Raw genomic sequence first — 51,529 nt, 5'->3', positions numbered from 1 at the left:
GGGCGACCGCGGGGACAAAAGGCGTCTGGGACCAGAGCCCCGACAGGCAGCGGGCGACGTGGCGGATACCCCGTCCCCACGGCGCCATCGGCGGACCGTGTGCCCGCCGCTGCTCGCTCGTGCCGTTCCCCACGCCCAGCGCGCCCGCACGGTCGGACCCCGACAGGGGTGGAGTACATCGAGCCGCGCGCGCGGCGGCGGAACGGGGTGGCGCGAGATCGTCGTCGGGTCCAACCCTGTCGCTGCACGCCCGCAGACGTCGTGCGCCTGCCGGCTCGTGTAGGGCATTACGGAGGCACAGACATGTGTGGAATCATGGGGTACATCGGTGAACGCCCGGCGGTCCCGGTGCTGCTGGACGGGCTTCGCCGGCTGGAGTATCGCGGGTATGACTCCGCGGGCGTCGCGGTCATGAACGGCGGGTCTGTCGAGGTGCGCAAGGCGGCGGGCAAGCTCGCGCGCCTGGCGGAGATCATGGAACGGTCGCCGGTGCACGGCGCGCTCGGAATCGGGCACACACGGTGGGCGACGCACGGTCATCCGTCGGATGAGAACGCGCATCCCCACGCGGACTGCCGGGGCCGGATCGTCGTGATTCACAATGGCATCATCGAGAACTTCCTGGAGCTGAAGGAGGAGTTGCTGGCGCGCGGCCACCGGTTCCACTCTGAGACGGACACCGAGGTGCTCGCGCACCTCATCGAGGAGACCTACCGGGGCGACCTTCCGTCCGCAGTCGAGCAGGCGGTGGATCGCGCGCGGGGCGCCTACGCGCTCGTCGTCCTCTCGGCAGACGAGCCCGACAAGATCGTCGCCGTGCGTCGGATCAGCCCGCTGATCGTCGGGCTCGGGCGGGGCGAGATGCTGCTCGCGTCCGACATTCCCGCGCTGCTCCCCTACACGCGCGACGTGCTCGTGATCGAAGATGGAGAGATGGCCGTGCTGACACGCGCCGGGGTGACGCTCACCCGCATCGGCGGCGGCGCCATCATACGCGAGCCGATGCGCGTGGAGTGGGACGCGGACGCCGCGGAGAAAGGCGGATACGCCCACTTCATGCTCAAGGAGATCCACGAACAGCCGCGGGCGCTTCAGGAGACGATGATGGGGCGTCTGCCGGACGACCGGGCGGTCGCGCTGGACGGGGTCGCGCTTCCCCCGGACGTCGCGCGCGCGTTGGACAAGGTGTGGCTCGTGGCGTGCGGGACCGCCTACCACGCCGGGCTCGTCGGTCGGGCCCTGCTCGAACGCCTGGCGCTGATCCCGGCGGAGGCGGACCTCGGGAGCGAGTTCCGCTACCGGCACCCGCTCGTGGGGCGCCGAGCGTTGGCGGTGGCGATCAGTCAGTCCGGGGAGACCGCGGACACGATCGCGGCCTCCCGCGAGGGGCGCGCGCACGGCGCGCGGACCCTTGCCGTCGCAAACGTCATCGGCAGCACGCTCCCGCGCGAAGCCGACGATGTACTCTACACCCGGGCGGGGCCCGAGATCGCCGTGTGCTCGACCAAAGCCTACCTGACGCAACTCGCGGCGTTGACGATGCTGTCGGTGCACCTGGGGCAGGCCCGGGGCACGCTCGAGCCGGCCCGGGGCACGGCGTTGATCCGCGGGCTTCGCGCGCTGCCCTCGCTCGCGCAGTCGGTGTTGCGGCGCGAGCCGGAGATCGTCGCACTCGCGGAGCGTCTGTACACGACCGAGGACGTCTTCTTCATCGGCCGGGGGCTCGACTACTACGTTGCGATGGAAGGGTCGCTCAAGTTCAAGGAGATCAGCTACATCCACTCGGAGGCGCTCGCGGGCGGCGAGCTGAAACACGGAACGCTCGCGCTCGTCACGCCGGGGGTGGTCGTCGTGGCGCTCGCCACCCAGCCGGATCTGCTGGATAAGACCGTCAGCAACATCCAGCAGGTGCGCGCGCGTGGGGCGGATGTGATCGGGGTCGCGACGGCCGACACCGCCGATGCCCTCCGGCCGCACGTGAACACCCTGCTCGACGTGCCCGCGACGGACCCGCTGCTCGCCCCGGTGCTGTCCGTCATCCCGCTGCAGTTGTTCGCCTACCACGTCGCGCGGCTCCGCGGGAACGACGTGGATCAACCGCGGAACCTCGCGAAGAGCGTGACGGTCGAATGAGAATCCTCGTGACCGGTGGAGCGGGATTTGTCGGGTCGCACGTCGCGGAGGCGTACCGCGACGCGGGCCACCACGTCGCGGTCGTGGACGTGTTGAGCGGCGGCCGGCGCAACAACACGCCGCCGGGGGTGATGTTCTATCGCATGGACATCCGGCGGCCCGAGCTCGCGGAGGTCTTCCGGGAGGAGCGCCCCGAGGTCGTATCGCACCACGCCGCCGAGGCGAACGTCCGCGCGTCGATCGCCAACCCGGTCGCGGACGCGGAGACCAACGTGCTGGGGACGCTGCGGGTGCTCGAGCTGGCGGCCCGCCATCACGTGTCCCAGATCATTTTCTCGTCCACGGCCGGCGCGCTGTACGGTGAGCCGGCGCGGCTGCCGGTGGACGAGGACGATCCGATCCTGCCGACGTCGCCGTACGGATTCCACAAGTACCTTGGGGAGCAATACCTCGGGTACTACCGGCGCATGCCGGGGCTGAACACGACGGTGCTGCGCTACGGCAACGTCTACGGACCGCGCCAGGATCCCCAGACCGAGGCCGGCGTCATCGCGATCTTCACCGAGGCGTTGCTCGCGGGACGGCGTCCCACGATCTTCGGCGACGGGACGCAGGTGCGCGACTTCGTGTACGCGGGCGACGTCGCGGAGGCGAACCTCCGCGCGATCGGGCGGCACATCGACCAGCCGATGCACATCGCAACCGGCGTCGGCACCTCGGTCAACGAGCTCGCGTGGCAGCTCCGGGTGCTCACCGGGGCATCGGTCGAACCGGAGCACGGCCCGGCCGTCTCCGGCGAGGTGCACAAGATCGTGCTGTCGCCCGCGCGCGCCGCGCGCGTCCTTGGGTGGCGGCCGAGCGTCTCGCTGGAGGAAGGGCTTCGGCGCACCGTCGAATGGTTTCGACAGCAGGGTTCCGCGGGCGCCGCCGGCGCGTGAGGTGGTGCGGCCGGGGGCGCGGGGGAGGATGGCCGTCGTGATCGACAAGGAGTTGCTCGAGATTCTGGCGTGCCCGGTGTGCAAGGCGCCGGTGATCGAGCAGGCGGAGCGGCTCGTCTGCACCAAGTGCGGACGGCGATATCCGATCCGGGACGGCATCGCGGTGATGCTCGTCGACGAGGCGGAGCCGGGTGCGGCCGAGCCGCGTACGCCGTAGTGCCGCACCGCCGATGATCTGCGCGGTGGGATTGGACGTCGTGGAGGTGCCCCGGGTCGAGCGTGTGATCGCTCGGTGGGGCGAGGCGTTTCTCGGTCGGGTATTCACCGCGGCCGAGCTCCGTCACGTCGGTGCGTCCCCCAGTGTGGCGCAGCGGCTGGCCGGTCGGTTCGCGGCCAAGGAGGCCGTGATGAAAGCGCTCGGCACCGGGTGGCGGGGTGTGGCGTGGCGCGAGATCGAGATCGAGAACGACGCGCTCGGCAACCCGCTCGTGCGGCTCACCGGCCGGGCGGCGGAGGCGGCGTTACGGCGCGGCATCGGCTCCTGGGCCGTCTCGATCTCCCACACCCGTGACCTGGCGACCGCCGTTGTCATCGCCGAGTGCCCGGGGTGAGCTCGTGGCGGTGACGCGCGACGCGACCCGGGCTGCCGGAACGCGGGGGCGCGAGTGAAACTCCCGACGCCGGCAGAGATGGCGGCGCTCGAGCGGCACGCCCAAGACGCGTTCGGCATCTCCGTGGCGGCACTGATGGACCGCGCCGGCGCGTGCACGGCGGAGGTCGCGCGGCGTCTGCTGCGCCCGCGCGGCGGGCGCCGCGTCGTCGTGCTGGCCGGCAGGGGCAACAACGGCGGCGACGGGTTCGTCGCCGCGCGCGACCTCGCGGCGGATCTCACGGTCACGGTCGTGCTCGCCGCGCCCGAAGAGGAGGTGCGGGGCGAGGCTGCGGTCCGGCTGCGCGCGCTCCGAGCGCGGCGCGTCCCGGTGCACGACGCCGCGTCGCTCGACGACCTGGCACTCGGTCGCATCCTCGGGGCGGCCGACCTGCTGGTCGATGCGATCTTCGGTACCGGATTCCGGGGACCCGCGGCGGGCGAGCCCGCTCGACTGATCGAGGCCGCGAACCGTTCGGGCGTCTCGATTCTCGCGGTGGACGTGCCGTCCGGCATCGACGCCGCGACGGGCCGGGCGGACCCGCCGTGCGTCCGAGCGGTCGCGACGGTGACCATGGGGTTGCCCAAGGTGGGCCTGATGCAGTACCCCGCCGCTGCCTGCGCAGGCTCCGTGGTCGTCGCCGACATCGGCATGCCGCCGTCGCTTACGGAGGCGGCGCCGATCGCTACCGCGCTTGCGACCGCAGCGTGGGTGGAGCGCACGATCCCCCGCCGGCCGGCGGACGGCCAGAAGGGCCAGTTCGGCCGGGTCGCGCTCGTCGCGGGCGCCCGCGGGTTTGTGGGCGCGTCGATCTTGGCGGCCCGCGGCGCGATTCGCGCCGGCGCGGGCCTCGTGACCATAGCGTTGCCCGCGTCCCTCGCCGCCGTTCCGGCCGGCTCGCTGCCTGAGGCGATGACGCACCCGCTTCCCGAGACGCCGGACGGGACGATCGCCGAACGCGCCGTGGAGACCGTGCTGGAGCTCGTCGAGGCCTCCTCCGCCGTGGCCGTCGGGCCGGGGCTCACGATGCACCCCGAGGCGGTGGCATTTGTGCGCCGGCTGCTCCCCCGACTCGGGCGCCCAGCGGTGCTGGACGCCGACGCCTTGAACGCGCTCGCCGGCGAGCCGCAGCGGCTGCGAGAGGCGGCGGGGCCCGTGGTGATCACGCCGCACCCCGGAGAGATGGCGCGCCTGCTCGGATGCGGGATCCCGGACGTGCAGCGGGACCGTGTGGAGACCGCGCGGTCCGCCGCCCGGTCGTTCGGGGTCACGGTCGTGCTCAAGGGCGCGCGGACCGTGGTCGCCGAGCCCGGCGGCGCGGCGCGGATCATCCCGACCGGCAACGCGGCGATGGCGACCGGCGGCATGGGGGACGTGCTCACCGGCGCGGCCGCGGCGCTGCTGGCCGCCGGGCTGCCGCCGTTCGAGGCCGCGGCCTGCGCGGCCTATCTCCACGGGCTGGCCGGCGATCTGGCCGCCTCCGGGGAACTGGGACTCCTCGCGCACGAGGTGGCCGACGCGATTCCCCGTGCGCTCGTCCGTGTGCGCACGGGCGACGTCGACGATGGGCTCCGGACCGTCTCCTGACCGCCCGCCGCCGCGCGGGACGTCGCCCCGGACCGAGGTCCCGAGACCGACGCGCGCGGCGTGGGCGGAGATCGACCTCGATGCGGTGCGCGAGAATCTCCGCGCTCTCCGCGGCGTGGCGGCACCGGCGCGCATGCTCGCGGTCGTCAAGGCCGACGCGTACGGTCACGGTGCCGTGCAGGTCGCGCGCGCAGCGGTGGGGGCCGGCGCGTGGGGGCTCGGCGTCGCCACGGTGGACGAGGGGATCGAGCTGCGCCGCGCGGGGATCGCGGCGCCCGTGCTGGTGCTGGGCTCGATCCGGCCCGAGGAAGCGGAGGCGGCGGTCGCGCATGAGCTGCGTCTGACGGTCTCGGAGACGACCGTCGCGCTCGCCGCGAGCCGTGCGGCCGCCACCGTCGGGCGGGTCGCGCATCTACACCTGAAGGTCGACACCGGGATGGGGCGGCTCGGCGTTGCGCCGGAGGACGCGGCCCCGCTTGCGACCCGCGTCACGGCACTCCCGCACGTGGCCCTGGAGGGCTGCTTCACCCACTTTGCCAGCGCCGACGAGGTCGATCTCGCGTCCGCGTCTGGGCAATTGGCGGTGTTCCGCGGGGTGCTCGAGGGACTCGAACGCGCGGGCGTGCGCCCCGCGTTCCGGCACGCGGCCAACAGCGCGGCGACCCTCGCGATGCCGGCGTCGCGCCTCGATCTCGTGCGCTGCGGGATCGCGCTCTACGGAATTCCACCGGCGCCGCATCTCGCGGGGCGGGTCGCCCTGCGCCCGGTGATGCGCTTGTGCGCGCGGATCGTGTACCGCAAGCGCGTGCCGGCCGGCACGCCGGTCGGTTATGGCCACACGCACCGCACCTCGCGCGAAACGACGCTGGTGACGCTCCCCGTCGGCTACGCCGACGGCTACCCGCGGCTCGCCGGCGACGGATGTACCGTGCTGCTCGCCGGCCGGTGCGCGCCCATCGTCGGCCGCATCAGCATGGATCAGATGACCGTGGACGCGGGCGACGCGCCCGCTGAACCGGGCGACGAGGTCGAGCTCTGGGGCCCCGCCGTGCCGGTCGAGGTTGTGGCGCGGGCGGCTCGGACGATCTCGTACGAGGTGCTGGCGCGGACGTCGCGCCGGGTTCCCCGGGTCTTCCTCGAACAGGGGCGCGTGTGCGCGGTGCGGACGCTGTGCGGGGACCAATGACGACAGAAGAGCCACGACCGTCGCGGCCCGCCTCGCTTGGCGGCGCCCGACCGCGGCGCCGCGTCACGGGCGCATGGACGTGACGACCCCGCAGTTCCGTCCGCTCGGAGATGCGGGGCTCGTCGTCGAGTTCGGCGGCGACGAGATCTCCGATGCGGCAAACGCCGCCGTGCTTGCACTCCGGCGGGAACTCGACGCGCGCCCGCCGGCGGGGGTGCGGGAGACGGTGCCGACGTACCGCTCGCTGCTCGTGGTGTACGATCCGGCGTCCACGTCAGCGTCGGAGGTCCGCACCGCCGTCACGGAGCGGTTGCGCGAAGCCGACCTGATGCACCTGCCCGCGGGGCGCCTGATCGAGATCCCGACGGCGTATGGCGGCGTCCACGGGCCCGATCTCGCGGGCGTGGCCGCGGAGACCGGACTGTCGGAGGCCCAGGTTGTGGCGGTGCACACCGGCGCCGAGTACCGAGTCTACATGCTGGGGTTTTCGCCTGGATTCCCCTACATGGGCACGCTGCCCCCTCCGATTCGCGTGCCGCGGCTCCCGTCGCCGCGCACCAGGGTGCCCGTACGTTCCGTCGCGATGGCGGGTCAGCAGACCGGTGTGTACCCGACGGATAGCCCGGGCGGATGGCGGTTGATCGGCCGGACGCCGCTGAGGATCTATGATCCGTTGCGCTCGGAACCGTTCCTGCTCGACGCCGGAGACCGGGTGCGCTATGCGGCGATCTCTGCCGAGGAGTACGAACAGCGGGCACCGGTCGACGAGTCCACACTGCCGGCGGTGATCCCATCCCGGCCGGACTTCGTCGCCGAGCACGGAGGGCTCCTCACCACGATCCAGGATCTCGGACGTCCCGGATATCGGCGCTTCGGGATGCCCCAGAGCGGCGCGATGGACCCGCTCGCGCTGCGGATCGTCAACCTGCTGCTGGGAAACCCGCCGGGCGCGGCTGCGGTGGAGGTCACGTTCCCAGGGCCTCGTCTCATCGCGCTCCATCGCACCACGATCGCGATTGGGGGGGCCGATCTCGCGCCGCTCGTGAACGGGCGAGACGCGCCGATGTGGTGCGCTGTGGCGCTCGCCGAGGGCGACGTGCTCTCGTTTGGCGCGCCGCGCACCGGGCTGTGGGGGTACGTGGCGATGCCCGGTGGCGTGGACGTGTCCCCGGTGTTGGGCAGCCGGGCCACCTATGTTCGCGGCGGGATCGGCGGCTACGGCGGACGGCGGCTCCGCGGCGGCGATCGCCTCGCCGCGTCGCGCCGGGCGCCTGCCGCATCGTTGCGGCTCGCCGGACCGCATGCGCCCCGGATCGGCGGCGACGCCGAGGTGCGCGTCGTAATGGGTCCCCAGGAGGACTACTTCACCCCGGAGGCGGTCGCGGCGTTCCTTGCCGAGGAGTACCACCTGAGCTACGAGGTGGACCGGGTGGGGTATCGGCTCGACGGCCCACGCCTTTCGCACCGGGCCCGCGTCGAGCTGCTGTCCGACGGGCTGCTCCCCGGAGCGATCCAGGTGCCCGCCGGCGGCCAGCCGATCGTCATCATGGCCGACGGTCCAACGGCGGGCGGCTACCCGAAGATCGCCGCGGTCGTGCGTCGGGATCTGCGCCTCTTGGCCCAGCTGCCTCGCGGCACGCCGCTGCGGTTTCGCGCCGTCGATTGGGAGACGTCGCGCCGGGCGTCGCAGGACGAGGCGGCGTACCTCGCGTCGCTTCGTTTTGAGCGCGCGTGAACGATGAGCCGTCCGGCTTGACGTGGCGCTGTTCCCGGTGAGACTATGGTGTAGTCTACTACTCCTTGTCCGCAAACGGGGTGGCGTCGTGGCGAGAACACTCGAGGATCTTGTAACGGTGAGGGAGGTCGCGCGGGAGTGTCACCGGACCGCCGAGACCATCCGCCGGTGGATCTGGAACGGGAAGCTGCCGGCCAGCAAACTGGGCAACCAGCTCTTCGTCAAGCGGGATGACCTGGCGCGCGTCAGTCGCGATAAGGCGCGGCGCGTTCCTGGGGGGACCGCGGGGACCGCGGAGAAGCGCGGCTATCCGAACCAGTTGGTCGTACTCAGGCGGGCCCGCGCTGTGCGGGACCGCATCCGTCGGCGTGTCGGCGGAACGGTCGATGTGCTGACGGCCCTTGATCGGTCCAGGGAGCGCCATCCGTAGATGGCGGGCCGAGTATGCATCGACGCCAGCATCGCGCTCATGCTGCTGCTTCCGCACGACCTCACAACGCAAGCGGACGCGCTCTGGAGCCTGTGGACGAGAGAGGGCGTCGACCGGGTGACGGCGCCTCTGTTTTTTGCCGAAGTGACCTCGGTCCTGCGGGAGCACGTGTACCGCGGAATCCTCAGCAACAGCGATGGGGACCAGGCGTTCGCCGTGTTTACGAGCCTGCGGATTCGAGGCATCTCATCCACGGGGCTCCAACCGCAGGCTTGGTCACTCGCCAAAGCCTACAATCGCCCGAGAGCCTACGACGCGCAGTACCTAGCCGTGGCGGCGATGTTGGGATGCGAGATGTGGACGGCGGACCGACGGCTGGTGAACGCCGTCAACGCTCCGTGGATCAGGTGGGTAGGCGACCACCGGTGAACCCGCGGCGATAGTGCCCGCGAGACCGCGGACGCGCGCCTTTTGACTTCCCGTTGGTTCGCATTGTACAGTGTGAGCGTGCGTGACGTCATCTCCGGGGGAGCGCCCGTGGCTATGCAACGTCCGCGGATCGGTGTCGTTGGAGCAACACGGACCGATCGGGAGCGCGACTCGTTTCGCGCGTACGTCGAGGCGGTGGAAGCCGCTGGCGGCGAAGCCGTCCCGGTGCTCCCCGGCGCGTCGCCTCAGCGGGCGCTAGACGATCTCGATGGGGTGCTGCTGACCGGTGGGCCCGATGTCACGCCCGAGGCGTACGGTGAGGCTACGCGGCCGGAGATGTCCGTGACGGCCGATCCTGAGCGCGACGCGCTCGAACTCCCGCTCGCGCGCGAGGCCGTCCGGCAGGACCTGCCCGTGTTCGCGATCTGCCGCGGCATCCAGACGCTCAATGTCGCGCTCGGGGGCACGCTGATCCAGGACGTGGACGTGGAGCGAACCGGTCGCCAGCAGTGGAGTCACGAACAGCGGAAGTCTCAACCCGACGCACCGCTCCACGCGGCACTGCACGAGATCGCGATTGCGCCCGGTACCCGCCTGCGCGACCTTGCGGGCGCCGACACGCTCGGGGTGAACACGTTTCATCATCAGGCCCTGAAGGACGTGGCCCCGGAACTGGTCGTGACCGCCCGCTCGATCGAGACGCAGGACGCGCCGCTGATCGAGGCCGTCGAGGCGCCGCAGCACCGGTTCGTCGTGGGCGTGCAGTGGCACCCGGAGCGCATGTGGCGCCAGGACGCGACGTGCGCACGGTTGTTCCGGGCGCTCGTGCGAGCGGCTGCGGAGACGTCCCGTCACCGGGCGGCGTCGGCTCCGGCTTCGGGCGCGGGGTCGCCGGAGCGGAGCGCCGTCCCGGGAACGCGCATTGGCTAGAGCGCCGCTGGTGCAGGTCACCCGCGGCACCGCGCGGGAGAGCCTGCACCGGGGAGCGGTGGCGGTCGTGGACTGCGCCGGCCGGCTCCGCTACCGGGCTGGCGACCCGGAGATGGAACTCTTTCTTCGCTCCTCGGCAAAGCCGCTGCAGGCCATCCCCTTGGTCGAATCCGGGGCGGCAGAGACGTTCGGGTTCGGCGAGGAGGAGGTCGCGGTGACGTGCGGCTCTCACTCGGCAGAGCCGGAGCATCTTGCGGCCGTCCGATCGATTCTCGACAAGGCCGGACTGGACGAGGGCGCACTGCAGTGCGGCGTCCACCCGCCGCTCGGCGCCGCGCAGGCCGCGGCGCTCGAGCGCGCCGGCCGGGCGCCCACGGCGCTCCACCATAACTGCTCGGGCAAGCACGCGGGGATGCTCGCGACGTGCCGGGCGCGCGGCTGGCCGGTGGAGACGTATCGGGCGCCCGAGCACCCCGTGCAGCGCGAGATCGCCAGGATCGTGGGCGAGTTCTGCGGGGTGCCGAGCGACGCCCTGGCCACCGGCACCGACGGGTGCGGCGTGCCGACGTTCCACCTCACCGTCTGGCAGACCGCGCTCGCGTTCGCCCGGCTCGCCGATCCGTCGGACCTGGGGCCTCGGCGGTCCGCCGCGGCGGCGCGCCTTGCGCGCGTGATGGTCGCCCATCCGCGCATGGTGGCCGGCACCGGCCGCTTGGACACGGTCCTGATGGAGGCGCTCCCCGGCCGGCTCGTCGCGAAGGAGGGCGCCGAGGGCGTGTCTGGGATCGGGCTCCTCGACCGCGGCTGGGGGATCGGCGTCAAGATCGAGGACGGCAGCCGGCGCGGGTTGGGAGCGGTGGTCTTGGAGACGCTTCGGCAGCTCGAGTTCGTGAGCGCGTCGGACCTGGACGCGCTCGCGGCGCACTACCGGCCGGAGATCCGCGGCACCGATGGACGGGTGGTCGGCGAGATGCGGGCGGTGTTCACGCTCGAGAAGGTGTCCTAGCAGCGAGCGCGTATTCCAGGACGCTGGCCCGATACGGCGTCCCCAAGGGGGGAGTCCATGAAGGTCTTCATCTCCGCGGACATGGAAGGCACGGCCGGTGTGACCGACTGGGAACAGGTCATGGCGAAACACCCCGAGTATGCCCGGTTCCGGCGGTTGATGACCGAGGAGGTCAACGCGGCGGCGCTCGGCGCGATCGAGGGCGGGGCCAAGGAGATCGTCGTCAACGACTCCCACGCCGACATGCGGAACATCCTGATCGAGGAGCTGCATCCGCAGGTCCAGCTCATCAGCGGGAGCCCGAAGCCCTACAGCATGATGCAGGGGATCGACGCGTCGTTCGACGCCGTGTTCTTCACCGGGTACCACGGCATTGCCGGCACGGCCAACGCGATCCTGGACCATTCGTTCAGCAGCGCGTCGGTGCGGCAGATCAAGCTCGGTAATCTCGTGGTCGGCGAGCCCGGGATGAACGCGGCGCTGGCCGGGTTCTTCAAGGTGCCGGTGGCGCTCGTGACCGGCGACGGCACGGCGGTGGCGCAGGTCAAGAAGCTGATCCCGCAGGTGGAGGCCGTGGCGGTGAAGGAGGCGATCGGGCGCGTGGCCGCGCGGTCGTACCAGCCGGTCGAGGCGCGCCGCCGGATCAAGGACGGCGCCCTGCGCGCGCTCAAGCGCGTGAAAGATCTCAAGCCGTTCGTCATCCCGCGGCCGGTGGCGCTCGAGATCGAGTGGCACTACACGGGGATGGCGGACCGGTGCATGTTGATCCCGGGCGTGACGCGCGTCAACGCCCGCGCCATCGGGTTCAAGGCCAAGGACGCCGAGCAGGCCTACACCGTGACGATCGCGTGCCTCGTGATGGCGCGGTCCACCCTATAGGAGGCCCGCACGGCCGGTTCCGAGCGCGATGCGTCCCGCCCCGCTCCGGAGAGCGCCGGCGGGGCCGCGGGCTCCCGGGATCCCGACAGCGCCCGATTCGCCGATCTCGCCGCGGCGCTGGACGAGGTGCGCGCGACGCCGAGCACGCTGGCGAAGACGGATCGGTTGAGCCGGTACCTCGCCACGCTCGCCGCCGACGACCTCCGGCGGGCGTGCACGTTTCTCAGCGGGGCCCCGTTCCCCCACGGTGACGCCCGGCGGCTCGGCGTCGGATGGGTGGCGATCGGCCGCGTGCTCCGGGAGTTGGTGCACGCCCCCGACGCGGAGTTCCACGCGACGTACCGTGCGCACGGGGATCTCGGCGACGCCGCGGCGACGCTGCTGCGGCGCTATCCGCCGCCGCCCGCGCTGTTCTCCGCGCCGCTCACGCTCGCCGACGTCGCCCGCGCGTTCGCCGCGATCGCGTCCGCCCAGGGCGCGGCCTCGAGGAGGGCGAAGACGGCCGCGCTCCGCGGGCTGTTGCAAGGGTCGACGCCGCGGGAGGCCGCCTACCTCGTCAAGATCATGACCTCGGACATGCGGGTCGGGTTGCGCGAGGGGTTGCTGCTGCCGGCGATCGCCGCGGCGTTCGGACGGGACGCCGCCGACGTACGCAGGGCGGCGCTCCTCGTCGCGGAGCCCGGTGAGATCGCGGTCCGCGCGCGGGCTGGCACGCTCGGGGCGGTGGCGATCGAGCCCGGGCGCCCGTTCCGGTTCATGCTGGCGAGCCCCGTGGCCGCACCCGCCGAGGCGTTCGACGCCGCGTCGCCGATCCTGTGGGTCGAGGACAAGTACGATGGGATCCGGGTGCAGGTCCACCGAACCGCCGCCCGGGTCGTGATCCTGTCGAGGACGCTCGACGATGTGACCCCCGCGTTCCCTGAGCTCACGGGGCCGCTCGGATCGCTCAGCGCCGACTACATCCTGGACGGCGAGGTGGTCGCATGGCGGGGGACGCGCCCGCTGGGGTTCTTCCGGCTCCAGCAGCGCCTCCAGCGGCGGGATCCCCGCGCGCTCCTGGACGAGATCCCCGTGGCGCTCTTCGCGTTCGACCTCCTGCATCGCGACGGCCGCAACCTCATTGACGCCCCGCTGTCCGAGCGGCGGGCGGCGCTCGAAGCACTCGTGCCGCGGCAGGGTGGCGTGCGCCTGAGCGCCGGGGAGCTGGCGCGGACGCCCGAGGACCTCGAGACGAGATTTCAGGAGGCGCGCGCCGCGGGCAACGAGGGGATCGTGATGAAGCGCCCCGACTCGCCGTACCAGCCGGGCCGCCGCGGTCGGCTGTGGACGAAATGGAAGCCGGGGGTGGGGACGCTCGACGTCGTGGTCGTCGCCGCCGAGTACGGCCACGGCAAACGCGCGGGCGTGCTCTCGGATTACACGTTCGCGGTGCGCGATGGAGCGCGCCTCGCCACGATCGGCAAGGCGTACTCCGGACTGACGGACCAGGAGATCGCCCGACTCAGCGCGTGGTTCCAGGCGCACACGCGGCGCGATCTCGGTGCGGTCCGTCTCGTGGAGCCCGCGATCGTGCTCGAAGTCGCGTTCGACGCGGTCACGAAGAGCGAGCGACACGACTCCGGCTTCGCCCTGCGCTTCCCGCGCATCGTCAGGATTCGCGACGACAAGCCGCGGGAAGAGATCAACACGCTGGCCGACGTCCGGGCGCTCCACGCGCGGTTGGCCCGGCACGCGGCCGGGATCCCGGACGATGGGCCGGCCGGGTAACGTCACCGTCACGTGGACTCCCGCGGCGCGGCGGCGGACAGGAGGCGCCTCCGGGGGCGTAGAACAGCACCCCATGTCCCCGCGGGTGCGCCTTGGGGCGGTGCTGTCGCTGTTCGCGACGCTGCTGGCGTTCGGGTTCGCGGTGTGGGCCGGGATCGGCGCGCCGCCGGCGGCCGGCGCGTCCGGCGGCGCCGTGGTCGACGTGGTCCAGCTCGACGGCATCGTCGGCCCCGCGACGGCGCGGTACGTGCTGCGCGGCCTCCGCCAGGCGTCGCAGGACGGCGCCCAGGCGCTCATCATCGAGATGGACACCCCCGGCGGCCTGCTCACTTCCATGGAAGACATCGCGAAGGCGCTGCTGGCATCGCCGGTTCCGTCGGTGGTGTACGTGTACCCGAGCGGCGCGCGCGCGGCGTCGGCGGGCGTGTTCATCACGTACGCGGCGAACATCGCCGCCATGGCGCCCACGACGCATCTGGGGGCCGCGCACCCCGTGACCATGGGACCGGGCGGCGGCGCCGGCCAGGTCGATCAGACCGAGATGACCAAGATCACGAACGACGCCGTCGCCGAGATCCGCGGGTTCGCCCAGCGGCGCGGCCGAAACGCCGACTGGGCCGAACAGGCGGTGCGCAAGAGCGTCTCGATCACGGAAACAGACGCGCTGCGGCTTCACGTCATCGATCTCGTCGCCGACTCGCCCGCCGCGCTGCTGGCGAAGATCGACGGGCGCGAGGTCGAGACCGGCGCCGGCACGCGTCGGCTGGCGACGCGCGGCGCGCGAATCGTCGAGATCCCGATGGAGATGACCGAGCGTCTCCTGCTGCTCCTCGGAGACCCGAACGTCGGCTTCATCCTGATGACGATGGCGATCTACGGCATCATCTTCGAGCTGAGCAATCCCGGTTCGGTGTTCCCGGGGGTGATCGGCGGCCTGGCGCTGATCCTCGCGCTCACGTCGTTCGCGGTCGTCCAGGTGAACGTGGCCGGGCTGCTGCTGATCGGTTTCTCGCTCGTGCTGTTCATCGCCGACCTCAAGGTGCCGAGTCACGGCGTGCTGACGGCGGGCGGGCTCATCGCGTTCGTGCTCGGGGCGCTGCTGCTGACGGAACGGCAGGCGCCGTTTCTGCGCATCTCGCTCGTGCTGATCCTGACGATGGCCGCGCTCACCGCCGCGTTCTTCGGGATCGCGGTCGGCGCGGGCGTGCGCGCCCAGAGCCGAAAGATCCAGACCGGCCGCGAGGCGCTGGTCGGGGCGGTGGGGGTGGCGCGGACCGACCTCGCGCCCGGGGGGACCGTCTTCGTGGAAGGGGAACTCTGGAGCGCGGAGAGCGAGGACGGCGTCATTCCCGCGGGTCAGCGGGTCCGCGTCCTCCGCGTGCGCGGACTGCACCTCGGCGTACGCCGAGAGGAGGCGTCGTGATGGTATCCACGTTCCTCGGGCCGCTGCTGGTCGCGATCATCATCGTGCTGATCGCGCTGATCGGCTCGACGGTGAAGATCGCGCGCGAGTACGAACGCGGGGTGATCTTCCGGCTCGGTCGGCTGCTCCGCGCCAAGGGGCCAGGCGTGATCATCCTCATTCCGGTCGTGGACCGCATGATGAAGATCGACCTGCGCGTGGTCACCCTGGACGTGCCCCGGCAGGAGATGATGACGCGCGACAACGTCCCCGTCTCGGTGGACGCCGTCTTGTACTTCCGCGTCGTCAATCCCGAGGACGCCGTGGTCAAGGTGGAAAACTACTCCAAGGCAACGTATCTGCTCGCACAGACGACCCTCCGCAGCGTCCTCGGCCAGCACGAGATGGACGAACTGCTGAGCCAGCGCGACCGGATCAACCAACAACTCCAACAGGTGATCGATGAGGGCACGGAACCGTGGGGGATCAAGGTGACCCTGGTCGAGGTGCGCGACGTCTCCCTCCCGGAGGGGATGAAGCGGGCGATGGCCAAGCAGGCCGAGGTCGAGCGCGAGCGGCGCGCGAAAGTCATCAACGCGGAGGGCGAGTTCCAAGCCGCCGAGAAGCTCGTGCAGGCGGCGGCGAAGATCGCCACGGAACCGGTCGCCCTACAGCTCCGCTATCTGCAGGCGCTGACCGAGATCACGTCGGATCGGAACTCGATCACGGTGTTTCCGGTGCCCCTGGATTTCCTCTCGTTCTTTCAGCAGAAGATCGCGGACCGCGGCGGGAGCTAGGCACGATCCGATCCGCGGACACCCACGGGGCGCTGCTCGTCATCCACTCCCGCGCACCCGTCGAGACCCGCGCCGCCGGCGCCGCCCTCGGCGCCGTGTTCCTCCGGCTCGGAGCCCCCGGGGCGGTCGTCGCACTGTGCGGTCCGCTCGGCGCGGGGAAGACCTGCTTCGTCCAGGGCCTTGCGGGCGGCTTGGGGGTGTCGGGAGCCGTGCGGAGTCCGACGTTCGTGCTCGTGCACGAGTACCCCGGCGCCGTGCCACTCTACCACGTCGACCTGTACCGGCTGACGCCCGGAGACCTGGACGCGCTCGGACTCGAGGAGCTCTTCGACGGTCCGGGCGTCACGGCGGTCGAGTGGGCGGGGCACGCGGGGTCCGCGCTGCCGGCCGAGCATCTCCGGATCGAGATGGCCTACGGGCAGGGCGACGACGACCGCGTGCTGCGGATCACCGCCCGCGGTGTACGGCACGGCCGCGTGCTCGAGGAGTTCACAAGATGCGTGTCCTCGGCATAGAGACCGCCACGCCCCTCGCGTCCTGCGCCGTGGTGGACGGGTCGGGCGTGCTCGCGGAGGCCGCGCTCCGCGCGCCGATGCGGCACCTCGAGTGGCTCGCCCCGGCGATCGCCGAGATGCTGCGGGGGCTCGGGATGCGTCCGGCGGAGCTCGAGGGAATCGCGGTGAGCCGGGGCCCCGGCGGGTTCACCGGTCTGCGCATCGGCATCGCCACCGCGGCCGCGTGGGCGCGGGCGCGGCGCACGCCGGTCCTTGGCGTCGACACGCTCGAGGCGCTCGCGCTGGCGGCCGGCGGCCCCGCCGTCGTGCTCGCGGCGCTGGACGCCCACCGCGGGGAGGTGGCCGCGGGGCTCTATCATGTGTCCGCAGCCGGCGCGCCCAGGTGTCTGGTCGCCCCGATCGTGGCGCCGCCGGACGTCGTGACGGCGGAAGTCGCGGCGGTCCTCGACGGCGCGCCGGTAGGGACGGCGGATCCTCCTCCGGTCAGCGAGGCCCACCGGCGGCGCGGCGTCGGGGACCCGGTCCTCATCGTCGGGGACGCGCTCGTCAGGCACGAACAGGCGCTCCTGGACGGACTCGCCGGCCGCGGCGTTCCCGGCGGGCCGCACATGCATCCGCGCGCGGCGGCCGTGGGGCTCCTGGGAAGGCTCCGGTTGCTCGAGGGGGTCCGGGACGATCCGGAGACCCTGCTGCCCGTCTACGGCAGGCGCCCCGCGCTTCGCGAATGGCAGGAAACCCGCGTGCCACCGGGAAACGGGTGACCATGGTTTTGACCAACCAGGTCACGATCGTGCCGATGCGCATGGACGACGTGGCACGGGTGATCGAAATCGAGCAGGCGTCGTTCCCGACGCCCTGGCCGCGGGATGCGTACGCGCACGAGCTGCGTGAGAACCGCCTCGCGTGTTATCTCGTGGCGCGGATGATGCACCAGGTCGTCGGCTACACGGGGATGTGGATCATCCTCGACGAGGCCCACGTGACCACGATCGCGGTCGCCCCCGAGCACCGCCGCCGCCGGATCGGCGAGCGACTTCTGGTGGCATTGCTCGACGAAGCAATGCGGCGGGGCGCGCGGTGGGTGACGCTCGAGGTGCGGAAGACGAACGCCGGCGCTCAGACGCTCTACCGGAAGTATGGGTTCAAGGAGATCGGCGTGCGGCGCGGGTACTACAGCGACAACCGCGAGGACGCGATCGTCATGTGGACCGGGAACGTGTGGGAGCACGCGTTCCAGGCGCGTTTCAAACAGAACCGCGCGGATCTCGAGCGCGACCCGCCTGCGCCGGACCAGGACGCGCCGCCCAGGTAGCACGCCGTGTACGTCCTCGGGATCGAGACCTCGTGTGACGAGACTTCGGCGGCGGTCCTCGCGTGGGACGTCGGCGCCGCCCGGCTGCTCTCCAACATCGTCGCGTCGCAGGTGGATCTGCACGCGCGGTACGGGGGCGTGGTGCCGGAGCTCGCGTCCCGTCGGCACCTCGAGCGGCTCGGGCCGGTCATCGATGAGGCGCTCGAGCAGGCGGGAGTGGGGCTCGCGGGGATCGACGCGATCGCCGTCACCTGCGGCCCCGGTCTCGTCGGCGCGCTCGCGGTCGGCGTTGCGACCGCGAAGGCGCTCGCGCTCTCGCTCGAGCGGCCGCTGATCGGCGTGAATCACCTCGAGGGACACGTCTACGCGAACGTGCTCGAACATCCCGATCTTCCGCTGCCCGCGCTCGTGCTGATCGTGTCCGGATCGCACAGCGATCTGATTCTCTGGACCGGGCACGGCGCGTACCAGGTGCTCGGCATGACGCGGGACGATGCGGCCGGCGAGGCGTTCGACAAGGCCGCCCGCGCGCTCGGGCTGGGGTACCCGGGTGGGCCCGCGATCGATCGCGCCGCCGCGGGGGGGCGGCCCGAGGCCGTGCCGCTGCCTCGACCGTTTCCCGACGCGGACAGTTTCGATTTCTCGTTCAGCGGTCTCAAGACCGCCGTCATGCGCGCCGTCGTCCGGCGCGTCGCCGACGGCGGCGCGCCGTCGGACACCGCCTGGACGTCAGACGCCGCGGCGGCGTTTCAGGAGGCGATCACCGGCGTCCTCGTCGAGAAGAGTGTGCGCGCCGCAACACGGTTCCGTGTGCGGGCGATTGTCGTCGGCGGCGGGGTCGCGGCCAACTCGCGGTTGCGGAGAGGGATGGGAGACGCCGCCTCCGCACTCGGGCTCCCCATGTACGTGCCGTCCCCGATCCTATGCACGGATAATGCGGGGATGATCGCCGCGGCGGGGGCTTACCGCCTCGCCCGCGGCGAGCGCTCATCTCTCCGTCTCGGCGCTTACGCCGGATTGGAGCTCACGGAGCCGGTGCCGGAAACGCAATCATAAACGTGAAATCCACGGCGTGCGAACTCGAACGGTGCCGATTTTCGGCCAACACACCCTGTTTTCGATCGAATTTGATGTTGCCTGGCTTCGGCCTGTTTCCCTATAGTTGGGATAGATTAGCACTCACAATGATAGAGTGCTAAGACTCATCGCATGGAAGGGAGGCTCGTATGAACCTGAAGCCACTGGGGGATCGCATCGTGGTCAAGGTGGTGGCGGAGCTCGAGAAGACGAAGGGCGGGATCGTCCTGCCTGACACCGCCAAGGAGAAGCCGCAGGAGGCCGAGGTCGTGGCCGTCGGTCCCGGCGGACGGAACGAGAAGGGCGACCGCGTGCCGATGGAGGTCAAGGTCGGCGATCGCGTCATCTTCGCGAAGTACTCTGGAACGGAGTTCAAGCAGGACGATGAGGAGTATCTCATCCTGCGCGAGAGCGATGTGCTCGCGATCGTGACCCGCGAGAAGGCCAAGGCGAGGGCCTAAGGGGGAACCTTGATGCCAAAACTGCTGCTGTACGACGAGGACGCGCGACGCGCGCTCGAGCGCGGCGTCAACCGTCTCGCGGACGTCGTGAAGATCACGCTCGGTCCAAAAGGCCGCAACGTCGTCCTCGAGAAGAAGTTCGGCTCGCCGACGATCACCCACGACGGCGTGACGGTCGCGAAGGAGATCGAGCTCTCCGATCCGTTTGAGAACGCGGGCGCCCAACTCGTTCGCGAGGTGGCGACCAAGACGAACGACATCGCCGGCGACGGGACGACGACCGCCACCGTGCTTGCCCAGGCCATCGTCCGTGAGGGCCTCAAGAACGTGGCGGCCGGCGCGAACCCGCTGGCGATCAAGCGCGGGATCGACCGGGCGGTCGAGACGGTCGTGGCGGGACTGCGCGCCCAGGCGAAGCCGGTGGAGACGAAGGACGCGGTCGCTCAGGTGGCGAGCATTTCCGCGCACGAAGAGCAGATCGGCAAGCTCATCGCGGACGCGATGGAGAAAGTCGGCAAGGACGGGGTGATCACGGTCGAGGAGTCGAAGGGGATCGAAACGACCGTCGACACCGTCGAGGGGATGCAGTTCGACAAGGGCTACATCTCGCCGTACATGGTGACGGACCCCGAGAAGATGGAGGCCGTGCTCGAGGATCCGTACCTCCTCATCACCGACAAGAAGATCAGCGCGGTCAAGGACCTGCTGCCGGTGCTCGAGCGGATCGTGCAGCTGAGCCGGCCGCTCGTCGTTATCGCCGAGGACGTCGAGGGCGAGGCCCTGGCGACCCTCGTCGTGAACAAGCTGCGCGGTACCCTCAACGCCATCGCCGTCAAGGCGCCGGCGTTCGGCGACCGGCGGAAGGCGATCCTGCAGGACATCGCGATCTTGACCGGTGGTCAGGTCATCACCGAAGAGCTGGGGTTGAAGCTGGAGAACGTCGAGGTCAACCAGCTCGGTCGCGCGCGGCAGCTCAAGGCCGGCAAGGAAGAGACGATCATCGTCGGCGGTGCTGGGAAGCAATCCGAGATCCAGAAGCGGATCGCTGAGCTGCGCAAGCAGATCGAAGAGACGGAGAGCGACTACGACCGCGAGAAGCTCCAGGAGCGGCTCGGCAAGATGGTCGGCGGAGTCGGCGTGATCAAGGTCGGCGCCGCCAGCGAAACCGAGCTGAAGGAGAAGAAGCACCGGGTCGAGGATGCGCTCAGCACGGCGCGCGCCGCGGTCGAAGAGGGGATCGTGCCGGGCGGCGGGTCCGCGCTCGTCGCGACGCTCGGCGGGCTGGAGAAGCTCAAGCTCGAGGGCGACGAAGGGGTCGGCGTGGACATCGTGCGCCGCGCAATCGAGGAGCCGCTCCGGCAGCTCGCGCGCAACGCCGGCGCGGAGGGATCCCTGATCGTCGAGAAGGTCAAGGCCGGAAAGCCGGGGTGGGGCTACAACGTCCTCACTGGCGAGTTCGTGGACATGTTCAAGGCGGGCATCGTGGACCCGTGCAAGGTGACCCGTTCGGGGTTGCAGAACGCGGCGAGCGTCGGCGCGATGGTGCTCACGACGGAAGTCGTCATCGTCGACAAGCCCGAGGAAGAGAAGGAGAGCACCCCCACCCCGCCGATGCCGCCGATGTAGGCACCGAGGCGGGTGGGGCGGACGGCGCCCCATCGGCAGGGCTGGCGACATGAGCGCGGGGAGATCGTTCGATCTCCCCGCGCTCGCGTGTCCGGGAGCGCGCGCGCCGCCCGGGTGCGACTCTCCCTGGGGTCTCCCGCGGTTACCGAGCGCGCACGACCGCAGGTGTCGGAGCGCTGTCGATCCCGCCGTGGTCGCGGAAGGATTCGCCTCGGGCGGAACGAACCACATCGTGCCACACCACCCGGACCACGTCGGAGAGGGAGATCTCAATGTCCGAGCGGCGGCATCCCGGCAGGCTCACGAGACGACAGTTCATCGCCGCGGGGTCGGCGCTGGTCGGCGCTGCGGCCGCGGCACGGCTGGGCGAACCGGCCGCGCTCGGTGCGGCACCCGCCGAGATCGTGTTCACGACGGACCAGCTGATCCCGATCCAAGAGCAGGAGTGGGCCCGGACGAGTCTGCTCTCCGGGTTCACCAAGGCGACCGGCGTGCCCGTGCGGCTGATCGCCGAGGGCGATGGGCCGTACGTCGATCGGCTGGTGGCCGAGGCCAAGGCGGGGCACGGCACGATCGGCGTCACGGGCGCGCTCCACGGCATCTATCCGATTCTCCTCAGCTCCAACATCGTGCGGGACATGGCCCCCCTTCAGAAGCAGCTGGACGGGATGAAAGACCGCACATTTTACAAGGATCTGCTGAACGCCTCTCACATGGGCGGGATGCAGGCGTTCATCCCGTGGATGCAGGCGACCTATGTCTTCGCGGCTACGAAGGCGTCGCTGCAGTATTTCCCCAAGGGCCGTAACCCGATGCGGATGACGTACGACGACCTCTTCCAGTGGGGACAGGCGATCCAGCAGGCCACCGGGCAGCGCCGGCTCGGGTTCCCGGTCGGCCCGCAGGGGTTGTACGGCCGGTTCATCCACGGCTATGCGTACCCGTCGTTTACCGGCGCCCAGGTCAAGCGGTTCAAGTCTCCCGACGCCGTGGCGATGTGGCGGTACCTCCGGCAGCTCTGGGGCGTTACGCACCCGTCGTCGTTCACCTACGAGTTCATGTACGAACCGCTGCTGCTGGGCGAGGTGTGGGTGGCGTGGGATCACACCGCGCGGTTGATCCCCGCCGTGCGCCAGCGGCCCGACGACTTTGTCATCCTGCCCTCGCCGGCGGGGCCGCGGGGACGGTCGTTCCTCTCGGTGATCGTGGGGCTCTCGATCCCGAAGAACGCCCCGGACCCGGACACAGGGGCGCGCCTGATCGAGTACCTCACCCGGCCGTCGACCCAACTGACCACGCTCGAGGGCGACGGGTTCTTCCCCGTGTCGCCCGAAGTCGCGAAGACCGTGAGCTCGGGGTGGGTGAAGGTCGTCGCGGACGGCGTCTCCGCGCAGGCGGGTGCCCCGGACGCGCACACGGCGCTGCTGCCCGTGGGATTGGGCGCCCGGACCGGCGAGTTCGTCCCGATCTACGCCGACACGTTCAGGCTGATCGCCGTCGAGGGCAAGAACATCCAGGACGTGCTCAACGATCAGGGCCGCAAGCTGGAAGATCTGTACCGAGCGCAAAACGCGGTGTGCCCGCCGCCAGACCCGGCGATCACGCCCTGCAAGCTGGATTAACTGGTTCTCGGCCGCGACGGACCGGTGGCCCGATCCAGGCGAACGGCGTGGCTCCCGTACCTGCTGGTGCTGCCCACGTTGGCGTTCCTTGGCGTGTTCGTCGTCTACCCCATGGTGCAGGCGTTTGTCCTCGGGGTCACCAACGCGCAGACCGGGCGGCTGACGCTCGAGCACGTGCAACGAATGACGTCGGACCTCTACTTCCTTCCCGCGGTCCGCGACACGCTCCTGATCACCGCGATCGCCATTCCCCTGCAGATCGCGCTCGGCCTCGCGATGGCGATGCTGGTCCAGACGCGCTTTGCGGGACACACGATCTTTCTCTATCTCTGCGCGGTGCCGATCGGGATTTCGGATCTTGCGGCCGGGCTGATCTGGCTCTCGATCTTCACGGAACGCGGCTACCTCAACGCCTTGCTGTCCGCGGTCGGCTGGATCTCGCAGCCGGGCCCCTACCTGACCTACGATCAACCGGGCTGGCTGTTCGCGGCGATTCTCCTCACGGAGGTGTGGCGCGCCACGGCGATCGTCATGCTGATCCTGCTGAGCGGCCTGCAGCTGATCCCGAAGGACTATGCGGAGACGGCGCAGGTGTTCGGCGCCAGCCCGTGGCAGACGCTCCGGCACGTGACGCTTCCGCTGCTCCGCGGCAGCCTGCAGACGGCGCTGATCATCCGCACGATCCTCGCGTTTGAGGTGTTCGCGACCGTCATGATGCTGACCGGGCGCCTGGTGCCCGTGCTGGCCGGCGAGTCCTATCTGTGGTACGCGCTGTACCGCAACCCGAACGTGGCGAGCGCCTACGGCACGCTGATCCTCCTGCTTTCGGCCGCGTTCACCTGGACGTATCTGCGCGTGCTCCGGCCGCGGGCCGGCGAGGTACGCGGATGACGTTCCGGCGGTTGGTCGTCTACAGCGCCGTCACGCTCATCGCCGCGTGGGTAGTGTTCCCGCTCGTCCTGATTACCCTCGCCGCGTTCACGCCCCGGGAGGCCCTGTACACGTGGCCGCGCCCGATCTGGCCTACCCGGTTCACGCTCGACACGATGCGGGCCTTCCTGAACTCGACGGACGTCCTCCAGTCCACCTGGAACAGTCTGGAGGTGGCGCTCATGACGATCGGATTCGCGTTCGTCATCTCCGCGCCGACGGCGTACGCGATCGCGCGGTTCCGATTCCGCGGGCGGGACGCCGTGCAGCTGCTGGTGCTGACCACGAAGATGTTCCCGGTCACGATCCTCGCGATTCCGCTGGCGGTCGCGTTCATTCGCTGGGGCCTCTACGACACGCTCGTCGGCGTGGCGCTGGTCCACACCGCGCTCGCCGTACCGTTCGTGATGACGATGGTGACCGGCATCTTCGTGGCGATCTCGTACGAGCTGGAAGAGGCGGCGATGACGCTCGGCAGCAGCCGCCTGCAGGCGGTGCTGCGCATTACGCTGCCGATGGCGCTGCCGGGGTTGGCCGCGGCCGGGATCTTCACCTTTATCATCTCGTGGAACGAGGTGTTCGCGGCCACGATCCTCACGGTCGATCACCGGACGCTCCCGGCGCTGATCCTGAGCGCCGTCATGGGGGGCGGCGGCGGCGCGCCGCTGGACTACCGGTTCGCCGGCGGGTTCTTCATGATCGTGCCTGCCTTGGTGATCATGCTGTTGATCCGCCGCTACCTGTTGACGCTGTGGGGGGTTACAGTCCGCTGATCCCGGGGTGACTCGACGCCCGCGCGGGACGCGCGGGCGCGTGTGTGACAACGGACGGGGTGGTGACGTGGCAGGGGTCGTGCTCGAGCATCTCCGCAAGACGTACGGCAAGGTCGTGGCCGTGGACGATCTCTCCCTGACGGTGAACGACGGGGAGTTCCTGGTGCTCTTGGGGCCGTCCGGATGCGGCAAGACCACGGTCCTGCGGGCCGTGGCGGGCCTTGAAGAGCTGGACGCGGGCCGGATCTTGATCAACGCCCGTGACGTGACCCATCTCGCGCCAGGCAGGCGGCGCATCGCAATGGTGTTCCAATCCTATGCGGTCTTTCCGCACCTCCGTGTCTACGACAACATCGTGTTCGGGCTGCGCATGGGGCGGGTGCCGGCCGACGAGCAACGCCGGCTCGCGCACGACGCCGCCGAGTTGCTGCAGATCCACGATCTACTCGACCGCTACCCAGCGCAGCTGTCCGGCGGGCAGCGGCAGCGGGTGGCGGTCGCGCGCGCGATCGTGATGCGCCCGGACGTTCTCTTGATGGACGAGCCCCTCAGCAACCTCGACGCGCTGCTGCGCCTTCACATGCGGACGGAGCTCAAGCGGATTCACCGGGAGCTGCGTGTCACGACGATGTACGTGACCCACGACCAGGTGGAGGCGCTGAGCCTCGGGGAGCGGATTGCGGTGATGCAGAGCGGCAGGATCGTGCAGAACGACGCCCCTTCGCGGATCTATGATGCCCCGGCCAACCGGTTCGTCGGCGGCTTCATCGGCAACCCGCCGATGAACTTCCTGGAAGGGCGCACGCGGATCGTCGACGGGCGGATGGGCGTTGATGTGGCCGGTGAGGTGCTGCGGCTTCCCGACCGCGCGGCGGCGTCGCTCGCGACGCGCGCGGCCGATACCGTGCTCGCCGGGATCCGGCCGGAGCACATCGCGGTCTCGCCCGCTCCGCATCCGGGCGCCGTCGCTGCGGTCGTCGTGGCGATCGAGCCGCTGGGGTCCCAGAGTCTGCTCACGGCGACGGTCGGCGGGCAGACGCTCAAGGTCTCGGTCTCCGTGGAGTTCCACGCGGACCCAGGGCAACAGGTCTGGCTTCGGATCGACGAGTCGCGCGTCAGGCTCATGGACGCGCAGACCGGCGACGTCATCCGGGTGTAGCAGGCACCGTGGTCGCGACGCCCGATCTCATCCCGCAGGCGCTCGCTGTGTTGCGCCGGAACGACATGGGCGACTACACACGCCCGAGCCCGCGGCTGTACCCGCACCAGTGGAACTGGGACAGCGCGTTCGTGGCGCTCGCCCTCGCGCACCTGGACTGGCCGCGGATGGAGCGGGAGGTCGATGCGCTCCTGGCCGCGCAGTGGGCGAACGGCATGCTGCCGCACATCCACTACAACCCCGGGGTGAGCGGGTATTTCCCCGGGCCGGAGTGGTGGCCGGATGTCCCGGTGCGGCGGGCCGGGGAGCGGACGAGCGGCATCTCCCACCCGCCCGTCCTTCCCACCGCGGTGTACTGGGCGGGCCTCGCGCAGCGGAATGCGGGTGTCCGGCACGCGTGGTGGGCGCGGATCTACGAGGCGTTGCGCGATGCGCTGCGGTTCTTCTCGCGGGACCGCACGGTTGCCGGGTCCCCCCTGATCGTGCTCGTGCATCCCTGGGAAAGCGGGCTCGACAACGCCCCCAGGTGGGACTTTGCCACCCAGGGCGGCTTCCGGCCGTCCCGTGCGTACACCCGGCACGACACCGGGGTCGTGGCGGCGGCGGAGCGGCCCCGCAGCGCCGACTACGACCTCTACCTGTATCTTGTGGAGCTGATCGCCGCGCATCGGTACGAGCTGACCTCGTTCCTGCCGCACACGCCGTTTGCCGTGTACGATGCGCTCTTCAACGCGATCTGGTACCGCGCGGCGCTCGATCTGAACCGTATCGCCGCCGCGCTCGGGCGGTCGGCGGACGTGCCGGCGGAGGAGCTGCGTGCGTTTCGCGACGCCTATCGGGCGGAACTCTGGGACGAGCCGTCCTGTTTGTTTCTGGACTTCGACGTGCGCGCAGGCCGGCGTATCCCCGTGCACACGATCGCCGGTCTCGGCGCGGTCTTTGCCGGGGTGGTCGACGTGCGTGAGGCCAAGGAGATGTACCGGCGATATCGTGATCGGTGCCGGGGGTGTCAGCCGCTCCCGACCGTGCTGCCGGACCAGCCGCAGTTCGAGCCGGCCCGCTACTGGCGCGGCCCCGCCTGGGTTAACACGAACTGGTTTGTCGTCCGCGGGTTGGAGGAGTTGGGGCTCCGGGATGACGCCAGCGCCCTCGCGGATGCGACGATCGATCTCGTGCGCCGGGCCGGATGGTGCGAGTACTTTCACGCGTCGACCGGCGAGGGATTGGGGGGCGGCGATTTCTCGTGGACGGCGGCGTTGGTGGTCGACCTGCTCCTGCGGAAGATTCGGGCATCGGTGTGAGGACGGCGCGGCGTGCGTCGCAGATGAACGGCGCACGCGCACGCTCCCCATGGGACGCCGGTCACCTGGGGCACGAACCGGCTCGGGCTACGTCGCTCCCGATCGGCTGATGCGCCCGCGGGTCTCGGCGAGCGCCGCGCGCAGCTTCTCCACGAACCCGCCGCGCACCGCCTGGACGGCCTGCGCGATCGCGGCCTGGATCGCGGCCCGGTCGGAGGCGCCGTGCGCCATGACGACGTTGCCGCGCACGCCGAGCAACGGCAGGCTGCCCCGTAGGTCGATCGGGTTCGTCCACTCGACGAGCCGGACGGCAAGGGCGTCCAGGCGCTCGGGGGGCAGCGCGTCCTCGAGCTCGCGCCTGAGCCACGCCGCGGTCTCGCGCCCGAGTCCCTCCACGGTCTTCAGGACGGCGTTGCCGACAAACCCGTCGCAGACCACGACGTTCGCCTCGCCAGCCATCAGGTGATGTCCCTCGAGGAGCCCGACGTATCGGAGTCCGCTGCGGCCGAGGAGCTCCGCGGCCTGCTTGACGACCTTGTTGCCCTTGCCGGGTTCGCGGCCGTTGCTGAGCAGGGCCACCGTGGGGTCTGGGACTCCGCCGAACACGCGCATGTACGTCGTGCCCATCACCGCGAACTCGACGAGGTGATGCGCTTCGCAGTCGATCGTGGGGCCGAGATCGATCAGGAACGTGTGCGGATGGATCTCCAAGATCTGCCGGCCGACGCACGCGCGCCGCACGCCCTCGATCATGCCGATCTCACGGATCGCCGCGAGCAGCGTCGGACCGGTGCTGCCCGCGCTGACGGCGGCGTCCGCCCGTCCGTCGTGAACGAGGCGCATCGTCACCGACATCGACGCCTTCGGCATCGCGCGGAGCGTTTGAAGCGGTGGGGCGCCCTCGGGCACGGCGCGGTCGCTCGTGACCACTTCCACGCCGGGGCGCTCGGCCGCATGCGCCGGCGCGGACCCGAGGCGGGCCGCCACATCGGCGGGCAGGAGCGGTGTGATTTCGTCGGGCACGCCGACGAGCAGGACGTGCAACCCGTGCGCGCGCGCGGCCGCGAGCGCGCCCGGGATGATCTCCCGCGGCGCGCGGTCGCCGCCCATGCAGTCGACCGCGACTCGGATCGGAGCGTCTCCGGTCGTCATGGCACGGGCTCCGTCGAGCGGACGCGGGGCGTCGCGGTGCGGCTCGCGCTGGTCCTGTGGATCACTCGTTGCCTCCTTCGCGGCTGGCTGCGGCCTGCGGGAGGCCAGCTCAGACCATCGTCAGCCCGCCGGAGACGCTCAGCACCTGACCGGTGATGTAGCGCGACGCGTCCGTGCAGAAGAACGCGACGGCGTCGGCGATCTCTTCCGCTTGCGCGACCCGGCGCATCGGGATCAATCGGATCATCCGCTCGATCTTCCCGGCGTGCGCGGGGTCGCTCTGGTTCTCGGTCAGGACCGCCGTCTCCGTGGGACCGGGACACACGCAGTTGACACGGACCTGGTACCGGGCCATCTCGCGGGCCAGCGACCGGGTGAGGCTGATCACGCCGCCCTTGGCGGCCGAGTAGATCGCCTCGCCGGCGGTGCCCACGCGCCCGGCGTCGCTCGCCACGTTCACGATCGTCCCGCCGCCGTGCGCGACCATCCACTCGAGCGCGACCCGGCTGCAGAACACGGTGCTCCAGAGGTTCGCGTCCACGACGCGGCGCCAGTACGACTCATCTTCGTCGAGGAACGCGCTCGTGAGCGTCCACCCGGCGTTGTTGATCAAGATCTCGATCCCGCCGAGCGCGCGCGTGGCGCTCTCGATCGCGGCGCGGCAGGCGTCGAAGGTCGTGAGGTCGGCGGGAACCGCCGCGGCCCGCACGCCCCGCTCCCGGAGTTCGGCGGCGACGCCGGCGATCTCCCGCTCGGTCCGGGAGACGACCGCGACGTCGGCACCCAGCGCGGCCAGCTTGAGCGCGGTCGCTCGTCCGATGCCCCGTCCGCCGCCGGTGACGATCGCGCGGCGGCCCGCGAGCGAGGCGTCGGTCACAGCACGCATCTCCTCAGCGCGGCGTGCTCGCCGGCGCGCGCGTCACTGCCGGCGGCGCGGCCAGGCGGCGTGCAGCGCCTGACGCTCGCGCTCGTAAATGACGGCGAACTTCTCCGCCGCCTCCTTGCCGGACAGGAGCTCGAGCTTGCGTACCTCGAGCGGGTCGGCCGCGTGGATGATGGCGATCTGTTCCGCGGTCGGCGGTTCCGTGGTGGGGATGCCGGCCCCGAGCTCGATCGCAAACCCGGTGGCCTCGCGCACCGCGTCGGGGCTCACCCCTGGGTGCAGGCTCCGCACGACCATCCGGCCGGAGTCGGGGTTCCAGCCGAACACGCCCAGGGGGGTGACGAGACAGGTCGGCGCACCAGCCGCGCCGAGTGTCTGGCGGCGCTCGGGGTTGTAGCCGGCGCCGCTGATGAAGTCCACGCGCTCCACGACAGCGCGCGGCGAGTGTTGGGTCAGATAGTACAGGCCCTGGGAGAGATGGCTCGTGTCTTCCGGGATCCCCCGCGCGCCGACCAGCGCGACCTTCGGCTTCTCCCACGGGCCGATCACGGAGATGTTGACGTTGCCGTACTGGTCGATCTGCGCCGGGTTGATCCAGATGCGGAACCGGTCGGTGAAGATGGCGTCGAAGATGTCCTCCATCGTGAGCGGGATCGCCCGCTGGTTCTCGGTCAGGAACTGGCCGAGCGAGAGGGTGGGAAGGGGTACCGCATCCATGCCCGATTCCGGCGTCGAGAGCACCGCCAGGTCCGGCGCATGCGTGCTTCGCGCCAAGTGCGCCGCGAGCGATCCAAACGCGGTCACGGAGCTGACCAGCAGCTCGCCGCGCAGCTCCCGCGACATGCACGTGATGATCAACTCGTCGATGGTGTAGTCGGTCATCGCCGATTCCCCCCTCGCTGCATCGCTTGCGTCCGGTGCGTGCGGCCGAGGCCCGTGCGGGGCGTCGACCGCGGCGCGCTACACTCGCAGCCGCTCCCCCAGCGTGTGCTCGCCGCCGAGCGCGCGCACGTACTCCCGGTGACTCACGTAGACGTAGCGCTCCAGGTACTCGTGCCACCCCGTGCCGTCGCGCGCGGCGGCCAGGTACTCCTGCACGTGCTGGAGGTCCGCCCGGTACTCGGGCGCGCACCCGGTCAGGTGGGCGCCCCACGGGGCTTCGACGACGCCGGTCACCATTGTCCGGAAGATGTGCACGTCGCGCCCGTAGGTCTGCAGACGCTCGGGGAGCAGGATCTGCTCCGCGGACAGGAACGTCTTGCGCGCGGCTTTCGCGCACAGCGCATCCATGTGTCCGTCGCCGAGCACGACGCCGTTCCCCTGGGGATCGGCGAGGTTCACGTGCAGTAGCGCGACGTCGGGGCGCAGGGCCGGGACGGCGACGAGCGTCTCGCCGGCGAACGGATCCTGGATCGTTTTGAACGCCGTGTTGACCCGCAGCACGTCGGTGCCGAGCGTGGAGTGGGTGGGCAGGAACGGCACGTGTTTGATCGTCGCGTCCAGCCCCGCCATCACGGTGTACTCTGTCCACTCCTGGAACTTGACGGTACCCTCCTGCCGGGCCCGGCGAAAATGCGGCGCCAGCCCCATCACCTCGAACCCGACGAACGCAAAGATGACCTCGGCGACCTTGCCCATGCCGAGCAGCAGATCCACCTCGGGCCCGCCGACGTTGACGATGATGCGCAGGTCGCGGCGATCGCTTCGGGCGAGCGCCCGCACCAGCGCCATCGGCTTCCGGGAGAGCGAAGAGCCGCCGATCGCGACTGTCGCCCCGTCCGGGATCTGCGCGATCACGTCCTCGGTACTCATCACCTTGTTCATGCGCGCGCCTCCCCTTGTCGGCGGAACACTTCGAACGGCGCCGAGACCAGCCCGAGGCCGCCGTCGACCACGATCGTCTGCCCCAGGACGTAGCGCGCGCCGGGGCTGCACAGGAACGCGACCACCGCCGCCACGTCCTCGGGCGTGCCCATCCGGCCCCGCGGCGTGAACGACGAGACCACGCGGTCGAACTCCGCAAACCGATCGCCGCCGTAGAACTTCGCGGAGTCCGTGGCAATCACACCCGGGCTGACGCAGTTCGCCGTGATGCCACGCCCCGCGAGCTCGTAGGCGAGGTAACGGGTCCACGTCTCCATCGCGGCCTTCGCCGACGCCAGGATCGCGTAGTGCGGCAGCATCTCGACGGTGCCCTGTCCGCCGATCGTCACGATCGCCCCTTCGCGTCCCTGCATCAAGGGGACCGCCCGCTGGACGCAGAGCACAAGCGACCGCACGATCAGATCGAACGTGCGCTGGAGATGGTGCGGTTTGGCGTCGAGCGTGGTCTTGAACGCCGTGGCCGCGTGGTTGGCGACGAAGAAGTCGAGCGCACCGAGCTGCGACGCGACCTCGTCGAAGAGCCGGTCGATCTCCTCCGGTTTCTCCAGGTCGGCCCCGACGGCGAGCGCGCGGCGGCCGCGGCCAACGATCCCGTGGGCCACCTCCTCGGCGAGGACTTTGTTGCGGTGGTAGTGGACCACGACGTCCGCGCCGCCTCCGGCAAGCGTTTCCGCCGTCGCCCGGCCGATCCCACGGGAGGCGCCCGTGACGAGCGCAATCCGTCCCGCAAACGTTCCGTCGAACACGGCTTCGCCCCCTCTTGTCTGCGTCTCAGGACCGCCCCGGGCGCCGCGACGGCGCGGGAGGGACCCTGGAAGATCGTCGGGTCGAGGGACGAGGGAATCTCGAGATGCAGTTCGGTGGCGCGGGCGGCCGGTCCTACCGCTCCAGGGCGCGGACCGCGACGACGCAGTTCTGACCGCCGAACCCGAACGCGTTCGCGACGGCGAGCCGCACGTGCGCGCGGCGCGCGATGAGGGCGACATAGTCGAGGTCGCAGACGGGGTCCGCGTGGTCGAGGTTGATCGTGGGGGGAATCTCACCCGTGTGGATCGCGAGCACGCCAACGAGGGCCGCGAGCGCGCCCGCCGCGCCGATCAGATGGCCGACCATGCTCTTCGGGGCGCTGACCGGGGTCGTCCGCGCGCGGGCTCCGAGCGCCTGCTTGATGGCGACGGTCTCGGCGATGTCGTTGAGCGGCGTCCCGGTGCCGTGGGCCACCACGAGGTCGACCTCCTCCGCGCTCGCGCCGGCGCTGTGCAGCGCCTGGCGGATCGCGCGCGCCGCGACGTCGCCGTCGCGGCGCGGCGCGGTTTCGTGGTAGGCGTCGCTCGTCAGCGCGGCGCCTGCGAGCTCGGCGTAGATGCGCGCCTCGCGGCGTCTCGCCACGTCCTCCCGCTCGACCAGAAACACCACGGCGCCCTCGCCGTACACGAACCCGTCGCGATCCCGATCGAACGGCCGGCTCGCCTGCGCCGGCGCGTCGTTGCGCGTGCTGAGCGCGCCGAGCGAGCACAGTGCGGCCCACACCGACGGGGTGAGCGCCGCTTCGGTGCCTCCGGCGAGCACGTAGTCGGCGTCGCCGTCGAGGATCCACCGGCGGGCCTCGGCGAGCGCGATCGCCCCGCTGGCGCACGCGCCGACGGACGTGTTGGACGGTCCCCGGATGCCGAAGTGAATGCTGACGGCGGACGACGCCATGTTCGCGATCAGCATCGGAAGCAGGAACGGCGTGACCCGGTCGGGTTCGCCGCCATAGAGGTGCGGCGCTTCGGCGTCGATCACGTCGATCCCGCCGAGTGCGGTCGCCACCGTCACCCCGACGCGATCGAGGAGATCATCCGTGAGCGTGAGGGCGCCGTCGCGCAGCGCTTCGTGGGCCGCCGCGATCGCGAACTGCGCGAACCGGGCGGTCCGGCGCGCCCGCTTGCGGGTGAGAACGGACAGCGGGTCAAACCCGGGCACGTCCGCCGCGATCCGAACGGGGTAGCGCGAGGCGTCGAAGCGAGTGAGCGGACGAACCCCGCTTTGACCCGCCAGGAGATTGGCCCACGTTTCGGGAGCCGACAGCCCCACAGGCGTGAGCGCTCCAATCCCTGTAATGACGGCGCGTACCGCGAGGCCTCCGAGCGAGACGTGGTGCAACCTTCGCCACGGTGTCTGGGTTTCCTTGCCGTCGGCAATGGCCGGAGGCGAAAACACGAACATTCAAAATGCATCTTGGCACATCGTATAGGCTATGCTATAGTCTGCATGGACCCAGTCGCACTATTCTCCGTTGCAGCGACCGGAAAACACGAACATTTCCGTGGTGAGACCATCTCATCGCACGGGATGGCAACCTCGATGAAGGTTCTCGTGGTGGGTTCTGGGGGTCGGGAGCATGCCCTGGCGTGGGCTCTCGGGCGCAACGGAACCGCGACAGTCTTCTGCGCCCCGGGCAATCCCGGTATCTCCGAAGTCGCGACCTGCGTCCCGACCGCCGTTCTCGACCTCGACGCTCTGGCCAACGACGCGGAGCGGCTGGGTGCCGATCTCACGATCGTGGGGCCGGAGGCACCGCTTGCCGCCGGGTTGGTCGACACGTTCACCGCGCGCGGGCTCCGGGCCTTTGGGCCCACTCGGGCGGCGGCCGCGCTCGAAGGCAGCAAGATCTTCATGAAGACCCTGTGTGCGCGGTACGAGATTCCGACGTCTCCGTTCCGCGTCTTCGAGAACGGTGCTGCGGCCGCGGAGTACGTCCGCCGGGCCGGGCGGCCGCTGGTGATCAAGGCCGATGGACTCGCCGCCGGCAAAGGCGTGGTCGTCGCGGAGGACCCCGGCGACGGGGTGGCGGCGGTCGAAGCCATGATGATGGAACGGCGCTTCGGCGATGCGGGCACGCGCATCGTCGTCGAGGAGGTGCTGGCCGGTGAGGAGGTTAGCGTCTTCGCGGTCTGCGACGGCGTCCACCTCGTGCCGCTGATCGCGGCGCAGGATCACAAACGCCTCGCCGAAGACGACCGCGGCCCGAACACCGGCGGGATGGGAGCCGTCGCGCCGGCGCCTCAGGTGACCGCGGACACGCTGGATCGCGTCGTCGACGAGATCCTGGCGCCGACGCTCTGGGCGATGGCGCAGGAGGGACGTCCGTACCGGGGGGTGCTGTTCGCGGGCATCATGCTGACCCCGGACGGCCCGCGCGTGCTGGAGTTCAACGTCCGGTTCGGCGATCCGGAAGCGCAGGTGTTGCTCGCGCTGCTGGAGTCCGGGCTGCTGGAGATGGCGGAGGCGGCGTTGGGCGGCCGCGTCGACCGCCTGGCGCCGAGGTGGCGGCCGGGGGCTGCGGTGTGCACGGTGCTGTGCGCCGACGGCTATCCGGAGCGTCCCCGGGGCGGCGATGTGATCACCGGGCTCGACCGCGCGGCGTCCGAGCCGCACACGCTGGTCTTCCACGCCGGCACCGCGGTGCAACACGGGCAGATCGTCACGGCGGGCGGGCGCGTGCTCAACGTCGTCGCGACGGGCGAAACGCTCGACGAGGCGCGGCGGCGCGCGTACCGGGCCGCGGACGCGATCAACTACGACGGCAAGCTGCTGCGCCGGGACATCGGCGCACGGGCGGCGGGCGCGGATGCGCGCGGGCGTGCGGCGGCGGTCCCGTCTCAGACCGGCTGAGGAGGCTCGAGATGACCACAACGGCGGACACGCGGGCGCGCGTCGCAATCGTCGTCGGGAGCGACTCCGACCTTCCCGTGATGCAGGAAGCCGGACGCGTGCTGACTGAATTCGGCGTCTCCTACGATCTGACGATCGCCTCGGCCCATCGGTCGCCGGATCGCGTCGAGCGGTACGTGGCCGAGGCCGAGCAGCGCGGGATCCAGGTGGTGATCGCCGGTGCGGGGGCGGCGGCGCACCTGGCCGGGGTGATCGCGGCGCGGACGGTGCTGCCGGTGATCGGCGTGCCCCTCGCGGGCGGCGCCCTCGGCGGGATGGACGCGCTTCTGTCCACCGTGCAGATGCCTGGCGGCGTCCCCGTGGCCACGGTCGCGATCGGCGGAGCGCGGAACGCCGCGCTGCTGGCCGTGCAGATTCTCGGCGTGGCCGAACCGGCGCTTCGCGAGCGGTACCGGGCGCACAAGGCGAAACTGGCCGCGCAGGTCGAGGAGAAGGCCGCGCGTCTCGGCGTCTCGTCGGAGGCAGGCATGGTCCCGCCCAGGGAGGCGCGATAGATGCCGGTTACCGCAGTCGTCGGCGCCCAGTGGGGCGACGAGGGCAAGGGCAAGGTGATTGATACCCTGGCTGCCCACGCGGACGTCGTCGTCCGCTACAACGGGGGCAACAACGCCGGGCATACGATCCAGAACGAGCACGGGACGTTCCGGCTCCACCTGTTGCCCTCGGGCATTTTCCATCCCGCGGCGCAGTGTGTGATCGGCCCCGGCGTCGTCGTGAACCCCGACGTGCTGCTCGCCGAGGTCGAAGAGGTGGAGCGCGTGGGGATGCCGACCGTCGGTCGGCTGTGGCTCGACGAGCGCGCCCATCTGGTGTTTCCGCACCACATCGTCATGGACGAACTGGAGGAGGCGGCCCGCGGCGGCGCCCCGCACGGCACGACGAAGCAGGGGATCTGGCCGGTGTACAGCGACAAGACGGCGCGCATCGGCATCCGCGTCGGGGACCTCCTAGAGGAGGCGCACCTCGCGGAGCAGGTCCGGTTCGTCGCCGCGCGCAAGACCGCGCTGTTCCGCGGCGTGTACCGGCACGAGCCTGTCGAGGCCGCGACGATGCTGGCCGCGTGCGCGCGTTGGGCCGGACGGCTGCGCCCGTACATTACAGACAGTCATCCCGTGATGCAGGAGGCGCTGCGCGCCGATCGGATGATCCTGCTCGAGGGCCAGCTCGGCGTGATGCGCGATCTCGACTGGGGGCTCTATCCGTTCGTGACGTCGTCGACGACCCTGCCCGGCGGGGCGTCGTCCGGGGCGGGGATCCCGCCGTACCGCATCACGCGCGTCCTCGGGGTCGCCAAAGCGTACACGACCGCGGTGGGGTCGGGCCCCATGCCGACGGAGCTGCACGACGAGACGGGCGAACGGCTCCGCGAGCTGGGGCAAGAGTACGGGGCCACCACCCGCAGGCCGCGGCGGTGCGGATGGTTCGACGGGGTGGCAGCCCGGTTTGCGGCGGAGGTGGCGGGGTTCACGCACCTGGCCATGATGAAGCTCGATATTTTCGACACCTTCGACGCCGTGCGGATCGCGGTCGCCTACCGGCTCGACGGGCGCACCGTTCACACCGTTCCGCACACCGCCGCGATGGCCCGCGTCGAGCCCGTGTACGAAGAGCTGCCCGGGTGGCGCGCGTCAACGCAGGGCGCCCGCCGGCTGACCGATCTGCCGGTCGAGGCGCGAGCTTTCCTGCGACGGATCGAGGAGATCGTGGGCGTGCCGATCTCGATGGTCGGGGTCGGGGCGGGGCGGTCGGACGTGATCTTCACGCAGGAGGGGCTCGCATGATCCCGCGCTACACCTCGCCGGAGATGGCGGCGTTGTGGAGTCAGGAGACCAAGTTCAACACCTGGCTGGAGATCGAGCTGCTCGCGGCGGAAGCCCAGGCGGCGCTGGGGCTCGTCCCCGGTGACGCGGCCCGGCGCCTGCGCGAGCGTGCGCGCGTGACGAGCGCGGTGCGGATCGACGAGATCGAGGAGAAGGAGACCCGGCACGACGTCGTGGCGTTCCTGCGCGTCGTCGGCGAAACGGTCGGCGAGGACTCGAGGTTCCTGCACAAGGGGCTCGGGTCGTCCGACGTCGTCGACACCGCGCTGTCGGCGCTGATGGTCCGCGCGGCGGACATCCTCGAGGCGGGGCTCGAGGGGCTCCGCGCGGCGCTGGGGACGCTCGCGCGCGCCCACCGCCACACCGTGATGGCGGGGCGTACGCACGGCGTCCAGGCAGAGCCGATCACGTTCGGCCTTAAGGCGGCGCTGTGGTACGCCGAGGTCGGACGGGGGATCGACCGGCTGCGGCGCGCCCGCGACGTGATCGCGGTCGGGAAGCTGTCCGGCGAGGTCGGGACGTTTGCGCACAACCCGCCGGAGGTGGAGGCGTTCGTGTGCGAGCGGTTGGGGCTGCGCCCGGCGCCCGTCTCCTCGCAGGTGCTGCAGCGGGACCGGCACGCGGAGTATGTGGCGCACCTGGCCGTCGTCGCGGGGACGCTCGAGAAGATCGCGACCGAGATCCGCACCCTGCAGCGCACCGAACTGCGCGAGGCGGAGGAGCCGTTCCGCGCCGGCCAGACCGGGTCGTCCGCGATGCCGCACAAGCGGAACCCGATCATCTGCGAACGCGTCGCGGGGCTCGCGCGCGTCGTCCGCGGCTACGCGACGTCGGCGCTTGAGGACATCGCGCTGTGGGGTGAGCGGGACATCACCCACTCGTCGGTGGAGCGTGTGATCGTGCCCGACGCCACGACGGTGCTCGACTACATGGTCCGGAAACTCACCGCCGTCATCGCGGGTCTGCGCGTCTACCCCGAGCACATGCGGGCCAACCTCGAACGGACCGGGGGCCTGGTGTTTTCCCATCGGGTGCTCCTGGCGCTGCTCGACAAAGGGCTCGGTCGGGACGAGGCGTACCGGATCGTGCAGTCGGCGGCGATGCGGGCGTGGGACAGCGGCGGGTCGTTCCGCGACCTCGTCCGGGCGTCGGGTGCCTTGACCGACGCCGAGTTGGCGGCCTGCTTCGACCCGGCCTACGCCGTGCGGCACATCGACGCCATCTTTGCGCGCGTCGGGCTCGACGCGGTCGCCCCGGCCGCACCACCCGGGCCCGATCGCCCGGCACACGCCGGCCGCCAGGGCACCGGGCGGCCGTGACCCGCGGCGACGGGCCGCGGGCATACCCACCGACGAAGGAGGAAGCAGGCATGGACGACACCGTAACCGGGAACCGGCCGCCGGCGGCGCTGCTCGAGACGCGCCTCGATCTGCCGCTGTTCTCCCGCGGGAAGGTGCGGGACATCTATGCGCTCGGCGACCGGTTGGTGCTGGTGGCGACGGACCGGCTCTCGGCGTTCGACTGCGTGCTCGCGACGGGAATTCCGGGTCGCGGCCGGGTCCTGACCGGGTTGTCGGCGTTCTGGTTCGAGCGGCTCCGCGACGTCGTGCCGAACCACATGATCACCGTCGATCCCGACGCGTTCCCGCCGGCGCTGCGTCCGTACCGCGGCCAGCTCGCGGGACGCACGATGCTCGTGCACCGCTGCCGGCGGATCGACTTCGAGTGCGTGGTGCGAGGTTACCTCGCCGGCTCGGCCTGGAAAGAGTACCAGGCGTCGGGGCGGGTCTGCGGGGTCCCGCTGCCCGCCGGACTGCGGGCGGGCAGCCGGCTGCCGGCGCCGATCTTCACCCCCGCGACGAAGAACGACAGCGGCCACGACGAGAACATCTCCGCGGCCCGGATGGCCGCGCAGCTCGGCCCCGCGCTCGCCGGACGGCTGGAGGAGACGAGCCTCCGGCTGTACCGCGAGGCGGCGGATGTGGCGGAGCGCGTCGGGTTCTTGCTCGTCGACACCAAGTTCGAGTTCGGTCTGCGCGGGGACGCGCTGACCCTGATCGACGAGGCGCTGACGCCCGATTCGTCCCGCTTTTGGGACGCCGCGTCGTACGCCGCCACCGGGTCGACCGAGAGCTTCGACAAGCAGGTGGTGCGCGACTATCTGGAACGCACCGGCTGGGACAAGCGACCGCCCGCCCCGACGCTGCCCGACGACGTGGTCGACGCGACGCGGGCGCGGTATCTCGAGGTCTACCGCCGGCTCGTCGGCCACGCCCTGGCAGAGGCGCAGGCGTGACAGGCGGCGTGCGGACGGTGCGGATCATCGTGACGCTGAAGCCGGGCGTGCTCGACGCACCGGGGCAAGCGATTCTCAAAGGGCTCGGCGCGCTGGGGCACAGCGGCGTGCAGGCGGTACGGGCGGGTCGTTACTTCGAGATCGAGGTGGAAGCGACCGACGGGTTGGACGAGCGCGTGCGCGAGATGTGTGAGGGGTTTCTCGCCAACACGTTGATCGAGCAGTACCGATACGAAATCGCGTGAGGCACACACGACGCTCGGGTGAAAGGGGTGGCGCGTGAACATCGGCATCGTCGTCTTCCCGGGGAGCAACTGTGACGCGGACACGTACCATGCCATCCGCGATGTGCTGGGACATCACGCGCAATATGTGTGGCACGAGGAGCGTTCGCTCGACGGGCTCGACGCCGTCATTCTGCCCGGGGGCTTCTCGTATGGGGACTACCTGCGCGCCGGTGCGATCGCCGCGACGTCGCCGGCCGTCCGGGCCCTCGGGCCGTACGTCGCCGGCGGCGGGCTCGTGCTCGGGATCTGCAACGGCTTTCAAACGCTGCTGGAGACCGGCCTGCTGCCGGGGGCGATGCAGCCGAACCTCGGCGGCCAATTCCGGTGCGAGTTCGTGCATCTTCGCACGGAGCGGGTGGACACCCCCTTTACGTGTGGGCTGGCGCCCGGAGACGTCCTGCGGATCCCGATCGCGCACGCCGAGGGCCGGTACGTGGTCGATCCCGCCGCGCGGCCGGCGCTGGCGGCGCACCGGCAGATCGTGTTCCGCTACTGCGACGCCCGCGGCGATGTCACGCCCGCGGCGAACCCCAACGGCGCCGAGGACGGGATCGCCGGGATCGCCAGTCCGTCCGGCGCCGTGCTCGGCCTGATGCCGCACCCCGAGCGCGCGAGCGAGGATCTCGTGGGCGGCACGGACGGGCTTCGCATCTTCTCGTCGCTCGCGCTGTGGATCACGACCGGCCGGCGGCTGTCGGCGCAGCCGGTGGAGGTGCACTGAGCATGGCGGTGCAACCGCCGATCGCGCCGTCCGAGCGGGCGGCCGCCGTCGGGCTGCGGCCGGCGGAGTACGAGGAGATCCGCCGGCGCCTGGGGCGGGATCCGACGCCCGCGGAGTTGGGCATGTTTGGCGTGATGTGGAGCGAGCACTGCGCATATAAGCACAGCAAGGCGGTGCTGCGGCGGCTGCCGTCCCGCGGGCCCGGGCTCCTGCGCGGCCCGGGCGAGAACGCCGGCGCGGTGTCCGTCGGCGGGGGATGGGCCGCCGTGTTCAAGATGGAGAGCCACAACCACCCGAGCGCGGTGGCGCCGTTCCACGGCGCGGCGACGGGGGTGGGGGGTATCATCCGCGACATCCTGGCGATGGGAGCGCGACCGACGGCGCTCCTCGATTCGCTGCGCTTCGGACCGCCCGACGATCCGGCGGTGACGCGCATCGTGGGCGGCGTCGTGGCGGGGATCTCGGCGTACGGCAACAGCATCGGGGTGCCGACGGTGGGGGGCGAGCTCGCGTGCGCGCCGTGTTACCGCCGGAACCCGCTCGTCAACGTCGCCTGCCTCGGTCTCGTGCGCGAGGACCGGATCGCCACATCCCGCGCGTCCGGTCCGGGGAACGCGGTGGTGTACCTCGGGGCGCGCACCGGGCGGGACGGCATGCAGGGCGCCGCGTTCGCGTCGGCCGAACTCGCGGGTGACCCGCAGGATCGTTCCGCGGTGCAGATGGGCGACCCGTTCACAGGCAAGCTGCTGATCGAAGCCACGCTGGAGGCGCTCGCGACCGGCGCCGTGGCCGCGATTCAGGATCTCGGGGCCGCGGGGTTGACCTGCGCGATCGCCGAGATGTCCGCGAAGGGCGGCGTCGGCATGCGCGTGGATCTCCGGGACGTGCCCCGCCGGGAGGCGGGCATGACCCCAGAAGAGGTGCTGCTCTCCGAGTCGCAGGAGCGCATGCTGCTCGTGGTGCAGGCGGGCCGCGAGTCCGAGATCCTGCGCATCGCGCGGCGCTGGGGGCTCGCGGCGGTGGTGATCGGACGCGTCGTCGAGGAGCCCGTGCTGACCGTGAGCGACGGCGACCGCATCGTCGCGCGGCTCGACCCCCGGTACCTGACCGATGCCCCGGAGTACGCGCCCGAGGCGGTGGAACCCGCCTACCTCCGCGACGCGCGCCGTCTCGACTTGGCGGCGCTGCCGGACGTGCCCGCGGCGGATGCGCTGCGGACTCTGCTGCATTCACCGGCGGTCGCGAGCAAGCGATGGGTGTACCGCCAGTACGACCACATGATCCAGATCAACACGGTCGTCCCCCCGGGCGCGGACGCGGCGGTGCTGCGGCTGCGGGACGCGGCGCCGCGCGGCGTCGCGCTTGCCGTCGACGGCAACAGCCGCTACTGCTACCTCGATCCACGCGTGGGCGCGATGATCGCCGTGTTCGAAGCCGCGCAGAACCTGGCATGCGCCGGCGCGGCTCCCGCCGCCGTCACCGACTGCCTCAACTTCGCGAGCCCGGAGCGTCCCGAGGTGTTCTGGACGTTCCAGCAGGCGGTCGACGGCATCGCGCACGCCTGCGAGGCGCTGGACGTGCCGGTCGTCGGCGGAAACGTCAGTTTCTACAACGAGGCGGGCACCGGGATCTACCCCACGCCGATCGTGGCGATGTTGGGGCGACTCGACGACGTGCGGCGTCACGCGACGTCCGGTTGGGTGCGGGACGGCGATCTCATCGTGCTCCTCGGCAGCGGGCGGGCGTGGCTCGACGGCAGCGAATACCTCGCCGCGGTGCACGGGGTCACCGCCGGTCGTCTCCGCGAACCCGATGTCCTCGCCGTCGCGCGGACCATTCGGTGCGCGCGGGAGGTGGTGGCGTCGGGGGCGGTGGCGTCGGCCCACGACTGCTCCGACGGCGGGATCGCCGTGGCGCTGGCCGAGTGCTGCATCGCCGGCGGCCGCGGCGCGACCGTGACGCTGGCCGAGACGAACGGATCGCGCCCGCAGGAGGTCCTGTTCGGAGAAGGGATCGGGCGCATCGTCCTGTCGCTGCGACCGGAAGCGATGTCGGCGCTTGCCGAGGTCGCGCGCCGGCTCACGGTGCCGGTGCAGGTGATCGGAGCCGCGGGCGGGGACCGTCTCGTGATCGCGGGCGGGCGGTCCCCGGCCGAACCGGGCGCCACGGCGCTCCGGGCGGGCGGCCCCTGGCTGGATGTCCCCGTCGCGGACCTTCGCGCGGCGTGGGAACCGGAGCCGCCCGTTGGTGCCTACGAGCGATGAGACGACCGGGGGGTTCCGCGACCGCCGCGGCACAGCCGGTTCGCTTGGCGACGAGAGGGGAGCGTGGCGCGATGATTCCGTGGGACAAACTGCGCGAGGAGTGTGGCGTGTTCGGGACGCGGACGAGCGGCGCCCCGGCCGCGCCCTACATTCACCTCGGCCTGTATGCCCTCCAACATCGCGGGCAGGAGAGCGCGGGCATCGCCACGTACGACGGCGCGGACACCCACCTGGTGAAACAGATGGGGCTCGTCGCCCAGGTCTTTTCTCCCGAGCGCCTGGCGTTGTTGCTCGGCCGCGTGGGGATCGGTCACGTGCGGTACTCGACGATGGGCGGGGCGCGCCTCGAGAACGCGCAGCCGTTTCTCGAGGCCACGCCGTGGGGCACGCTTGCGCTCGCGCACAACGGAAACTTGGTGAACGCGCCGGTGCTCCGCGCGGAGCTCGAGGCTCGCGGCTGCCGCTTCGCCGCGACGTCCGACACCGAGGTGATCACGAAGCTCATCGCCACGGCGCCCGCGGCGACGCTCGAGGACGCGGTCGCCTACAGCATGGGCCGCATCCACGGCGCGTACACCGTCGTGGCGATGGTGGGGGAGACGCTGCTTGCGTTTCGCGACCCCAACGGGATCCGTCCCCTCGAGATGGGGCGGCTCGGTCACGACGTGGTCTTCGCGTCCGAGACCTGCGCGTTCGATCACATCGGCGCCGAGGCGGTCCGCGAGGTTGGGCCCGGCGAACTGCTCATCGCCGACGCGAGCGGGCTGCGGGCGCGTCAGGTCCTGCCGGTCACGCGGCGCGCCTCGTGCGTGTTCGAGTACATCTATTTCGCGCGCCCCGACACGGTGCTGGAGGCGCGCAGCGTGCATCACGCCCGCCGCCGGATGGGGCGGGCGCTCGCGCGCGAGCACCCGGCCGAGGCCGATATCGTCATCGCCGTGCCCGACTCCGGCACGTCGGCGGCGATGGGGTACGCCGAGGCCGCCGGGATTCCGCACGAGGTCGGTCTGATCAAGAACCGCTACATCGGGCGGACGTTCATCCAGCCGGATCCGTCAATGCGGGACTTCGGCGTGCGCGTCAAGCTGAACCCCGTTGCCGACGTGATCGACGGCCGGCGGGTCGTGCTCGTCGACGACTCGATCGTGCGCGGCACCACGAGCCGGCAGATCGTGCGGATGCTCCGCCGCGCAGGTGCGCGCGAGGTCCACGTCCGCGTCTCCTCGCCGCCGGTCCGGAACGCCTGCTTCTACGGGATCGACACGAGCAACCGGGGCGAACTCGTCGCGTCACGCCTGTCGATCGACGGGATCCGCGCGGAGATCGAGGCGGACAGTCTCGGCTACCTCAGCGTGGACGGACTCGTCGAGGCGCTCGAGTTGCCGCGCCGCAATCTCTGTCTTGCGTGCCTCACGGGCGTCTACCCCACCGAGACGCCGACCGAGGCGACGGCCGGACGGTTCGCGCTCGAGACGCCGAGGGTGTAGGGCGACGTCGATGGCCGGGGCGCGCGAGCCACTGACGTACCGGGACGCCGGCGTGGACATCGACGCGAAGGAGACGATCCTGGCGGGGGTCGGCGGTCTCGTGCGCTCGACGTTTCGGGACGGCGTGCTGAACACCGGCGGGGAGTTCGGCGGACTCTTCCGGCTGGCGGGGTACCGCGATCCGGTGCTGGTCACGTCCATCGACGGCGTCGGGACGAAGACCAGAATCGCTGCGCTGTTCGACCGCTGGGATGTGATCGGGGCGGACATCGTCGCCCACGGCGCAAACGACGTGCTGTGTCACGGGGCGACGCCGCTGTTCATGGTGGACTACATCGCCGCGGAGGCGCTCGCGCCGGAGGTCGTGGCGCCGATCATCGAAGGGATGACTGCAGCCTGCCGGCGGCACGGCGTCGCGCTGCTCGGTGGCGAAACCGCGGAGATGCCCGGAATCTACAAGAGCCTGCAGGTCGACGTCGCGGGCTGCACCGTCGGCGCCGTCGAACGGGACCGCCTGATCACCGGCCGGGCGGTTCGGCCGGGCGACGTGATCGTCGGGCTGGCGAGCGACGGGTTGCACACCAACGGGTACTCGCTCGCGCGCACGGTGCTGCTGCCGGGCGGCGGCCTCGGCGACGCGGCGCGGCGCGCGCTCGAGCGCACGCCGCGCGGTTTCACGGAGCCGCTGGCGGACGCGCTGCTCCGGCCTCACCGCTGCTACGTGCGCACGGTGCTCGACCTTCGGGAGCGGGTTGACGTCCGCGCGATCGCGCACGTCACAGGCGGCGGGATTCCGGGAAACCTGGTGCGGGTCCTGCCCGAGGGCTGCCGCGCGGCCGTGGACCGCGGCCGGTGGCCTGTCCCGCCGCTGTTCGCGCTGATCCAGCGGCGCGGCCGGGTCGCCGATGGCGAGATGTGGCGGGCGTTCAACATGGGGCTCGGGCTGCTGCTCGTGGTGCCCCGCGCGCAGGCCGCCGATGCCGTCGCGCGCCTCGAGCGCGCCGGCGAGCGGACGTGGGTCGTCGGGGAGATCGTGGGGGGATCGCGCGGGGTGGAGCTTGTCTAGCCCGCTGCGCGTTGGCGTGCTCGTGTCGGGTGCGGGGACCACGCTGCAGGGGTTGATCGACGCGTGTGCGCGCGGCGAGGTGTCGGCGCAGATCGTGCTCGTCGCGAGCGACGTCCAAGGCGCGTTCGCCGTCGACCGCGCGCGCCGCGCGGGTATCCCGACGGCGGTGCTCGACCGGCGGACATTTGCTTCGACCGCCGCGTTCGAGGCCGCGCTTCGCGATGCGCTCCGGACCGCGCGCGCCGATCTGGTGTGCCTGGCGGGGTTTCTGCGCATCCTCTCGCCGGCGTTCGTCGCCGCGTTTGCGGGGCGCATCATGAACATTCACCCGTCGCTGCTGCCGGCGTTCGGCGGCAAGGGCATGTACGGGGATCGCGTGCACGAGGCCGTCCTGCGGTCGGGCGTCCGCGTGACCGGCTGCACGGTCCATTTCGTCACGGCCGTGCCGGACGGGGGGCCGATCGTCGCCCAGGCCGCGGTGTCGGTGGAGGACGACGATACCGTGGCGGAGTTGTCGGCGCGGGTCCGCCGCGAAGAGGTGCGGTTGTACGCGCGTGCGGTCAGGTGGTTTGCGGAGGGTCGGCTCCGCATCGAAGGAACCCGCGTGCGGATTCTCCCACCGGGTTCCGCCGGCGCCCCGGCGCCCGGTTCGGGCGCGGGCGTCCCGCGGTCCCGGTCGAGGTGACGGACGATTTCCGGCCGCCGGTGCGCGCGGCCGCTGGTGGCGAGGATCCGAGATGAAGGTGCAGCGCGCATTGATCAGCGTGGCCGACAAGACAGGCGCGGTGGATCTCGCGTCGGCGCTCGCGGCCCTCGGCGTCGAGATCGTCTCGACGGGCGGGACCGCGGCCGCGCTGCGTGATGCCGGCGTGGCGGTGACGCCGCTCAGCGAGGTGACCGGGTTTCCGGAGATCCTCGGCGGCCGGGTCAAGACGCTCCACCCCGCGGTGCACGGAGGGTTGCTCGCGATCCGGGGGGACGCGGCGCACGACGCGGAGCTCGCGCGGCACGGCATTCGCCCGATCGACCTCGTCGCGGTGACGCTGTACCCGTTCGAGGCGGCGCTCGCGCGCGGCGCGGACGCGGCGGCGATGATCGAGGAGATCGACATCGGCGGCGTGACGCTGCTCCGGGCGGCCGCGAAGAACTTCGACGGCGTTGTGGTGTTGAGCGACCCGGCGCAGTACGCGCCGGTGATCGAGGAGCTGCGTGCCACAGGGACGGTCGCCGCCGACACGCGCCGGCGGCTCGCCCGAAACGCGTTCGCCCGCACGTGCGGGTACGACGCGGCGATCGCCGGGTACCTCGGCGGCGAGCCGTTTCCGGAGCGTCTCGTGCTTGCGTTCGACAAGATCCAGGACCTCCGGTACGGCGAGAACCCGCACCAACGCGGCGCGTTCTACGGTGCACCCGCAGACCCCGCGCCGTCGGTGGCGACGGCGCGACAGCTCGGCGGCAAGGCGCTCTCCTATAACAACATCTTTGATCTCGACGCCGCGCTCGAGCTGGTCCGCGAGTTTGCCGACTCGGCCGCGGTCGTCGTCAAGCACGGGATTCCGTGCGGGGTGGGCACGGGCGACACGCTTCGCCAGGCGTATCTCAACGCCCGGGAGGGCGATCCGGTCTCCGCGTTCGGGGGCATCGTCGCGCTGAACCGGACCGTGGATCGTGCGACCGCGGAGGCCCTCGTCGAGACGTTTCTCGAGGCGGTGATCGCGCCGGCGTACGACGAGACGGCGCGCGGCGTGCTGTCCCGCAAGAAGAACCTGCGGGTTATGGAGGTCGGCCCGCTCGGCACCCTGGGCGTGGCGCCCGGATTCGACCTGCGCCGCGTGCGCGGCGGTCTCCTCGTCCAGGACCGCGACGTGCTCGATCTCGACGAGGCGCGACTGACCGTCGTGACCTCGCGCGCCCCCACCGCGCGGGAGTGGGTGGACCTGAGGTTTGCGTGGACGGTGTGCCGGTATGTGCGCTCCAATGCGATCGTGCTCGCGCGCGACCGGCAGGTCGTCGGGGTGGGCGCGGGACAGATGAACCGGGTGGAACCGGTGCGCCTCGCGGTCCGGCAGGCCGGCGAACGGGCGGCCGGATCCGTCATGGCGTCCGAGGCGTTTTTCCCGTTCCCCGACGCGGTCGAAGTGGCGATCGCGGCGGGCGTGACGGCGGTGATCCACCCCGGCGGAGCGACCCGGGACGCCGAGGTCGCCGCGGCGGCCGAGGCCGCGGGCGTCGCGATGGTCACGACCGGCATCCGCCACTTTCGCCACTGAACCCGAATCGCCGTGGACGCGCGGCGGTGACCGCTCGCCCACGGGCGCTGATCGTGGCGGCCGGTGTGGGGCGTCGGCTCGGCCGGCACACCGCGCGACGTCCGAAACCGCTCGTGTACGTCGCCGGGCGGCCGATCCTCGCACATCTGCTCGACGCGCTCCCCCCGCTCGGCGTGACGGACGTCGTCGTTGTCGCGGGGTACCTCCGCGGGCAGATCGAGGAGTATCTGGCGGCGCGCCCAGGCGCGTCCGCGCGGGTGGTCGTGCAGGCGGAGCCGCTCGGCAACGGTCATGCCGTGTACGCGGCGCGCGACCACCTCGAAGGTCCGGTGCTGATCCAGTTCGGGGACACGATCCCGCGCCTCGACCTCGGAGCGCTGCTCGCGCGTGAGGCCGCCTCGATCGCGGTTGCAGAGGTGGACGATCCCCGCGGGTACGGGATCGTCGAGGTGGACGATCGGGGGCGCGTGCGGCGGCTGTGGGAGAAGCCGGCCGAGCCGCGGGGCAGGCGCGCGGTCGCGGGGACGTTCTACTTCCCGGACGCCGGACCGCTGCGGGAGGCGCTGGACGAGATGGTCCGACGGGACGCGCGCCGCGCAGGCGAGTTCTGGTTGGTGGACGCCGTGCAGCACGTGATCGACCGCGGCATTGCGGTGGAGACGTTTCCGGTCGATCGGTTCTACGACTGCGGCACCGTCGACACGGTGCTGCTCGCGAACCGTGAGCTGCTCGCGGCGAACTCCGGGCTCGGTGCGCCCGAGACCCGCGGCGCAGACGTCGACGGCGAAAGTGTGATCGTGCCGCCGGTCGCGATCGCGCCCGGTGCGGTCATCCGCGAGGCCCGAATCGGCCCGTACGTCACGGTCGCGCCGGGAGCCCGGATCGTCCGATCCCGGCTCCGCGACGCGATCGTGCATCCCGGCGCGGTCCTCGAGGGTGCCGACGTCGCCCACGAGATCGTGGACGAGCCGGTCGTCGCGTGTGGCGGCGGATGACCGTACCCGCGGATGCGCCGGGCCGGCGCGCCGTGTTCCTGGATCGCGACGGCGTTCTCATCGCGGACGCGCACCACCTGCGCAGCGTGGATCAGCTCCGCGTCCTCCCCGGCGTGCCGGAGGCGCTCGTACGCCTGCGCGCCGCGGGGTGGGTGCTGATCGTGGCGACGAATCAGTCGGTCGTCGCACGGGGATGGGTGAGCGAGGAGGAGTTGCGGCACGTGCACCGCGTGCTGCTGGCCATGCTGCGGGAGCGCGGCGCCTCCCTGGACGCGATCTACTACTGTCCGCACCACCCGGAGGGCGCGGTGCCGGCGTACCGCGTGGTCTGCGAGTGCCGGAAACCGAATCCCGGGATGCTGCTGCGCGCGGCGGCGGAGCTGGGACTCGATCTGTCCGCGTCGGTCATGGTTGGCGATGCGGCGAGCGACGTCGAGACCGGCCGCCGTGCGGGATGCCGGACCGTGCTCGTGCGGGCCGACGCGGCGGAGACCGGCGCCGGGGGCACCCCGGCCCCCGACTACATCGCCGCGGATCTCGACGCCGCGGCCGCCTGGATCGTGGCGCTGCCTCGGCATCCGGGATCGACCGCGGGCGGGCGCGATGGATGAGTCCGCACGCGAGGGCCATCAGACCGCCTGCTGCATTGTCGGCGGCGGCCCGGCCGGGGTCATGCTCGCCCGGCTCCTCTCCCGTCGCGGAGTCCCCACGGTGCTGCTCGAGGAGCACACGGATTTCGATCGCCAGTTCCGCGTGACGCGTTGCAGCCGTCCACGATCGAAATCGTGGACGAGCTCGGGCTGGTGCACCGCCTGCTGGCGCTGCCGCGCGCCAAACTGAGCCGGCTCACGCTGCGCACGCCGCGCGGGGTCGCCGGCACGATTGACCTCGGCCACAATCGCGTGAATTTGCGTCGTGAGGGGTGCCGGATTCGGTGCCGGCATGCGTCAGCTGGCCACAACCCCCTGGGAACGCGATGCTGATGCGGCCAGCGTGGACGCTCGGTACGCTGCGCTCGTGTTCGAGAATGTGGGTTGTCACGATGGTGGCGATGATGCTGCCGAACGCGGCGCCGGCCATTCTCCAGGTCGTTCGCACAGCCGATGCGCGACCGAACGACGAACGCCTTCCGATGGCGCTGGGTGTCTCGGCCGGCGATCTCGCGGTGTGGGTCGGGTTCAGCGTCGTCGCGACCTTCCTGCAAATGGGCACTCGATTCTGCGAATATGCTGCCGGAGACCATGGCGATCCGCGCGGCCCTGATTGCCGGGCTGGTGGTTGCCACCGCCGGGCTCGATCAGGTGAGTCCGTTGAAGCACACGTGTCTGCGGCGCTGCCGCGCGTCGGGCAGATCCCCCGCCGAGGGCCAATGGCCGTCCGATGCCTGAGGCACGGCGCGGCGAGGCATCCGCTGCGGAGCGTCGTGCCTCGGTTGTTGTTCGGCCCTGATGTGTCTACTGTTCGCCGGGGGTCTGCTGAACGCCCTCTGGATGGTACTGATCGCGGTGTGGGTGCTCGCTGAAAGGACCCTGTCCTGGGGGAGTCGCATCGCGCGTCTCACCGCAGCTGGCCTCATTTCCTGGGGAAGCATCGCGCTCGCCCTGCGCTAACGCTGACCGCACGTACGGGCAGCGGTTGCCGCGGCGTGTTCCTCCACTCCGCAGGGCAGGTGATGTTCCACATGGGCAGATCACTCTCGCAACACTGAATTGCCTGTTAGCGTCCGGACACGCTAACGATGCGGATCGTGGGGCTGATCACCAAGTCTCCGTCGTTTCCACTTTCGTCTCCTCCGCCGTCGAGGTACGCGGGGCGGGCAATTCGCGTCACGAGCGACGCATCGGCGAGTCGGCTGAGGCGTCCAACCACCGCCAGATTGACGCCGTTCGCGCGACACCATGCGAGGTCTCGGTCGGGGGTCGTGTAGACCACCTCAACCGGGAGGTCCCGGAGCGCCGGAAGAAACCACCGGAGGTTGGCGTCGAACGCCACCACCTCTCCCGGGCGGGCGTGGGCGCGCACCCACGCAACCGCCTCGGTCCGGGTGTCCTCGTCGTGGCGCAGAAGCCATGCGAGATGGACTGCGCGGTCCGTGGGTTCGGCAAGGAGAATGAGGATCCCCAGGGTTGCGGCGACCGTTGCCGAGAGGCCCCCGCGCAGCGCGCGTGTGCGCCGGCACTGTTCCCCGATCCACGTCGTGCCGACCGCGGCGAATACCGCCGCAAACGGCAATAGCGGGATCATGCTGCGCAGGAAGAAGTTACGCTGGCTCGCCATGAGGCAGAAGTACGGCACCATGAAGCTGCCGAGGTAGAGCGCGAGACGCGGTTTTCGCACCGATGCGACGATCAGCCCGAGGACGGCTGCGGATGCGGGAATGAGCCCGAACGCGGCGTGAGGCGTCACGTACCATTCGGGATTCTGGCTGCCTCCCTGCATCGGATGAACGAAGTAGAGGAGGTTCTGTGCAGCTCCGACTTTCAGCGACGCCAGGGTGGGCACGCCGCCGTACGCGCGCCCTTCCGATGCCCACACGTCCACGAGGTAGCGCGGTGTCACCAAGATGCGCGGCGTGCCGGCGACGAAGCCGCCCGCGACGCCCGCTCCCAACGTGACGAGGGGGCGGAGGTCGAACCGGCGTCGCCGCGGGTTCAGCGCGTGAGCGGTAACGAAGGCGATCACGATCACGAACGCGGCTTGCTTCGTCGACATCGCGAGACCGCCGAGTGCGCCGGCGATGAGGTAGTCACGTGGTGTGCCGCCCTCCAACACGCGCAGACCGGCGAGTACCGCTGCGCAGAGAAAGAACACCATCGGAACGTCGACCCGGACGGTGTCCGCGTAGTAGACGAATCCCGGCGCCACCGCGAGGAGCGCCGCGGCGAGAAGCCCGACGCCGATTCCGAACGTCGCCCTCCCAAGGCGGTAGACGAGAAAGACCGCGGCGGTGGCCAGCAGGGTGGTGACGATCCTGGCCCACAGGTAGAACGAGGGTTCGTTGATGTACCACCAGTATGGCAGCGTTGGCGGCAGATGGCTGATCGGCGCCTGAGGGTGAAACAGTTGAATCGCAAATGGAGACGCCGCGTGTCCACTCAGGTGCAGATAGAAGTAGTAGAGATACGTGACGGGCAAGAGGATGTAGAAGTACAGGCTCGGATAGGAGAACGCCTTGGGATCGAGATCGCCCCGTTGCACCATGCCAATCACGTAAGTGACTACGTACGGTTCATCCCATTCGTGAATGTAGGGAAGACCCCGCGCAATCCCGACGAGCCGCACGGCGAGCGCCGTGAGCAGGATGAGCCCCACCGCGATACGCTCGAACGGGACGCGCTCGCGGGGCGGGGTGGGCGCGGGTCCAACGGACAAGGACAGAGGCGGGCGTTCGGGCGAGGGTGTCTCGGTCACCTTTCGCCCCCGCATATTTGGGCCTGGGAGGAGCGCCGCGGCGCCGCGTCACTGTCCGCTTGACAAGCGTGCCGGTGGTGCTTATAATATGGGTAACATAGCTGACCAGGCGAGTCCAATGGGGCATGTTGGGAACCGATTCCGAGAGGGTCGGTTTTCTTAATTTGTGGGCGCGCGTGCCTGAGGGAGGTGGCTACATCCACCATCGCACCAGCGCCACCGCGGTTAGCGCCCCCCACGCGGTTGCGGCGAAGTTGACGATCCCGTTTCCGATCCACGAGCACCGCACCTCGACGGTCGCGCCCAGGACGCTGTCGAGCATCGCGCCGGAGACGCCAGCCGCGGTCACGGCCACCGTGAAGGCCCCGGGGTTGTGTCGCGCAAGCACCGCGCCGATCCACGCGACGAGCAGAGCACCGGCGCACGCGGCTGCAGAGCCGGCGATCGTCACGCCGCCGGAGGCGCCGTGCGACACGGGCCGGCCGTTCGTGATGAGCACCGGCGGAAATGCGCTGAGGCGTCCTACCTCGGTGGCCCACGTATCGGCGGTGGCGACGGCAACCGCTCCCGCGCCCGCGACAAACGCAAGCGGAGATCCGCTCAAGGCGTATGCGCAGGCAGTCAACGCGGC

At 70.9% G+C, this 51,529-nt stretch carries 48 protein-coding genes and 1 pseudogene (1 of these 49 running past the window's edge); 41 read left to right on the top strand and 8 right to left on the bottom strand.

Features of this window, described 5'->3' with window-relative positions; genetic code table 11:
• Positions 1-303: 303 nt before the first annotated feature.
• The 26 genes and pseudogenes from glmS to VKZ50_20175 all read left to right on the top strand — a co-directional run bounded on the left by glmS (position 304) and on the right by VKZ50_20175 (position 26,645).
• Positions 304-2,133, top strand: coding sequence for a glutamine--fructose-6-phosphate transaminase (isomerizing) (gene glmS, locus VKZ50_20300; protein ID HLJ62072.1), 1,830 nt, complete (start codon positions 304-306; stop codon positions 2,131-2,133).
• Complete coding sequence (locus VKZ50_20295; protein ID HLJ62071.1) at positions 2,130-3,071, top strand: NAD-dependent epimerase/dehydratase family protein; 942 nt, start codon at positions 2,130-2,132, stop codon at positions 3,069-3,071. The genes glmS and VKZ50_20295 overlap by 4 nt, the downstream gene beginning before the upstream one ends.
• 28 nt (positions 3,072-3,099) lie before the next feature.
• Entirely contained in the window at positions 3,100-3,288 is a 189-nt protein-coding gene (locus tag VKZ50_20290) for a Trm112 family protein (protein HLJ62070.1), read from the top strand.
• Positions 3,289-3,313: 25 nt separating this feature from the next.
• Positions 3,314-3,682 (top strand): holo-ACP synthase, encoded by a 369-nt coding sequence (gene acpS / locus VKZ50_20285; GenBank protein ID HLJ62069.1) that lies wholly within the window; start codon positions 3,314-3,316, stop codon positions 3,680-3,682.
• Positions 3,683-3,736: 54 nt separating this feature from the next.
• Positions 3,737-5,308 carry an NAD(P)H-hydrate dehydratase gene (locus tag VKZ50_20280; GenBank protein ID HLJ62068.1) on the top strand — a complete coding sequence of 524 codons (1,572 nt, stop codon included), beginning with the start codon at positions 3,737-3,739 and terminating at the stop codon, positions 5,306-5,308.
• Positions 5,286-6,494: an alanine racemase gene (gene alr, locus VKZ50_20275; protein HLJ62067.1), complete on the top strand. Its 1,209-nt coding sequence runs from the start codon at positions 5,286-5,288 to the stop codon at positions 6,492-6,494. Before VKZ50_20280 ends, alr begins: the two co-directional genes overlap by 23 nt.
• 73 nt (positions 6,495-6,567) lie before the next feature.
• Positions 6,568-8,229: a 5-oxoprolinase subunit PxpB gene (pxpB, locus tag VKZ50_20270; GenBank protein HLJ62066.1), complete on the top strand. Its 1,662-nt coding sequence runs from the start codon at positions 6,568-6,570 to the stop codon at positions 8,227-8,229.
• An 88-nt stretch (positions 8,230-8,317) separates the two neighbouring features.
• Complete coding sequence (locus tag VKZ50_20265; protein ID HLJ62065.1) at positions 8,318-8,659, top strand: helix-turn-helix domain-containing protein; 342 nt, start codon at positions 8,318-8,320, stop codon at positions 8,657-8,659.
• Positions 8,660-9,088: a type II toxin-antitoxin system VapC family toxin gene (locus VKZ50_20260; GenBank protein ID HLJ62064.1), complete on the top strand. Its 429-nt coding sequence runs from the start codon at positions 8,660-8,662 to the stop codon at positions 9,086-9,088.
• A gap of 114 nt (positions 9,089-9,202) precedes the next feature.
• Positions 9,203-10,018 carry a gamma-glutamyl-gamma-aminobutyrate hydrolase family protein gene (locus tag VKZ50_20255; GenBank protein HLJ62063.1) on the top strand — a complete coding sequence of 272 codons (816 nt, stop codon included), beginning with the start codon at positions 9,203-9,205 and terminating at the stop codon, positions 10,016-10,018.
• Positions 10,011-11,024 (top strand): asparaginase, encoded by a 1,014-nt coding sequence (locus VKZ50_20250; protein ID HLJ62062.1) that lies wholly within the window; start codon positions 10,011-10,013, stop codon positions 11,022-11,024. The genes VKZ50_20255 and VKZ50_20250 overlap by 8 nt, the downstream gene beginning before the upstream one ends.
• Positions 11,025-11,081: 57 nt before the next feature.
• On the top strand, positions 11,082-11,903 hold the full coding sequence (locus tag VKZ50_20245) for a M55 family metallopeptidase (protein HLJ62061.1): 822 nt from the start codon (positions 11,082-11,084) through the stop codon (positions 11,901-11,903).
• Between the two features lie 108 nt (positions 11,904-12,011).
• Positions 12,012-13,670: pseudogene (locus VKZ50_20240) on the top strand (ATP-dependent DNA ligase).
• Positions 13,654-15,093, top strand: a complete 1,440-nt coding sequence (locus VKZ50_20235) for a nodulation protein NfeD (protein HLJ62060.1) — start codon at positions 13,654-13,656, stop codon at positions 15,091-15,093. The pseudogene VKZ50_20240 and the gene VKZ50_20235 overlap by 17 nt, the downstream one beginning before the upstream one ends.
• Positions 15,093-15,869 carry a slipin family protein gene (locus VKZ50_20230; GenBank protein ID HLJ62059.1) on the top strand — a complete coding sequence of 259 codons (777 nt, stop codon included), beginning with the start codon at positions 15,093-15,095 and terminating at the stop codon, positions 15,867-15,869. The genes VKZ50_20235 and VKZ50_20230 overlap by 1 nt, the downstream gene beginning before the upstream one ends.
• A gap of 5 nt (positions 15,870-15,874) precedes the next feature.
• Positions 15,875-16,384: a tRNA (adenosine(37)-N6)-threonylcarbamoyltransferase complex ATPase subunit type 1 TsaE gene (tsaE, locus tag VKZ50_20225; GenBank protein HLJ62058.1), complete on the top strand. Its 510-nt coding sequence runs from the start codon at positions 15,875-15,877 to the stop codon at positions 16,382-16,384.
• Complete coding sequence (gene tsaB, locus VKZ50_20220) at positions 16,366-17,145, top strand: tRNA (adenosine(37)-N6)-threonylcarbamoyltransferase complex dimerization subunit type 1 TsaB (GenBank protein HLJ62057.1); 780 nt, start codon at positions 16,366-16,368, stop codon at positions 17,143-17,145. Before tsaE ends, tsaB begins: the two co-directional genes overlap by 19 nt.
• 2 nt (positions 17,146-17,147) lie before the next feature.
• Positions 17,148-17,696, top strand: coding sequence for a ribosomal protein S18-alanine N-acetyltransferase (gene rimI / locus VKZ50_20215; protein HLJ62056.1), 549 nt, complete (start codon positions 17,148-17,150; stop codon positions 17,694-17,696).
• A gap of 6 nt (positions 17,697-17,702) precedes the next feature.
• Positions 17,703-18,752, top strand: a complete 1,050-nt coding sequence (tsaD, locus tag VKZ50_20210; protein ID HLJ62055.1) for a tRNA (adenosine(37)-N6)-threonylcarbamoyltransferase complex transferase subunit TsaD — start codon at positions 17,703-17,705, stop codon at positions 18,750-18,752.
• Between the two features lie 170 nt (positions 18,753-18,922).
• Entirely contained in the window at positions 18,923-19,234 is a 312-nt protein-coding gene (groES, locus tag VKZ50_20205) for a co-chaperone GroES (protein HLJ62054.1), read from the top strand.
• A gap of 12 nt (positions 19,235-19,246) precedes the next feature.
• A complete protein-coding gene (gene groL / locus VKZ50_20200; GenBank protein HLJ62053.1) occupies positions 19,247-20,860 on the top strand; it encodes a chaperonin GroEL in 1,614 nt (537 codons plus the stop codon).
• A 272-nt stretch (positions 20,861-21,132) separates the two neighbouring features.
• Positions 21,133-22,482 (top strand): extracellular solute-binding protein, encoded by a 1,350-nt coding sequence (locus VKZ50_20195; GenBank protein ID HLJ62052.1) that lies wholly within the window; start codon positions 21,133-21,135, stop codon positions 22,480-22,482.
• 24 nt (positions 22,483-22,506) lie between these two features.
• Positions 22,507-23,373: a sugar ABC transporter permease gene (locus VKZ50_20190; GenBank protein ID HLJ62051.1), complete on the top strand. Its 867-nt coding sequence runs from the start codon at positions 22,507-22,509 to the stop codon at positions 23,371-23,373.
• Complete coding sequence (locus VKZ50_20185; protein ID HLJ62050.1) at positions 23,370-24,185, top strand: carbohydrate ABC transporter permease; 816 nt, start codon at positions 23,370-23,372, stop codon at positions 24,183-24,185. The genes VKZ50_20190 and VKZ50_20185 overlap by 4 nt, the downstream gene beginning before the upstream one ends.
• A 67-nt stretch (positions 24,186-24,252) precedes the next feature.
• Complete coding sequence (locus tag VKZ50_20180) at positions 24,253-25,344, top strand: ABC transporter ATP-binding protein (GenBank protein ID HLJ62049.1); 1,092 nt, start codon at positions 24,253-24,255, stop codon at positions 25,342-25,344.
• An 8-nt stretch (positions 25,345-25,352) separates the two neighbouring features.
• Positions 25,353-26,645: a trehalase family glycosidase gene (locus tag VKZ50_20175; GenBank protein HLJ62048.1), complete on the top strand. Its 1,293-nt coding sequence runs from the start codon at positions 25,353-25,355 to the stop codon at positions 26,643-26,645.
• Between the two features lie 87 nt (positions 26,646-26,732).
• On the opposite strand, the gene VKZ50_20170 is transcribed toward VKZ50_20175, so the two are convergent.
• From VKZ50_20170 to fabF, 6 genes are all read right to left on the bottom strand, one after another.
• Positions 26,733-27,797 carry a phosphate--acyl-ACP acyltransferase gene (locus VKZ50_20170; protein HLJ62047.1) on the bottom strand — a complete coding sequence of 355 codons (1,065 nt, stop codon included), beginning with the start codon at positions 27,795-27,797 and terminating at the stop codon, positions 26,733-26,735.
• A gap of 109 nt (positions 27,798-27,906) precedes the next feature.
• On the bottom strand, positions 27,907-28,674 hold the full coding sequence (locus tag VKZ50_20165; GenBank protein HLJ62046.1) for an SDR family NAD(P)-dependent oxidoreductase: 768 nt from the start codon (positions 28,672-28,674) through the stop codon (positions 27,907-27,909).
• A gap of 42 nt (positions 28,675-28,716) precedes the next feature.
• The gene (locus VKZ50_20160; protein ID HLJ62045.1) at positions 28,717-29,562 is read right to left on the bottom strand and encodes a CoA-transferase; all 846 of its coding nucleotides are present in this window, start codon (positions 29,560-29,562) and stop codon (positions 28,717-28,719) included.
• A gap of 78 nt (positions 29,563-29,640) precedes the next feature.
• Positions 29,641-30,504: a CoA-transferase gene (locus VKZ50_20155; protein HLJ62044.1), complete on the bottom strand. Its 864-nt coding sequence runs from the start codon at positions 30,502-30,504 to the stop codon at positions 29,641-29,643.
• Positions 30,501-31,310 (bottom strand): SDR family oxidoreductase, encoded by an 810-nt coding sequence (locus VKZ50_20150; GenBank protein HLJ62043.1) that lies wholly within the window; start codon positions 31,308-31,310, stop codon positions 30,501-30,503. The genes VKZ50_20155 and VKZ50_20150 overlap by 4 nt, the downstream gene beginning before the upstream one ends.
• A gap of 133 nt (positions 31,311-31,443) precedes the next feature.
• Complete coding sequence (gene fabF, locus VKZ50_20145) at positions 31,444-32,772, bottom strand: beta-ketoacyl-ACP synthase II (protein ID HLJ62042.1); 1,329 nt, start codon at positions 32,770-32,772, stop codon at positions 31,444-31,446.
• A gap of 138 nt (positions 32,773-32,910) precedes the next feature.
• Here fabF and purD point away from each other — a divergent pair, with 138 nt between their 5' ends.
• The 15 genes from purD (at position 32,911) to VKZ50_20070 (ending at position 48,327) form a co-directional block, all read left to right on the top strand.
• Positions 32,911-34,221 carry a phosphoribosylamine--glycine ligase gene (gene purD, locus VKZ50_20140; GenBank protein HLJ62041.1) on the top strand — a complete coding sequence of 437 codons (1,311 nt, stop codon included), beginning with the start codon at positions 32,911-32,913 and terminating at the stop codon, positions 34,219-34,221.
• 11 nt (positions 34,222-34,232) lie between these two features.
• The gene (gene purE, locus VKZ50_20135) at positions 34,233-34,775 is read left to right on the top strand and encodes a 5-(carboxyamino)imidazole ribonucleotide mutase (GenBank protein HLJ62040.1); all 543 of its coding nucleotides are present in this window, start codon (positions 34,233-34,235) and stop codon (positions 34,773-34,775) included.
• Complete coding sequence (locus tag VKZ50_20130; GenBank protein ID HLJ62039.1) at positions 34,776-36,062, top strand: adenylosuccinate synthase; 1,287 nt, start codon at positions 34,776-34,778, stop codon at positions 36,060-36,062.
• Positions 36,059-37,420: an adenylosuccinate lyase gene (gene purB, locus VKZ50_20125; GenBank protein HLJ62038.1), complete on the top strand. Its 1,362-nt coding sequence runs from the start codon at positions 36,059-36,061 to the stop codon at positions 37,418-37,420. The genes VKZ50_20130 and purB overlap by 4 nt, the downstream gene beginning before the upstream one ends.
• A gap of 50 nt (positions 37,421-37,470) precedes the next feature.
• Positions 37,471-38,397, top strand: a complete 927-nt coding sequence (locus VKZ50_20120; protein ID HLJ62037.1) for a phosphoribosylaminoimidazolesuccinocarboxamide synthase — start codon at positions 37,471-37,473, stop codon at positions 38,395-38,397.
• Complete coding sequence (gene purS, locus VKZ50_20115; protein ID HLJ62036.1) at positions 38,394-38,642, top strand: phosphoribosylformylglycinamidine synthase subunit PurS; 249 nt, start codon at positions 38,394-38,396, stop codon at positions 38,640-38,642. Before VKZ50_20120 ends, purS begins: the two co-directional genes overlap by 4 nt.
• A gap of 34 nt (positions 38,643-38,676) precedes the next feature.
• Positions 38,677-39,405: a phosphoribosylformylglycinamidine synthase subunit PurQ gene (gene purQ, locus VKZ50_20110; GenBank protein HLJ62035.1), complete on the top strand. Its 729-nt coding sequence runs from the start codon at positions 38,677-38,679 to the stop codon at positions 39,403-39,405.
• A gap of 2 nt (positions 39,406-39,407) precedes the next feature.
• Entirely contained in the window at positions 39,408-41,669 is a 2,262-nt protein-coding gene (purL, locus tag VKZ50_20105) for a phosphoribosylformylglycinamidine synthase subunit PurL (protein HLJ62034.1), read from the top strand.
• A 71-nt stretch (positions 41,670-41,740) separates the two neighbouring features.
• Positions 41,741-43,156: an amidophosphoribosyltransferase gene (gene purF / locus VKZ50_20100; protein HLJ62033.1), complete on the top strand. Its 1,416-nt coding sequence runs from the start codon at positions 41,741-41,743 to the stop codon at positions 43,154-43,156.
• Positions 43,157-43,166: 10 nt separating this feature from the next.
• The gene (purM, locus tag VKZ50_20095) at positions 43,167-44,222 is read left to right on the top strand and encodes a phosphoribosylformylglycinamidine cyclo-ligase (GenBank protein HLJ62032.1); all 1,056 of its coding nucleotides are present in this window, start codon (positions 43,167-43,169) and stop codon (positions 44,220-44,222) included.
• Complete coding sequence (purN, locus tag VKZ50_20090) at positions 44,215-44,907, top strand: phosphoribosylglycinamide formyltransferase (protein ID HLJ62031.1); 693 nt, start codon at positions 44,215-44,217, stop codon at positions 44,905-44,907. Before purM ends, purN begins: the two co-directional genes overlap by 8 nt.
• Positions 44,908-44,959: 52 nt before the next feature.
• Positions 44,960-46,492 (top strand): bifunctional phosphoribosylaminoimidazolecarboxamide formyltransferase/IMP cyclohydrolase, encoded by a 1,533-nt coding sequence (gene purH, locus VKZ50_20085; protein ID HLJ62030.1) that lies wholly within the window; start codon positions 44,960-44,962, stop codon positions 46,490-46,492.
• Between the two features lie 26 nt (positions 46,493-46,518).
• The gene (locus VKZ50_20080) at positions 46,519-47,487 is read left to right on the top strand and encodes a sugar phosphate nucleotidyltransferase (GenBank protein ID HLJ62029.1); all 969 of its coding nucleotides are present in this window, start codon (positions 46,519-46,521) and stop codon (positions 47,485-47,487) included.
• The gene (locus tag VKZ50_20075) at positions 47,484-48,098 is read left to right on the top strand and encodes an HAD family hydrolase (GenBank protein ID HLJ62028.1); all 615 of its coding nucleotides are present in this window, start codon (positions 47,484-47,486) and stop codon (positions 48,096-48,098) included. Before VKZ50_20080 ends, VKZ50_20075 begins: the two co-directional genes overlap by 4 nt.
• The gene (locus VKZ50_20070) at positions 48,091-48,327 is read left to right on the top strand and encodes an FAD-dependent monooxygenase (protein HLJ62027.1); all 237 of its coding nucleotides are present in this window, start codon (positions 48,091-48,093) and stop codon (positions 48,325-48,327) included. The genes VKZ50_20075 and VKZ50_20070 overlap by 8 nt, the downstream gene beginning before the upstream one ends.
• Before the next feature lie 876 nt (positions 48,328-49,203).
• On the opposite strand, the gene VKZ50_20065 is transcribed toward VKZ50_20070, so the two are convergent.
• Positions 49,204-50,898, bottom strand: coding sequence for a glycosyltransferase family 39 protein (locus VKZ50_20065; GenBank protein HLJ62026.1), 1,695 nt, complete (start codon positions 50,896-50,898; stop codon positions 49,204-49,206).
• Between the two features lie 193 nt (positions 50,899-51,091).
• Positions 51,092-51,529, bottom strand: partial view of a DUF92 domain-containing protein gene (locus VKZ50_20060; GenBank protein ID HLJ62025.1) — the 3' portion only. 285 nt of this gene lie beyond the right edge of the window; only the last 438 of its 723 coding nucleotides appear in the window; its start codon lies off the right edge, out of view; it ends in the stop codon at positions 51,092-51,094.

The sequence above is a fragment of the bacterium genome (genome assembly GCA_035295165.1).
Lineage (GTDB): Bacteria > Sysuimicrobiota > Sysuimicrobiia > Sysuimicrobiales > Segetimicrobiaceae > JAJPIA01.
This window is presented reverse-complemented; position numbering and strand designations above follow the sequence as displayed.

Bases quoted from the DNA above. Each gene is read 5' to 3' on its own strand.
- purL (HLJ62034.1), top strand. From the start codon at position 39,408: ATGGCGGTGCAACCGCCGATCGCGCCGTCCGAGCGGGCGGCCGCCGTC.
- tsaB (HLJ62057.1), top strand. From the start codon at position 16,366: ATGCGTGTCCTCGGCATAGAGACCGCCACGCCCCTCGCGTCCTGCGCC.
- groES (HLJ62054.1), top strand. From the start codon at position 18,923: ATGAACCTGAAGCCACTGGGGGATCGCATCGTGGTCAAGGTGGTGGCG.
- groL (HLJ62053.1), top strand. From the start codon at position 19,247: ATGCCAAAACTGCTGCTGTACGACGAGGACGCGCGACGCGCGCTCGAG.
- purM (HLJ62032.1), top strand. From the start codon at position 43,167: ATGGCCGGGGCGCGCGAGCCACTGACGTACCGGGACGCCGGCGTGGAC.
- rimI (HLJ62056.1), top strand. From the start codon at position 17,148: ATGGTTTTGACCAACCAGGTCACGATCGTGCCGATGCGCATGGACGAC.
- VKZ50_20130 (HLJ62039.1), top strand. From the start codon at position 34,776: ATGCCGGTTACCGCAGTCGTCGGCGCCCAGTGGGGCGACGAGGGCAAG.
- purE (HLJ62040.1), top strand. From the start codon at position 34,233: ATGACCACAACGGCGGACACGCGGGCGCGCGTCGCAATCGTCGTCGGG.
- glmS (HLJ62072.1), top strand. From the start codon at position 304: ATGTGTGGAATCATGGGGTACATCGGTGAACGCCCGGCGGTCCCGGTG.
- VKZ50_20070 (HLJ62027.1), top strand. From the start codon at position 48,091: ATGGATGAGTCCGCACGCGAGGGCCATCAGACCGCCTGCTGCATTGTC.
- pxpB (HLJ62066.1), top strand. From the start codon at position 6,568: ATGGACGTGACGACCCCGCAGTTCCGTCCGCTCGGAGATGCGGGGCTC.
- VKZ50_20195 (HLJ62052.1), top strand. From the start codon at position 21,133: ATGTCCGAGCGGCGGCATCCCGGCAGGCTCACGAGACGACAGTTCATC.
- VKZ50_20075 (HLJ62028.1), top strand. From the start codon at position 47,484: ATGACCGTACCCGCGGATGCGCCGGGCCGGCGCGCCGTGTTCCTGGAT.
- VKZ50_20290 (HLJ62070.1), top strand. From the start codon at position 3,100: ATGGCCGTCGTGATCGACAAGGAGTTGCTCGAGATTCTGGCGTGCCCG.
- VKZ50_20170 (HLJ62047.1), bottom strand. From the start codon at position 27,797: ATGACGACCGGAGACGCTCCGATCCGAGTCGCGGTCGACTGCATGGGC.
- VKZ50_20230 (HLJ62059.1), top strand. From the start codon at position 15,093: ATGGTATCCACGTTCCTCGGGCCGCTGCTGGTCGCGATCATCATCGTG.
- VKZ50_20120 (HLJ62037.1), top strand. From the start codon at position 37,471: ATGGACGACACCGTAACCGGGAACCGGCCGCCGGCGGCGCTGCTCGAG.
- purF (HLJ62033.1), top strand. From the start codon at position 41,741: ATGATTCCGTGGGACAAACTGCGCGAGGAGTGTGGCGTGTTCGGGACG.
- alr (HLJ62067.1), top strand. From the start codon at position 5,286: ATGGGCTCCGGACCGTCTCCTGACCGCCCGCCGCCGCGCGGGACGTCG.
- VKZ50_20255 (HLJ62063.1), top strand. From the start codon at position 9,203: ATGCAACGTCCGCGGATCGGTGTCGTTGGAGCAACACGGACCGATCGG.
- purD (HLJ62041.1), top strand. From the start codon at position 32,911: ATGAAGGTTCTCGTGGTGGGTTCTGGGGGTCGGGAGCATGCCCTGGCG.
- VKZ50_20160 (HLJ62045.1), bottom strand. From the start codon at position 29,562: ATGACCGACTACACCATCGACGAGTTGATCATCACGTGCATGTCGCGG.
- VKZ50_20260 (HLJ62064.1), top strand. From the start codon at position 8,660: ATGGCGGGCCGAGTATGCATCGACGCCAGCATCGCGCTCATGCTGCTG.
- fabF (HLJ62042.1), bottom strand. From the start codon at position 32,772: ATGTTCGTGTTTTCGCCTCCGGCCATTGCCGACGGCAAGGAAACCCAG.
- VKZ50_20235 (HLJ62060.1), top strand. From the start codon at position 13,654: ATGGGCCGGCCGGGTAACGTCACCGTCACGTGGACTCCCGCGGCGCGG.
- VKZ50_20185 (HLJ62050.1), top strand. From the start codon at position 23,370: ATGACGTTCCGGCGGTTGGTCGTCTACAGCGCCGTCACGCTCATCGCC.
- VKZ50_20155 (HLJ62044.1), bottom strand. From the start codon at position 30,504: ATGAACAAGGTGATGAGTACCGAGGACGTGATCGCGCAGATCCCGGAC.
- purH (HLJ62030.1), top strand. From the start codon at position 44,960: ATGAAGGTGCAGCGCGCATTGATCAGCGTGGCCGACAAGACAGGCGCG.
- VKZ50_20245 (HLJ62061.1), top strand. From the start codon at position 11,082: ATGAAGGTCTTCATCTCCGCGGACATGGAAGGCACGGCCGGTGTGACC.
- purB (HLJ62038.1), top strand. From the start codon at position 36,059: ATGATCCCGCGCTACACCTCGCCGGAGATGGCGGCGTTGTGGAGTCAG.
- VKZ50_20295 (HLJ62071.1), top strand. From the start codon at position 2,130: ATGAGAATCCTCGTGACCGGTGGAGCGGGATTTGTCGGGTCGCACGTC.